Origin of the sequence: Bosea sp. F3-2, assembly GCF_008253865.1 — a bacterium.
Taxonomy (GTDB): Bacteria; Pseudomonadota; Alphaproteobacteria; order Rhizobiales; family Beijerinckiaceae; genus Allobosea.
In genome coordinates, this window is record NZ_CP042332.1 from 1 (window position 1) to 56,756 (window position 56,756).

Annotated in this window: 49 protein-coding genes and 8 pseudogenes (1 of these 57 running past the window's edge); 31 read left to right on the top strand and 26 right to left on the bottom strand. The window is 64.8% G+C overall.

Annotated elements, in window-relative coordinates:
• Nucleotides 1–175: 175 nt before the first annotated feature.
• A complete protein-coding gene (locus tag FQV39_RS29710) occupies nucleotides 176–946 on the bottom strand; it encodes a metallophosphoesterase family protein (RefSeq protein WP_149134110.1) in 771 nt (256 codons plus the stop codon).
• 501 nt (nucleotides 947–1,447) lie between these two features.
• Between FQV39_RS29710 and FQV39_RS29715 the strand changes: the two are divergent.
• The 6 genes and pseudogenes from FQV39_RS29715 to FQV39_RS29740 all read left to right on the top strand — a co-directional run.
• A pseudogene (locus FQV39_RS29715) lies at nucleotides 1,448–2,030 on the top strand (methyltransferase family protein); the annotation flags it as partial.
• A gap of 229 nt (nucleotides 2,031–2,259) precedes the next feature.
• Nucleotides 2,260–2,442, top strand: a pseudogene (locus FQV39_RS33940) (DUF3141 domain-containing protein); the annotation flags it as partial.
• A 157-nt stretch (nucleotides 2,443–2,599) separates the two neighbouring features.
• Nucleotides 2,600–3,790 (top strand): methionine adenosyltransferase, encoded by a 1,191-nt coding sequence (locus FQV39_RS29725; protein ID WP_149134111.1) that lies wholly within the window; start codon nucleotides 2,600–2,602, stop codon nucleotides 3,788–3,790.
• A gap of 66 nt (nucleotides 3,791–3,856) precedes the next feature.
• A complete protein-coding gene (locus FQV39_RS29730) occupies nucleotides 3,857–4,564 on the top strand; it encodes an ABC transporter ATP-binding protein (protein ID WP_149134112.1) in 708 nt (235 codons plus the stop codon).
• Between the two features lie 4 nt (nucleotides 4,565–4,568).
• Nucleotides 4,569–6,932 carry an ABC transporter permease gene (locus FQV39_RS29735; RefSeq protein WP_149134113.1) on the top strand — a complete coding sequence of 788 codons (2,364 nt, stop codon included), beginning with the start codon at nucleotides 4,569–4,571 and terminating at the stop codon, nucleotides 6,930–6,932.
• A gap of 31 nt (nucleotides 6,933–6,963) precedes the next feature.
• Entirely contained in the window at nucleotides 6,964–8,154 is a 1,191-nt protein-coding gene (locus FQV39_RS29740; RefSeq protein ID WP_349238604.1) for an efflux RND transporter periplasmic adaptor subunit, read from the top strand.
• 157 nt (nucleotides 8,155–8,311) lie between these two features.
• Here the strand turns inward: FQV39_RS29740 and FQV39_RS33400 are convergent, their stop codons facing one another.
• Nucleotides 8,312–8,659: a hypothetical protein gene (locus FQV39_RS33400; RefSeq protein ID WP_187640397.1), complete on the bottom strand. Its 348-nt coding sequence runs from the start codon at nucleotides 8,657–8,659 to the stop codon at nucleotides 8,312–8,314.
• A gap of 76 nt (nucleotides 8,660–8,735) precedes the next feature.
• Here FQV39_RS33400 and FQV39_RS29745 point away from each other — a divergent pair.
• Together FQV39_RS29745 and FQV39_RS33945 are read left to right on the top strand one after the other, a co-directional pair.
• Nucleotides 8,736–9,274, top strand: a pseudogene (locus tag FQV39_RS29745) (Tn3 family transposase); the annotation flags it as partial.
• Between the two features lie 633 nt (nucleotides 9,275–9,907).
• A pseudogene (locus tag FQV39_RS33945) lies at nucleotides 9,908–10,072 on the top strand (IS5/IS1182 family transposase); the annotation flags it as partial.
• 100 nt (nucleotides 10,073–10,172) lie between these two features.
• On the opposite strand, the gene FQV39_RS29750 reads toward FQV39_RS33945, so the two are convergent.
• The gene (locus tag FQV39_RS29750; RefSeq protein WP_149134115.1) at nucleotides 10,173–10,619 is read right to left on the bottom strand and encodes a universal stress protein; all 447 of its coding nucleotides are present in this window, start codon (nucleotides 10,617–10,619) and stop codon (nucleotides 10,173–10,175) included.
• A 137-nt stretch (nucleotides 10,620–10,756) separates the two neighbouring features.
• Here FQV39_RS29750 and FQV39_RS29755 point away from each other — a divergent pair.
• Nucleotides 10,757–11,259 (top strand): annotated as a pseudogene (locus FQV39_RS29755) (DUF1214 domain-containing protein); the annotation flags it as partial.
• A 65-nt stretch (nucleotides 11,260–11,324) separates the two neighbouring features.
• Here the strand turns inward: FQV39_RS29755 and FQV39_RS29760 are convergent.
• The 3 genes from FQV39_RS29760 to FQV39_RS29770 form a co-directional block, all read right to left on the bottom strand.
• Nucleotides 11,325–12,020, bottom strand: a complete 696-nt coding sequence (locus tag FQV39_RS29760; protein WP_149134116.1) for a VIT1/CCC1 transporter family protein — start codon at nucleotides 12,018–12,020, stop codon at nucleotides 11,325–11,327.
• Nucleotides 12,017–14,032 carry a heavy metal translocating P-type ATPase gene (locus FQV39_RS29765; protein WP_248313543.1) on the bottom strand — a complete coding sequence of 672 codons (2,016 nt, stop codon included), beginning with the start codon at nucleotides 14,030–14,032 and terminating at the stop codon, nucleotides 12,017–12,019. Before FQV39_RS29765 ends, FQV39_RS29760 begins: the two co-directional genes overlap by 4 nt.
• Nucleotides 14,033–14,200: 168 nt before the next feature.
• Entirely contained in the window at nucleotides 14,201–15,556 is a 1,356-nt protein-coding gene (locus tag FQV39_RS29770) for a ferredoxin reductase family protein (RefSeq protein ID WP_149134117.1), read from the bottom strand.
• Nucleotides 15,557–15,778: 222 nt separating this feature from the next.
• On the opposite strand from FQV39_RS29770, the pseudogene FQV39_RS29775 reads away from it, so the two are divergent.
• Nucleotides 15,779–16,211: pseudogene (locus tag FQV39_RS29775) on the top strand (IS3 family transposase); the annotation flags it as partial.
• A 249-nt stretch (nucleotides 16,212–16,460) separates the two neighbouring features.
• Here the strand turns inward: FQV39_RS29775 and FQV39_RS29780 are convergent.
• A complete protein-coding gene (locus tag FQV39_RS29780; RefSeq protein WP_149134118.1) occupies nucleotides 16,461–17,459 on the bottom strand; it encodes an IS110 family RNA-guided transposase in 999 nt (332 codons plus the stop codon).
• A gap of 65 nt (nucleotides 17,460–17,524) precedes the next feature.
• On the opposite strand from FQV39_RS29780, the pseudogene FQV39_RS29785 reads away from it, so the two are divergent.
• Nucleotides 17,525–17,740: pseudogene (locus FQV39_RS29785) on the top strand (integrase core domain-containing protein); the annotation flags it as partial.
• 129 nt (nucleotides 17,741–17,869) lie between these two features.
• On the opposite strand, the gene FQV39_RS29790 reads toward FQV39_RS29785, so the two are convergent.
• Nucleotides 17,870–18,391, bottom strand: a complete 522-nt coding sequence (locus FQV39_RS29790) for a hypothetical protein (protein ID WP_149134119.1) — start codon at nucleotides 18,389–18,391, stop codon at nucleotides 17,870–17,872.
• 14 nt (nucleotides 18,392–18,405) lie between these two features.
• Nucleotides 18,406–18,909 (bottom strand): hypothetical protein, encoded by a 504-nt coding sequence (locus FQV39_RS29795; RefSeq protein WP_149134120.1) that lies wholly within the window; start codon nucleotides 18,907–18,909, stop codon nucleotides 18,406–18,408.
• Between the two features lie 81 nt (nucleotides 18,910–18,990).
• On the opposite strand from FQV39_RS29795, the gene FQV39_RS33950 reads away from it, so the two are divergent.
• On the top strand, nucleotides 18,991–19,293 hold the full coding sequence (locus tag FQV39_RS33950; RefSeq protein WP_248313544.1) for a hypothetical protein: 303 nt from the start codon (nucleotides 18,991–18,993) through the stop codon (nucleotides 19,291–19,293).
• Nucleotides 19,294–19,537: 244 nt separating this feature from the next.
• On the opposite strand, the gene FQV39_RS29805 is transcribed toward FQV39_RS33950, so the two are convergent.
• Nucleotides 19,538–19,864: a hypothetical protein gene (locus FQV39_RS29805; RefSeq protein WP_149134122.1), complete on the bottom strand. Its 327-nt coding sequence runs from the start codon at nucleotides 19,862–19,864 to the stop codon at nucleotides 19,538–19,540.
• Nucleotides 19,865–19,968: 104 nt separating this feature from the next.
• Nucleotides 19,969–20,178 (bottom strand): cold-shock protein, encoded by a 210-nt coding sequence (locus tag FQV39_RS29810; RefSeq protein ID WP_149134123.1) that lies wholly within the window; start codon nucleotides 20,176–20,178, stop codon nucleotides 19,969–19,971.
• Nucleotides 20,179–20,865: 687 nt separating this feature from the next.
• Between FQV39_RS29810 and FQV39_RS29815 the strand changes: the two genes are divergently transcribed.
• Nucleotides 20,866–21,294, top strand: a complete 429-nt coding sequence (locus FQV39_RS29815; RefSeq protein WP_149134124.1) for a Ros/MucR family transcriptional regulator — start codon at nucleotides 20,866–20,868, stop codon at nucleotides 21,292–21,294.
• A gap of 19 nt (nucleotides 21,295–21,313) precedes the next feature.
• Here FQV39_RS29815 and FQV39_RS29820 read toward each other — a convergent pair whose 3' ends face one another.
• On the bottom strand, nucleotides 21,314–21,595 hold the full coding sequence (locus FQV39_RS29820) for a DinB/UmuC family translesion DNA polymerase (RefSeq protein ID WP_248313545.1): 282 nt from the start codon (nucleotides 21,593–21,595) through the stop codon (nucleotides 21,314–21,316).
• 37 nt (nucleotides 21,596–21,632) lie between these two features.
• On the opposite strand from FQV39_RS29820, the gene FQV39_RS29825 reads away from it, so the two are divergent.
• On the top strand, nucleotides 21,633–22,037 hold the full coding sequence (locus FQV39_RS29825; RefSeq protein WP_149134125.1) for a DoxX family protein: 405 nt from the start codon (nucleotides 21,633–21,635) through the stop codon (nucleotides 22,035–22,037).
• A gap of 328 nt (nucleotides 22,038–22,365) precedes the next feature.
• Here FQV39_RS29825 and FQV39_RS29830 read toward each other — a convergent pair.
• From FQV39_RS29830 to FQV39_RS29880, 11 genes and pseudogenes are all read right to left on the bottom strand, one after another.
• Nucleotides 22,366–22,539, bottom strand: a pseudogene (locus tag FQV39_RS29830) (IS110 family transposase); the annotation flags it as partial.
• Nucleotides 22,540–22,825: 286 nt separating this feature from the next.
• Complete coding sequence (locus tag FQV39_RS29835; protein ID WP_149128942.1) at nucleotides 22,826–24,121, bottom strand: ISNCY family transposase; 1,296 nt, start codon at nucleotides 24,119–24,121, stop codon at nucleotides 22,826–22,828.
• Between the two features lie 1,128 nt (nucleotides 24,122–25,249).
• Nucleotides 25,250–26,515, bottom strand: a complete 1,266-nt coding sequence (locus FQV39_RS29840; protein ID WP_248313546.1) for an aspartate aminotransferase family protein — start codon at nucleotides 26,513–26,515, stop codon at nucleotides 25,250–25,252.
• Between the two features lie 25 nt (nucleotides 26,516–26,540).
• Complete coding sequence (locus FQV39_RS29845) at nucleotides 26,541–27,602, bottom strand: phosphotransferase (RefSeq protein WP_149134126.1); 1,062 nt, start codon at nucleotides 27,600–27,602, stop codon at nucleotides 26,541–26,543.
• Nucleotides 27,599–28,627, bottom strand: coding sequence for a histone deacetylase family protein (locus FQV39_RS29850; protein WP_149134127.1), 1,029 nt, complete (start codon nucleotides 28,625–28,627; stop codon nucleotides 27,599–27,601). The genes FQV39_RS29845 and FQV39_RS29850 overlap by 4 nt, the downstream gene beginning before the upstream one ends.
• A gap of 21 nt (nucleotides 28,628–28,648) precedes the next feature.
• A complete protein-coding gene (locus FQV39_RS29855; RefSeq protein ID WP_187640376.1) occupies nucleotides 28,649–29,701 on the bottom strand; it encodes an ABC transporter substrate-binding protein in 1,053 nt (350 codons plus the stop codon).
• A 174-nt stretch (nucleotides 29,702–29,875) separates the two neighbouring features.
• On the bottom strand, nucleotides 29,876–30,718 hold the full coding sequence (locus FQV39_RS29860; RefSeq protein ID WP_149134129.1) for an arginase family protein: 843 nt from the start codon (nucleotides 30,716–30,718) through the stop codon (nucleotides 29,876–29,878).
• Nucleotides 30,715–31,536, bottom strand: coding sequence for an ABC transporter permease (locus FQV39_RS29865; RefSeq protein WP_149134130.1), 822 nt, complete (start codon nucleotides 31,534–31,536; stop codon nucleotides 30,715–30,717). Before FQV39_RS29865 ends, FQV39_RS29860 begins: the two co-directional genes overlap by 4 nt.
• Entirely contained in the window at nucleotides 31,536–32,435 is a 900-nt protein-coding gene (locus FQV39_RS29870; RefSeq protein WP_149134131.1) for an ABC transporter permease, read from the bottom strand. Before FQV39_RS29870 ends, FQV39_RS29865 begins: the two co-directional genes overlap by 1 nt.
• A gap of 10 nt (nucleotides 32,436–32,445) precedes the next feature.
• Nucleotides 32,446–33,531: an ABC transporter ATP-binding protein gene (locus FQV39_RS29875; protein ID WP_149134132.1), complete on the bottom strand. Its 1,086-nt coding sequence runs from the start codon at nucleotides 33,529–33,531 to the stop codon at nucleotides 32,446–32,448.
• Nucleotides 33,528–34,583 (bottom strand): ABC transporter substrate-binding protein, encoded by a 1,056-nt coding sequence (locus tag FQV39_RS29880; protein WP_149134133.1) that lies wholly within the window; start codon nucleotides 34,581–34,583, stop codon nucleotides 33,528–33,530. Before FQV39_RS29880 ends, FQV39_RS29875 begins: the two co-directional genes overlap by 4 nt.
• A 285-nt stretch (nucleotides 34,584–34,868) precedes the next feature.
• On the opposite strand from FQV39_RS29880, the gene FQV39_RS29885 reads away from it, so the two are divergent.
• Entirely contained in the window at nucleotides 34,869–35,195 is a 327-nt protein-coding gene (locus FQV39_RS29885; protein WP_149134134.1) for a DUF3870 domain-containing protein, read from the top strand.
• An 18-nt stretch (nucleotides 35,196–35,213) separates the two neighbouring features.
• On the opposite strand, the gene FQV39_RS29890 is transcribed toward FQV39_RS29885, so the two are convergent.
• The gene (locus FQV39_RS29890; RefSeq protein WP_149134135.1) at nucleotides 35,214–36,605 is read right to left on the bottom strand and encodes an aminotransferase; all 1,392 of its coding nucleotides are present in this window, start codon (nucleotides 36,603–36,605) and stop codon (nucleotides 35,214–35,216) included.
• Between the two features lie 402 nt (nucleotides 36,606–37,007).
• On the opposite strand from FQV39_RS29890, the gene FQV39_RS29895 reads away from it, so the two are divergent.
• From FQV39_RS29895 to FQV39_RS29970, 16 genes are all read left to right on the top strand, one after another.
• On the top strand, nucleotides 37,008–37,931 hold the full coding sequence (locus FQV39_RS29895) for a hydroxymethylglutaryl-CoA lyase (RefSeq protein ID WP_149134136.1): 924 nt from the start codon (nucleotides 37,008–37,010) through the stop codon (nucleotides 37,929–37,931).
• A 15-nt stretch (nucleotides 37,932–37,946) separates the two neighbouring features.
• Nucleotides 37,947–38,693: an enoyl-CoA hydratase/isomerase family protein gene (locus FQV39_RS29900; protein WP_149134137.1), complete on the top strand. Its 747-nt coding sequence runs from the start codon at nucleotides 37,947–37,949 to the stop codon at nucleotides 38,691–38,693.
• Nucleotides 38,690–39,844 carry a CaiB/BaiF CoA transferase family protein gene (locus FQV39_RS29905; RefSeq protein WP_149134138.1) on the top strand — a complete coding sequence of 385 codons (1,155 nt, stop codon included), beginning with the start codon at nucleotides 38,690–38,692 and terminating at the stop codon, nucleotides 39,842–39,844. Before FQV39_RS29900 ends, FQV39_RS29905 begins: the two co-directional genes overlap by 4 nt.
• The gene (locus tag FQV39_RS29910) at nucleotides 39,841–40,632 is read left to right on the top strand and encodes an enoyl-CoA hydratase/isomerase family protein (protein WP_248313547.1); all 792 of its coding nucleotides are present in this window, start codon (nucleotides 39,841–39,843) and stop codon (nucleotides 40,630–40,632) included. The genes FQV39_RS29905 and FQV39_RS29910 overlap by 4 nt, the downstream gene beginning before the upstream one ends.
• Nucleotides 40,629–42,266, top strand: a complete 1,638-nt coding sequence (locus tag FQV39_RS29915; protein ID WP_149134139.1) for an AMP-binding protein — start codon at nucleotides 40,629–40,631, stop codon at nucleotides 42,264–42,266. Before FQV39_RS29910 ends, FQV39_RS29915 begins: the two co-directional genes overlap by 4 nt.
• Nucleotides 42,263–43,255: an NAD(P)H-dependent flavin oxidoreductase gene (locus FQV39_RS29920; protein WP_149134140.1), complete on the top strand. Its 993-nt coding sequence runs from the start codon at nucleotides 42,263–42,265 to the stop codon at nucleotides 43,253–43,255. The genes FQV39_RS29915 and FQV39_RS29920 overlap by 4 nt, the downstream gene beginning before the upstream one ends.
• Nucleotides 43,256–43,304: 49 nt before the next feature.
• Entirely contained in the window at nucleotides 43,305–44,276 is a 972-nt protein-coding gene (locus FQV39_RS29925; RefSeq protein ID WP_149134141.1) for a Bug family tripartite tricarboxylate transporter substrate binding protein, read from the top strand.
• 71 nt (nucleotides 44,277–44,347) lie between these two features.
• Nucleotides 44,348–45,781 (top strand): NAD-dependent succinate-semialdehyde dehydrogenase, encoded by a 1,434-nt coding sequence (locus tag FQV39_RS29930; protein ID WP_149134457.1) that lies wholly within the window; start codon nucleotides 44,348–44,350, stop codon nucleotides 45,779–45,781.
• Between the two features lie 30 nt (nucleotides 45,782–45,811).
• A complete protein-coding gene (locus FQV39_RS29935) occupies nucleotides 45,812–46,207 on the top strand; it encodes a RidA family protein (protein WP_149134142.1) in 396 nt (131 codons plus the stop codon).
• A gap of 4 nt (nucleotides 46,208–46,211) precedes the next feature.
• Entirely contained in the window at nucleotides 46,212–47,021 is an 810-nt protein-coding gene (locus FQV39_RS29940; protein ID WP_187640377.1) for an alpha/beta fold hydrolase, read from the top strand.
• Between the two features lie 13 nt (nucleotides 47,022–47,034).
• A complete protein-coding gene (locus tag FQV39_RS29945; RefSeq protein WP_149134144.1) occupies nucleotides 47,035–48,135 on the top strand; it encodes a mandelate racemase/muconate lactonizing enzyme family protein in 1,101 nt (366 codons plus the stop codon).
• Nucleotides 48,136–48,291: 156 nt separating this feature from the next.
• Nucleotides 48,292–49,884 (top strand): ABC transporter substrate-binding protein, encoded by a 1,593-nt coding sequence (locus tag FQV39_RS29950; protein ID WP_149134145.1) that lies wholly within the window; start codon nucleotides 48,292–48,294, stop codon nucleotides 49,882–49,884.
• 123 nt (nucleotides 49,885–50,007) lie between these two features.
• Complete coding sequence (locus FQV39_RS29955; RefSeq protein ID WP_149134146.1) at nucleotides 50,008–50,949, top strand: ABC transporter permease; 942 nt, start codon at nucleotides 50,008–50,010, stop codon at nucleotides 50,947–50,949.
• Nucleotides 50,950–50,959: 10 nt separating this feature from the next.
• Nucleotides 50,960–51,832, top strand: a complete 873-nt coding sequence (locus FQV39_RS29960) for an ABC transporter permease (protein WP_149134147.1) — start codon at nucleotides 50,960–50,962, stop codon at nucleotides 51,830–51,832.
• Nucleotides 51,833–51,883: 51 nt separating this feature from the next.
• The gene (locus FQV39_RS29965; protein WP_149134148.1) at nucleotides 51,884–53,530 is read left to right on the top strand and encodes an amidohydrolase; all 1,647 of its coding nucleotides are present in this window, start codon (nucleotides 51,884–51,886) and stop codon (nucleotides 53,528–53,530) included.
• 64 nt (nucleotides 53,531–53,594) lie between these two features.
• Nucleotides 53,595–55,181: an ABC transporter substrate-binding protein gene (locus FQV39_RS29970; protein ID WP_149134149.1), complete on the top strand. Its 1,587-nt coding sequence runs from the start codon at nucleotides 53,595–53,597 to the stop codon at nucleotides 55,179–55,181.
• 163 nt (nucleotides 55,182–55,344) lie between these two features.
• Here FQV39_RS29970 and FQV39_RS29975 read toward each other — a convergent pair whose 3' ends face one another.
• Both FQV39_RS29975 and FQV39_RS29980 read right to left on the bottom strand, forming a co-directional pair.
• Entirely contained in the window at nucleotides 55,345–56,322 is a 978-nt protein-coding gene (locus tag FQV39_RS29975; RefSeq protein WP_149134150.1) for a quinone oxidoreductase family protein, read from the bottom strand.
• Nucleotides 56,323–56,380: 58 nt separating this feature from the next.
• Nucleotides 56,381–56,756, bottom strand: partial view of an NAD-dependent epimerase/dehydratase family protein gene (locus FQV39_RS29980; RefSeq protein WP_187640378.1) — the 3' portion only. 641 nt of this gene lie beyond the right edge of the window; only the last 376 of its 1,017 coding nucleotides appear in the window; its start codon lies off the right edge, out of view — the gene reads right to left on this strand; the stop codon is at nucleotides 56,381–56,383.

The window sequence follows — 56,756 nt, forward strand, 5'->3', positions numbered from 1 at the left end:
ATCCGCTTTTCCAAGGTGAAGCCGTCGATCAAATCCCCTTCGCGGAAGTGCATCCCGTTCACCGCCCGGAAACGAGCCGCGCGGCGAGAGCCGGCGTAGCGCCCGCCGCCAGCACCTTGCGGGCGGTCGTCTCGGCATCGTAGGGCACGCGACGCATGGTGACGCAGCGCGCTGCTCAAAGTCGATGAGAGCGAAGCAGGCGGCCGGATTTCCGTCGCGCGGCTGGCCGACGGAGCCCGCGACCACAAGATGCCGCCGCGCGTCGCGCGATCAGGCGGCGCGGGTTGGTCGTCGAGCGGGAAAACGCGACGGGGCGGGTGGCTGGCGCGAGCATAGAACATGGCGGGACATGCGTGTGGCCGCAGACGATGAGACGTGCTCCGGTGGCGTCGAAGGAAAGGGCTGCTGCCTTCGCATCGTGAATATAGTGCCAGCGGCCGGGCTCGTCGGCGCTCGCATGAACATAGAGGCGGTCCTCCTCCGCGACGGTTAGAGGCAGTCCGGCGAGGAAGGCACGATGCTCTCCGGAAAGCTGGTCCCGCGTCCAATGGATCGCGTCGCGCGCGGTCTTGGTCATGCCGCGGTCCTCCTGCTGGACCGCCTGATCGTGATTGCCTTTCACGACCTGCGCGCCGCTTGCGGCGTACTGTGCCGCAATTTCCACCGCATAGGCCGGATCCGGCCCATAGCCGACGATATCGCCGGCGATGACGATCGCGTCCGGAGCCTCCGGCGGCGACAGCCTCCCGACGGCATCGAGCGCTTCACGATTTCGCATGGATGTCAGCGAGCACGGCGATGCGCATCGTAGGGAACTTGCTCGCTCGGCCGCTAAAGGAACGGAGGCTGGTGCAAGGGAGATAGTCTGGAGGGGGCTCGCCGATGCCGATTTGCCTGCCGTTGAGACCGCGCTGCAAACCGTGAAGGATTCGGTTGCCGTTCGCACGGGGCCGGAGATCCCGACGGCGATCGACGGATCGCCCGATGATCTGGTTCGTTATCCGCAGGCGATCTCAGAGCCCCCGGTTAGCGCTTCAGGGCTTTGAGCTTGGTGGCCATGGCCGTCTCGTGAGCCACCACCATCCCGTACCGCGTGGGCACGAGCTTCATGCGAAATCTCTTCGTCTTGCTCGTCATAGCCCCATCCTCTTGTCTTATCGATGGGCTGGCTCTCGTGCGAAAACAGAGCTGTCGAAGGGCGCGCTGATCCCGCCCGGCGACGCCGGGGAGCGGGCCGAAATCTTCTTGGTCGCAATGGGCTGTTCCTGAGTGAGGTCGCCCTCGGCTCTTCTTCTGCCTTGAACGGATACAGGGGCTTCGGGCCCGCATGACAAGACGAAGGGAAGTCCCGAATGCAGCAGACCATAGGGATCGACATCGCCAAGGACACGCTGGATGCCTATCGCCAGTCCGATGGACAACGCCTTCAGGTGCGAAACGATCGCACTGGCGCTCCTTCGGCGCTTTCAGCGCCTTCCTCGTGGCGCTGTTCGCGGAGATGTACGGCTTCCCGCTGACCATCTATTTCCTCTCGGGCTGGCTTCAGACCCGCTATCCCGGCGTCGACTGGTTTTCGCACGATGCCGGCCATCTCATCGAGATGATGTTTGGGTGGAAGGCCAATCCGCATCTCGGGCCCTTCCACGTCCTTAGCTTCGTGCTGATCGGTGCGGGCTTCTGGATCATCGCCGTTGCCTGGCCCGTTCTTTACGATGCCCAGCGCCGGCATGTCCTGGCGACGAGCGGTCCCTACAGCTATGTCCGCCACCCGCAATATGCCGGCTTCATCCTGGTCTTGCTCGGGGGGTTCCTAGTGCAGTGGCCGACCCTGCTGACACTCGCCATGTTCCCGGTGCTGGTCGTCATGTATGAGGCTGGCGCGCACCGAGGAACAGGAGGCGATTGCCGAGTTTGGCGAGGCCTACCACGCCTATGCTTCGCGCGTGGGTGCCTTCCTTCCGAAGGCGCGCCGCTTTACGGCAAGCGGCTCGCAGACCGATCACCCAGGCGGACCCCGAAGGAGCCGATGATGCAGCCGTCCCTTTCCGGGCCGTCATCGCCCTGTCCCTGATCGGGCGCCGAGCGGCCCATCCGACATCTATGGGGGCAGAATAATGAACCGCGATCCGATCGTGACGCGTGGCCCCGCTCGCCGCTGCCGAAAGGGCTCTCAAGGCGACTTCGGTGATACCGCGGGACACAGAGAACAGGATCGAAAAAGGGGCTGCCGGAACCGAGAGCGCCCGTGCTCCCGACACCTTGGCGGATATCCTCGCCTATCAGCGCGACACCTGGGAGCACTGGGTGCTCTTCCTCGACACCCTGCGCCAGCGGGCCGACGACCTTCTCGCTGATGAGCGCGCCGGCAAGCCGCCTTTGCTCGACTTCGATTACGAGCTCATTGCCGATGCCCGCCGCTTCGAAAGGCCAGCCAACTACGCGCCACCTCCTTTGTCTTGGAATTCAGGTATGATCACCGGCGGTAGCAGATGATCCAGTTGGGTTGCCGTTGCAGAATGGATCGGGGAGGCCGGATAGACCTGATCGCTGCCTCAATGGTTCCCCTCATGGCGTCTCGATCCCCAAGGATCTTGTGGCGATGCGCGATCTCGTCCTGTCGAAGCTTGTGGACACCGTCGATGACGTAGAGGTCGTCGAGCGCAAAGGCGCCGGCCATCCTGACACGATCTGCGATGCGCTCGCTGAGACGCTGTCCCGCAATCTCTGTCGCGAATACCAGAGCCGCTTCGGGCGCGTGCTCCATCACAACGTTGACAAGGCATTGCTGTGTGGAGGCCGGGCCACGCCCGCCTTCGGCGGTGGCAGCGTGACGCAGCCTATCCGGATCTTCGTCGCCGGGCGAGCAATTGCCGCGATTGGCGGCGATGTCGTTCCGATCGAGGACATCGCGATCGAAGGTTCACGAGCCTGGCTCAAGGCCAATCTCCACGCTCTCGATCCCGAACACCACGTTCGCATCGAGGCGCTCGTTCAGCAGGGTTCGCAGGATCTGCAGTCGCTGTTTTCGAGGCGGGGCAAGCAGAACATTCCGCTTGCCAACGATACTTCGTTTGGGGTCGGCCACGCGCCGCTGAGTGCGCTCGAACGGCTCGTACTCACGGTTGAGCAGCGCCTCCATGACCGCGATCGTGCCCATGACCGGCCGTCATGGGGCGAGGACATCAAGATCATGGCCGTTCGCAACGGCCGGCGCGTCCAGCTCACGATCGGGTGCGCCATGATCGGGCGCTTTCTTGTCGATATGGACGCTTATCTGGAGCAGAAGGCTGCGCTCGCTGCAGGGGCGCAAGACTGCGCAGGCGAATTCGCGGAGTGCGAGGTGACGGTCAATGCCGCCGATGAGCTTCGCTCGGGAAGCGTCTATCTCACCGTGACCGGGACATCGGCCGAAGCCGGCGACGACGGACAGGTCGGCCGCGGTAATCGCGTCAATGGGTTGATCACGCCGGGGCGGCCGATGAGCCTCGAAGCCGCTGCGGGCAAGAACCCTGTCAGCCATGTCGGCAAGATCTACAACGTGCTGGCGCCGCGGCTCGCTGCGGCCCTGGTCTCCGGCATCCCGGCGATCTCCGGCGCTCACTGCCTGATCGTCAGCCGAATTGGCAGGCCGGTCTGCGAGCCGGCGCTCGTGCAGGTCAAAATGGCAACGAGGGATGGCATGCCGCCGGAACGGCTTAGGGGGCAGATTGCAGAGCTCGTGTTGGATCATCTGGGCCGAATACCCGAACTGGTCGATGAATTCGTAGCCGGGAAATTCCGGCTCTATTGACGCTCGGTTTCGAAGAAGCCCGAGCCAATCCGGAGAGCTGTCTGATCCAAACCCGTATTGAGCGCTATGACACAGCCAATCTTCACAGCCAAGGCTTTGACTAAGACCTACGTTTCGGGAGAGGTGGAGGTCCGTGCCCTCAACAACGTTGATCTTGAGATCCCCGAGAGAGAAGTCTTTGTGCTGCTCGGACCGTCCGGCAGCGGCAAGTCGACCCTGCTCAACATCATGGGCGGACTCGATCGGCCAACGAGCGGCCGCTTGTTCTTCAAGGACACGGAGCTGACCAATCTCGACGACCGCGGCCTGACCGCCTATCGCCGCCGTCATGTCGGGTTCGTCTTCCAATTCTACAATCTGATCCCGAGCCTGACGGCCTATGAGAATGTCGCGCTGGTCACCGAGATTTCGGACGATCCGATGCGACCTGAAGAAGCGCTCGCCATGGTCGGGCTCGAGGCGCGGATGCACCATTTCCCCGCCCAGCTTTCGGGCGGCGAGCAGCAGCGCGTGGCCATCGCCCGCGCCATCGCCAAGCGGCCGGAGGTGCTGCTCTGCGACGAGCCGACAGGCGCACTCGATTCCAAGACCGGCATCCGGGTGATCGACGCCATTATGCGCATCAACGCGGAGCTCGGCACCACCGCCCTCATTATCACCCACAATGCCAGCATTCAGGATGTAGCGGATCAAGTCCTGTTCTTCGCGGACGGCCAGATCTCCAGGATCCAGAGGAACGAGAAGCGCCGCTCCGCCTTGGAGCTGGTCTGGTGAAGCGATGCGCGCGCTCGACATCAAGCTGCTTCGCGACCTCGGCAGGCTCTGGGCCCAGGCGCTTGCGATCGCGCTCGTGGTGGCCGGTGGGGCCGCGACGCTGATCCTTGCTGTCGGCTCCTATCGCTCCCTGAACGAAACGCGCACTGCCTACTACGAGCGCTATCACTTCGCCGACGTCTTTGCCTCGGTCCGCCGGGCGCCCAAGACGCTCGTCGACCAGATAAACGAGATCCCCGGCGTCGCATCGGCGGAGCCTCGCGTCGTCAGGCTCGCCCTCCTCGACATTCCCAACTACCCGGAGCCCGCCACAGGGCAATTCATCTCCCTGCCGGAGATCGGCGAGCCCAACCTCAACCGGCTCTATATGCGCGTCGGCCGCCTGCCTGAGCCGGGTCGGTCAGATGAGGTCGTCGTCAACGAGGGCTTTGCGAAGGCGCATGGCTTTACGCCGGGCTCTCGGTTCGCCGCCATCCTGAACGGACAGAGACGCGAGTTCGTCATCGTCGGCGTCGCTCTGTCGCCTGAGTTCATCTACGCGGTCGGCCCCGGCGACATCATGCCGGACGACCGCCGTTTCGGTGTCGTCTGGATGTCGGAAAAGCCCCTGGCGAGCGCCTACGACCTTCAGGGCGCGTTTTCCTTCGTCAGCCTCAAGCTTCTCAGGAACGTTCCCGAGCGTGAGGTGATGGGGCAACTCGATGTGCTCCTCGACCGCTATGGCGGGCGCGCCGCCTACGGTCGGAAGGATCAGACGTCGCATGCCTGGCTCGACCATGAGCTCGACATGCTCAACAACATGAGCCGAACGCTGCCGCCGATCTTCCTTCTCGTCTCGGCCTTCCTGGTCAATCTCACGCTCAGCCGGCTCGTCGCGTTGGAGCGCGAGCAAATCGGGCTGATGAAGGCGCTGGGCTACGGCAATGCGAGCATAGTCGCCCATTACCTGAAGTTCGTCTTCATCATCGTGGCCATCGGCGTCGTGATCGGCAGCTTGGCGGGCACGTGGCTCGGCATGCATGTCACCGGTCTGTTCGGCGACTATTTCCGCTTTCCCTTCCTGGTTTTCAGCAAGGAGTTGGACCTCTACGTCATTGCCGCGGCGCTCACGCTTGCAGCGGCCATGGCAGGTGGCTTCAGGGCGCTCCATGACATCGTGCGGCTGGCGCCGGCGGTTGCCATGCAGCCGCCGGCGCCGATGCGCTTCCGGCACGTCCTGCCCGCCTCCTTCTCGATGCGGGGCCTGCTGTCCCAGCCGACGATGATGATGCTGCGCAACATCGCACGCCATCCGTTTCGCGCCTTCTTCACGACGCTGGGAATGGCGCTGGCGACCGCCATCCTGATCGTGTCGATGTTCGCCCGCGATGCCATGGAGCAACTCGTCGACGTCACCTATTTCCTCTCCGATCGTCAGGACGCCACCGTAAGCCTCAGCGAGCGGCGACCCCAGAACGTCGAGATGCAGATCGCCCGCCTGCCAGGCGTCCTTGCCACCGAGCCTGTCCGCGAAGTCCCCATCCGTATCCGCATGGGTCCTATCGAGCGCCGCACCGTGCTCAGCGGCCGGTCGCGCGACGCCCATCTCAACCGCATCATCGATACGGACCTGCGTTCGGTGACCCTGCCGGAATCGGGTCTTGCGGTCTCCGCCATGCTGGCGCAGGTCCTCGGGGCAACGGTCGGCGACAGCGTCGAGATCGACCTCTTGGAGGGCGAGCGGCGCACCGTCACCCTCCCGCTTACCGCGCTGGTCGAAGACTATTTCGGCATCAGAGCGATGATGGATGCCGGTGAGCTGGCTCGCCTGCTGCGTGAAGCGCCTACGGTCAACGCCGTCAATGTGAGCCTTGACGAGAGCCGTCGCGAGCAGTTCTTCGCTGCGGTGAAACGCATTCCGATGATCAGCGGCCTGGCCCTGCAGCGGGCGGCGCTCACGAATTTCCGAGAGCTTATCGCCATCTTCATCACCACCATGGCTAGTATCTATACGGGCCTGGCCGTCATCATCGCCTTCGGCGTCGTCTATAACAGCGCGCGGATCTCACTGTCCGAGCGCGCACGCGAGCTCGCCAGCCTGCGCGTCCTCGGCTTCACGCGCAGGGAAGTGTTGCGCATCCTCCTCCTGGAACTCGCCCTGCTGACGCTGTTCGCCCAGCCGCCCGGCTGGGTCATGGGCTATGGGCTTGCCTGGCTCATGCAGCACAATCTCGCCGGAGAAATCATGCGCGTCCGGCTGGTGGTCGAACACGCGACCTATGTCTTCGCCAGCACGATTCTGATCGCCGCCGCCATGGCTTCGGCGCTGGTTGTCCGCGAGCGGGTCAACAATCTCGACCTTGTCGCCGTTCTCAAGACGCGGGACTGAAGCCATGCACGCCGACTGGATAAAACGAACGGTGAGCGCAGCGGTCGCAGCGCTCGTCATCGGCGCGGCGGTCTGGTTCGCCTGGCCTCGGCCGATAGGCGCCGACCTGGCAACCGCAACACGGGGGCCGGTGGAGGTGACGGTCGATGACGATGCCAAAACGCGGGTGAGGCATGTCTACACCGTCTCGGCGCCGATCACCGGGCGGGTCCTGCGCATCTCGCCGCCCCGGCATGTCGGGGACGTTGTGACGGCAGACGAGACGGTCGTGGCGGTCATGCAGCCGACCGTGCCGAGCTTCCACGATGCCCGGACCCACCAGGAGCTCGAGGCGGCCCTGGAAGCGGCCGACGCGGCGGTCAGCTTGGCGGAGGCGGAAGTCCGCCGCGTGGAGGCGGCGCTGACGTTCTCGCGGACCGAGCTGCAGCGTGCCACGACGCTGGCGCGCACCGAGACGATCTCGCAAAGGCTGCTCGACAAGGCGAAGTTCGAGGTCGAGACCAGCGAGGCGGCACTGGCGAGCGCCAAGGCGCAGCTCGAGGTCCGCCGGAACGAGCGCGCCAGTGTCGCCGCCCGCCTGAGCGAGCCGACAACATTAGGGCCGCGATCCGATGCCTCGTGTTGCGTGCAACTCCGCGCGCCTGTGACGGGACGGATCCTGAAGATTGTCCAGGAGAGCGAGGGCGTGGTGCCGATGGGCGCGCCCCTGATTGAGATCGGCGATCCGCTCGACCTGGAGATCGTTGCCGACCTTCTGTCGACCGATGCGGTCAAGATCAGGCCCGGCGCCGCCGTTCGGATCGATGGCTGGGGCGGGCCACCCGTTCGCGGCCGGGTGACCCGCGTCGATCCGGCGGGTTTCCTCAAGGTGTCGGCCCTTGGCATCGAGGAACAGCGGGTCCGCACGGTCATCGATTTTGCCGATCCGCCGGAGGCGTGGGCGCCGCTCGGCCATGATTACCGCGCCGTCGTGCATGTCACCGTCTGGCAGGCCGACAACGTGCTGACTGTGCCCAATGCAGCGCTTTTCCGGAAGGGCGATGATTGGGCGGTATTCGCGGTCAAGGCTGGGCAGGCCGTGACGACCATCGTCAAGATTGGACAGAGGAACAGTCGCATTGCCGAAGTCCAGTCCGGCCTCTCCGCCGGCGATCCTGTTGTGCTCCATCCCAGCGACAGGGTCAGCGACGGCGCAAGGATTGTGGAACGGCAGCTCCGCTGAAACGCATATCCGGTTCGTCGTGGATCGGGAGACGTCCGTGGTGGCGCCATCTCCGTGTCGATGGAAGGGGGCATGGTGTTTAATGATTCAGCTCGGCCATATGGTTGGCCAAGGGAGGAATTTGCCGGACGCATTGCCGTCGGCGGGGGCACGGTAGCTATCCGGCAGAGCACCACACCGCAGTGTCCTCGAGATAGAGAACACCGTCCCTGACCGATAGCGCGAACGCGCGTTCGAGGCCGCTGTCGAAGGTAACGATGACCGCGTGATCTCTGATCGTGTACCTGCCTGTGTTCTGCCACAAGCCGTCATAGGTGTAACGACCGTTCGTTGCGAAAGCGAATGTCGCCCCGGCTTTCGTGCGACAAGTCTTTCCCTTGATGGCGGACGAGACATCGAAAGACGATGGTCGGCTAACCTTCGGATGGGCATGTGCCGGGCTGATCAAGAAGACCCATCCCAGCGTAACACTGATGAGAAGGGCAGTGATCTGCGAAGATGTCATGGCTCCCTCCTTTGCAGCCTCACGCGTTGTAAACCGGGCCGAGGGATCACCTGCTGCAGCCGCGGGGTGGTTTGGTGTCCGGACAGGAGATGCGCCGCAGAACATATCGGCCATGCTTGCCGGCATGCTCGCAGACGGCACAAATCTCGGCCCGAAGCGCATGGCGGGGGCATCGAAAGGCATCAGCGCTCACCAGATCGGCTGGATGCGTAGCTTCCATTCCCGCTCCGAAACCTATCGTGCTGCTCAGGCCAGCGTGACCCTGGCCAAAGCGCTGCGCGAGCTTGGCCGCATCGAGCGGTCCCTGTTCATGATCGGGTGTATTCGAGCCCGGCATTGCGCCGGCGCTGTCAGGCCGGTCTAAATAAGGGTGAAGCGGCCCACAAGCTCAAACGTGCCGTCTTCTTCCATGAGCGCGGTGAAATCCGCGATCGTTCCCACGACAGTCAGGGATTCCGTGCGTCCGGGCTCAATCTGGTCGTCAGCGGCATCGTGTACTGGAACACCGTCTATCTCAGCCGAGCTACGACCCATCTGCACCAGCAAGGCCGGAATATTCCCGACGAACGGCTCAAGCACGTCTCGCCGCTCAGTTGGGAGCACGTCAACCTCACCGCTTCGATCCGGTGAACTGGGTCTTTCTGACCGCCGCGGAAGATCAGCCCGCGATAGACAGCCCCAGCTCCGCGGGGGCGAAGATCACGAGAAGCACACCGAAAAGCTGTCGAACCCGCCAGCGTCTCATGACGTACGAGAATCCCGCCAAACTGCCCCGAGGGCAAGGCGGGTCACGAGCCTGTGACCTTGCGTCGCCGCCGACGGAACTCCTGACAGGCAGCTCGCAGACAGCGTCATCGGAAGAAGAGATATTTCACGAGCGCGGCAATCGCGAGCAGCAGCGCGATAACGCCGAGCAAGCCGACGATGCCCATGCCTGCGCCCATGCGTCCCATCATATCCGACATCATGATGCATCTCCCATCAAAGAAGGACGTGATTATCGATCTAGCCGTCGCTGAGCATATCGAGGACAGGTCACACTGGCGTCGCCGTTCAGGAACATTGCTCAACCTGTCGGTAAGCGCCCAAGCTTGACCCCGCGAGTTCTGCGTCTAACCCATTGACCAGAATGGTATATTTCGGCCCCAAGAGGGGTGATGACCGGCGCCGATCGTGCCCCCTCTTGGAGTGCGGACTAACGGTATAAATTCAACGCTTTAGCTTCAACTTAAGGTGGGGACTTCCTTCGGCACTGAAGCACAGGCCTGCGACGAGACCGGCATCTCTGCCATCGTCCCCAAGCCCCTCACATCAGGCGCCATGGCCGAGGGACGCTGGGGCAAGCAGGACTTCACCTACGATGCTGGGAGCGACAGCTATCGCTGCCCCGCCGACGAGACGCTCACGCGGCGCGATCCATCCCCACTGAACTGGTCCACCCTGAAGGATGTCTTGAGGCAGACAGGAGGACCGCCATGCCGAAGAAGTGTCACAAGCCGGAAGAGATCGTCGACTACCGGATCACCAAAACAGGGATTGTCGTAGTTGCCAGAACCTCTGATGTCTGACTGCCGAGCAAAACCTTCTGCACACCACGCCGGCCATGAGAGGACATCACGATAAGATCACAGCCATTGAGCTTGGCCGAGCGGACGATTGCCTCGGCAGGCGAATCATCAATTTCGTGCTCCAGATCTACCGTAACGCCGTGTTCGGACGCGTGTTGTTCGATGGACGCAAATCGTTCCTTCATGAGCGCATCAATCTGGTGGTCGTAGCCCCCGATGGGATCACCGACGCCGCTAAGTCGGGCTGCGCGTGCCATTTCCGGGCTCAGGGGCTGCGACACGGTCAGAACCGTGACTTTCGCCCCGAGCGGCTTGGCGAGTGCCAGGCCATGTTCAAGACCCTTGCGAGCAAGTTCGGAGCCGTCTGTTGCGATGAGAATGTGCTTGTACATTTGCCTCTCCGTCAGCAATCGCATTGGCATTCTGGATGATGGTGCTCCGAAGACAAGCGTTCGCTGCCGAGCTTCGTGACGCTCGGCAGCGAACGATTGACTGAGGGTCAGCCCGTACCCGAGGGTAACCGGGCGGACCGGGTAAGTTCGAGGTGCCCGCCTGGGACCAGGCCAGCCAGAAGGAGATCTGCGACCTGCTGATCGTGCTTAGCGATACGCTGCCCGACAAGAACCGCATGTTCGGCACGCACGTGAGGTCGATCCGGTCCGCTTCCTGCTCGGCACGGCCTCGGCCTGGGGCGGTAACCCCGACAAGGAGGCCGTCTACCTCAATGTCTTCCCTGAGAAGGACGACGGCAGGACGGTCTACGGCCTGAAGGTGCCGGCGAGCGTGCCGGTCGACGGCTTCTGGTCGGTCAGCCTCGACAACAAGGACGCCTTCTTCGAAAAGAATGAACTAGGCGCCTATTCGCTCAACAACATCACCGCAAAGAAGAGTGCCGACGGCAGCTTCGAAATCCAGTTCGGCGGCCGCTACGGCAAGATTCCCAACTGCCTGCTGGTCACGGCCGGCTGGAACTACATGATCCGGCTCTATCGACCCCAAGCGGAAATCCTGAACGGCACCTGGGCTTTCCCGCTGCCGTCGCGAGATCGGCCGCGCTCCCAGGGCCGGTCTCGGGTCCTGGGAATGCTCGCCTTGGCTCAGATGGCTTTTCCGATGAGCGCGCCGACCGCGGCTGTGAGGCCCATCGCAAACGCTCCCCAGAAGGCGACGCGGACGGTGGGTTGCAGAATGGCGGCACCGCCGGCCTTGGCTCCGAGGGCTCCAAGCGCCGCCAGGAAGATCAGCGACATGCCCGACACGATGGCGACGAGGTGGCTGGCGGGTGCGAGCGTCGCGGTGATGATCGGGAGGGCGGCGCCGGCCGCGAAGGTTGCAGCCGAGGTCAATGCGGCCTGGACCGGCCGCGCTGCCGTGGCGTCAGTGATCCCAAGCTCCTCACGGGCATGCGTGCCCAGGGCATCCTTCGCCATGAGCTGCTCGGCGACCTGTCGCGCCAACGCCGGGGCGACGCCGCGCTCGACATAGATTTGGGTCAGTTCCTGCACCTCGAACTCCGGCTGGACGGCCAGCTCCTCTCGCTCGCGCGCAAGATCGGCATCCTCGGTGTCCGATTGGGAGCTGACCGAGACATATTCCCCCGCCGCCATCGACATGGCTCCGGCGGCGAGCCCGGCCACGCCTGCGACCATCACCTCGCTCGATGAGCTCGCCGCGGAGGCCACGCCGACCATTAGGCTGGCCGTGGAGATGATGCCGTCATTCGCGCCCAGAACGGCGGCCCGCAACCAGCCGATCCTGGCGACGAGATGGTTCTCACTGTGAAGACGGCTCATGCCCGATCGTCCTTTTCATTTCTGGACAGTCGCACCCTGTCGGCGGCCGGCAGGAGCCGCGCCGAGTTCGAGATGAAGATCAGTTCCGACGAAACATGGATGAAGGCGGCCAGGAGCGGGTTCAGGAAGCCGAAGGCGGCCAGCACGATGCCAAGCGCGTCGACGGTGATCGTGCCCGAAAAATTCTGCCAGATCACATGACGGGTGCGCCGGGCGATCCGGACTGTCGCGACGAAGCGCTCGAGGTCGTTGGCGAGCAGCACGATGTCCGCGCTCTCCTTGGCGACGTCGGTGCCCGATCCCATCGCGATGCCGACGCTGGCGGCGGTCAGGGCCGGCGCATCGTTGATGCCGTCGCCGAGCATGGCGACCTTGGCGCCGGATGCGACCAGCGCTCGCACGCGTTCCAGCTTCTGCTCGGGCAGCATGCCGGCCTCGACCGCATCGATCCCCAGGCTGGCGCCGACGCTGTTGGCGACCTCGGCGTTGTCTCCGGTGAGCAGGAGCGTCCGGATCCGCATCGCGTGCAGGGCGCAGATGGCGGCAGCGGCTTCCGGGCGCACCTCGTCGGCAACGGCGAACGAGCCTGCATAGAGCCCGTTGATCGCGACGTAGATCTCGGAAGAAACGGCCTCGCCGGCGCAGTCGAGCGGAACGTCGATGCCGTCGGCTTGCAGAAGCTTGACGCTGCCGATCAGGATGCGGTCGTCGCCCAGCCGGGCGGCGACGCCGCGCCCGAGGCTGTAGGCGAAGCTGTCGGGCTCCGGCACCGCGATCCCGCGGGCGCGCGCCTCGGCAACGACCGCCTTGGCGAGCGGATGCTCCGAGCGCAGCTCGGCCGAGGCCGCAAGCCGCAGGAGCTCCGCCTCGGCGCGGCCAGCGGCCGGATGGACCGCCAGCACCCGGGGCTCGCCGAAGGTCAGCGTGCCGGTCTTGTCGAGCACGATCGTGTCGATCCGGCCGAGGGTTTCCAGGTGCTTTCCGCCCTTGACGATGGCGCCGTTGCGAGCGGCGCGACCAATGCCTCCCAGCACCGCCAGAGGCGTGCCGGCGGCGACTCCGCAGGCGCCGGCGACAATGACCACCGAGATCGTGTCGCGGACATTCCCGGTGAGCAGGTAGGTCAGGATCGCCGCGGCGAAGGAGAAATAGACGAGATAGCCGGCGAGCTGATCAGCGAGGCGCTGGACCGGAGCGCGGGACTGCTCCGCATTCTCGATCGCATCGATGATGCGTCCGAAGCTGGTGTCGCGCCCGATACGGTCCACCTGGATGTCGAGCGCGCCGGACTGGTTGATCGAGCCGGCGAAGACGACGTCGCTTTCGCGGCGCTTGACCGGCATGGACTCGCCGGTGATGCGCGCCTGATCGACATAGGATTCGCCCGCCCTGACGACGCCGTCGACGGGGATGTTCTCACCGGGCGCGACGAGGACCCGGTCGCCGATCCCGATCGTTTCGATCGGGACGACGGAGATCACCCCGTCGCGGCGGACTGTCGCGCGCTGCGGCATCACGTCGATGAGATCGGTGATCGCGGCCCGGCCGCGATCGACCGTCAGATGCTCCAGCTCCTCGGCCACGAGCACGAAGAAGGTGACGACCAGCGCGGTGAAGAACTCCGAGATCGCGGCTGCGGCCACAATGGCGATCGCCATGGACAGCTCCATGGTCATCCGCCGCTCCTTGATGTTGTCGAGCGCCTCGCGAAAGATCGGCCAGGCTCCGAACAGCAAGCCCGCTATGCCGACGATGTTCCAGCCGGCGACGGGGCGGACGAGCTGGAACCAGACCAGCGTCGCCGAGACCGCGACGACCACAATGCGCAGAACCTCGATGGTCTCGACGTCATGACCGTAAAGGGTCAGCGCGCGCGGCACGCGATCTCCGAGCCAGCCCGGCAGGCGTCCGGCACGCTCCGCCGGACGCGCAGGGCAGGTGCAATCAGACGGGCGGAAGCAGGTGCAGGGCTGCGCGCTGGCGGGGCAGAGCGGCGCGGTCTCGGTCATCATAGCGAGATATTCCGATCAAGCGGATGCGGAGGGTGTCCGTGATAGCTAATTTAGAATTATTCTAATTACAAGATATGCGATGGGCGGCCCCCAACTTTGCCGGTGATGGCGGTCCGAAACGACAGCGCAGCAAACCGCCCCTTGCGGCCCGCGTCCTCGACGAGACGCCTAAGGCCTCATCGCGAAGAGTTCCTGGTGAAACCGTTCCGTCACCGACAATCCGGCAGCGGCGAAGTCCTCGCGCAGCGCCTCTCCAAAGCCCAAGGGACCGCAGAACCAGATGCTGGCGGCCCGCCATTCCGGCACGGCCGCGCGAATGCGATCGCCGGTCAGGCGGCCATTCCGGGCGTTCACGAAGATATGCAGAGGGATGTTCGCGGCCTCGGCATCCGCCTTGAGCTTCGAAAGCGCGGTCTCGTCGACATCGGCGGTCGGATGGAACAGGTCCACCTCTGGCAGCGGCTGGTCCGGGCGTGCCGACCGCTCCTGGGCCAGGTATTTCATCCTGGCGATGAACGGCGTGATGCCGATGCCTGCGCCAATCCAGATCTGCCGGGGCTGGTTGTCGTCGAAGTTGAAGCAGCCATAGGGGCCCTCGACCTTCACATTCTGGCCGACGCGCAGTTTCTCCCGCAGCCGGCTCGTGTGGTCTCCGAGTTCCTTGGCGATGAAGGTGATCCGGCGGTGATCGCCATGCCATGCCGAGGCGATGGTGTAGGGGTGCGCGCCTTCGCGAACATCCGACGTCGCGAAGGCAAACTGCCCAGGCTTGTGGCCGGGCCAGCCATCCGGCACGTCGATCTCGACCTCGAGGACGTGCACGCCTGGATAGTGCTGGAGTGAGGCGATCCTGCCTTCGACCTGCCGTCTGGCGCCGACACGGCGCAGCAGAACGATTGCGGCCGCATAGGTGCCCGAGGCCAGGAGCAGTGCCATCACCACGCCGAGCGGCGATGTCCAGTAGTCGAAGTCGGTCAGGACGACAGCGTGGAACGCCAGAACCAGATAGGTGACTGCAAGCAAGCGGTGCGTCTTGTAGAAGAGGCGGTAAGGGAAATACCTGATGAGCGCGAGTACGATCAGGAGAACTGACGCGTAGAATGCCCATTCGCCAATCCCCTCCGCCGTGCCGCGCAGGCTCGCGAAGGCTTGCTCGATCGGATTTTCCAAGGGCGGCCGCGTTCCGCGCACGGGCCGGTCGAGCCAGCCCCAGCCGACCGCCCATTTCGGTCCCTGGCTCCAGAGCCAGTGGATCACCGATACGACCAGTGCGGCGATGCCCAGCCATTTGTGCAGGCGGTACATCTTGTCCAGCCCGCCGAGCCAGCGTTCCGGCCATCGCGGCCGCAACGCCAGGACCATCGCCACACTCATCGCGGCCATGGCCACGATGCCGCTGTACTGGACCATGGCGGCGCGCAGGGCGAAGAAATTCCCTGACTGGAATACCGTCGGCTCGGCCGCCAGCCACAGAAGGCTCGACAGGCCTAGCAGGTACCAGAACGCGTATTTGATGTTGCGCATCGCCGTCAAAATTCTCCGAGAAGATGAGGATTAAACCCTACGCGCCGCGGGGCGAGTCATTGACAGAGGTCAAGCCCGGTCGGCGCGCCATTGCCGTTCCCACAATCCGTCCTGGCGTCGCGGGCGTAGCCCGAAACGTTGGGCCGATCGGAATCTCTGACCGTGCAGCGGGCAGCGTCGAACCCCTCGCGCAACAATCTGCCGCCAGACCTTGCGCGCGCCATGCGCCTGATGGCCGACCTCGGCCTGCAAGGTGTCATTCGTGGCAAGTCGATCCGCACGACCATCCAGGACAAGGCCGCACCGTGCCCGCTGGACCATGTCAACCGGGTCTTCCATGCACCGGCGCCAAACCGGCTCTGGGTCTCGGACTTCACCTACGTCTCGACCTGGTCGGGCTTCGTCTACGTCGCCTTCGTGATCGATGCCTATGCTCGGCGGATCGTCGGTTGGAGGGTGTCGCGGACAGCCCATGCCAGCTTCGTGCTCGACGCGTTGGAGCAGGCTCTGCACGAGCGCCGACCTGTGCACCGGGGTGGCCTCGTGCATCATTCCGACAGAGGTTCTCAATACGTCAGCATTCGATACACCGAGCGCCTCGCCGAGGCCGGTATCGAGCCCTCCGTTCGGCAGTGTGGGCGACAGCTACGACAATCTATGGACGCCTCCCGCAGCAAGATGATTTCTGACGTTGAACCCGGCATTGGGTGCGTAAATCTATCCGGCCTGTCGCTGGAGCGATCCCGCCCCGGGCCATGATGGGCTCCGCTGCTCTCTCCCTCATAACGCTATCGGCCTCGAAGGCCATGTCGTAGGTCAGGGTCGAGAACGCGGTCCTTGCCGAGTTGCCATCATCCTTCATCTCGCACGCATCATCGCTTGCGCGACGACCTTCATACCCACATCAGGCGCGGGCGTAGTCCTCCTGCCGCGTCAACATCGCCCAGGCGATCCGAACAGTCTTGTTCGCCATGGCCACGATCCCCTTGTTGAAGCCGCGGCGATCAATCACCGCCTGGAACCAGCGTGATCGCGGATCTGTCTTGGTCTTCAACCTCAACGCGACCGCTCTTGCGCCATGCACGAGTTGTCGACGCAGATAGTGGTTCGCGCGTCGCCCGACCCCGCCCAGACGGGATTTGCCGCCGGTCGAATATTGGCGCGGAACCAGGCCGATCCAGGCCGCCATCTCTCTTCCAGACTGGAACTGTCGAGGATCGCCGATGCTGGCGGCGAGTGCCGTCGCAACAATCGGGCCCACACCTGGTAGCGTCATCAGGCGGCGGCAAGTCTCGTCCTCTCGGCAGATGGCGATCAATCTATCGTCTAGCCGCTCGATACGGCCTTCCAGGCTCTCCAACTCGTCAAGAAGCGCTTCGAAGGTTTCCCGCGCCATGGCGGAGACGCGGGCTTCGGCGAGCCCGCCGCGGACGCGTGAAAGAAGAAGCGCCGCACCTTTCGGATAGATCAGGCCGTATTCGGCCAGCAGACCACGCAGGTGGTTGATCAAGCTGGTCCGTTGCACCACGAGACGGTCCCTGACGCGGTGCCGCGACTGCAGATCTTGTTGCTCCTCGGTTTTGACTGGCACGAAACGCATCGTCGGCCGCGATGCCGCATCAAAAATCGCCTCGGCATCCACCGCGTCGTTCTTCGATCCGCGCACGAAGGGCTTGACGAAATGGGGATTGATCAGCCGCACCTCGTGTCCGGCAGCCATGAACAGGCGCCCCCAATAATGGGCTGTCGCGCATGCCTCCATGGCGATAACCGCCGGAGCGAGCTTCACAATCAGCGACGGCAAGCCCTGACGGCCGACGCGCCGCGAGATGATCTCGCCGTCTGCGCTGATCCCATGCACGTGAAATGACTGCTTCGCCAAGTCGATTGCCAGCATCCGCATGTCCCGGCCTCCTGCTCATCAAAAGCCCCTAATCAAGGGCGCGGAGCGGGAGGCGTCCATCCCATAACGCCAAGGCCGAGACGATCAACGGCCTCTACAAAGCCGAGCTCATCCATCGGCGCGGACCATGGCGAAGCTTCGGAGCCGTGGAGTTCGCGACGCTGACCTGGGTCGACTGGTTCAACAACCGCCGGCTGCCGGAGCCCATCGGCAACATCCCACCGGCCGAAGCCGAAGAACGCTACTACGCGATGCTGGATGAGCCAGCCATCGCGGCGTGACTCAAACCAAACGGCCTCCGGCGAACCCAGGGCGGTTCACGCGCTGGTGTTAAAGCTCTTGCGAACCGCTGTCTCGCTCCTGAATCCTTTTCCGCGGTCCACTTCTAGGGGGAAGGAGACATGCCGTTTTCATCGTTGAGCGACCCAGCAGATCTCGCTCGGGCCCATGCCGCACTGGAGGCCGTCTGGAACGAGGTCAAGACGTCCGTTCCCAAGCCGGAGCATGAAAGGGAGCGCAAGAGAATCGCCTATCTCGTCGCCGGCTTTGCGCCCGTGGCGCTCGATGAGGAGGATCTGAAGCGGAACGTCCTGCTTCATTACAGACAATCGGTGCTTAGCTGAGCCAAGCTCGCCGACGATTGCCGGCGGGCTCCTCATCGACTTGTGCCGGCTCTCCTCGGCTTTCACGTAGTGTTCGCTGATGCTCCCGCGCGACGAGAGATTTTTGCCGCCGCACTTGGAGCAGCGATAGCGCAGGCAGATATCCGGGGTCGAAAGATCATCGGGCAGCCCGCCGAGGCTGATCTCAGCATAGCGAACACAATCGTCACACCAGACCTCAGCCAGCCTGTATCCGTTGGGCGCGTTCTGAGCCGACCGCCGCTGGCCGGATTTCGCGCCCATCCTTGTCGTAGGCGCGGCGTAGATCACGCTTCATCGAGGAGCTATTGCTGCCGAGCGGAACTCGTTGCCAGCCGGAATACCTCCTGGAACGACGGGTCGTTGTCGAGAGGCGCCTGGAGAGCTTCCCCTTTGGCCGAGACGAGCGTCAACTGCATTCCTGCGCCCTGCGACAGGGCTTCGAGCATCACCTGCAAGCCTGCCTCGTCTATCGGTGCGAAGATCGTAGCGCCTCGGTCCGCGATCTGCCGATGCAGGAGCCTCACGAACGGCGCAGGCGGCCTGCTTTCGACCTGCAACTGAGCAAGCGCCCGAACTTCCGTCTCACGGAACCCGGGCGCCACGGTGATCGTGACGACGCGGTCTTTGCTGACGGCAATCTCGACGGTGACGATGTCATCGCGGCCGTTCAGCCCACGGATGATCCATTCCCGACCAAACCCGTCGCCTTCCTCAAAAACTTCCCAGGCGGAGTAATTGACGGATACCTGGCCGCTCCCCGGGCGGGGTGGAGTCTGATCCTCATTTCGATGTTCGATCTCGCGCATGGTAATCAACCTTCCACAGTTCCAAGTTGACTCCCCAGTCGAATGTTCTCATTATGTTCTCATAATTTGAGGACGAGGACAATGTCAGCCGAGCCGTTGCAGGATACCGATCCCGCGACTGAGATCGAGTGCGAGATCAATGACCTGTTCGATGAGCATGGTAGCGAACGCGCCGTGTTGAGGGCGCTGCTGCACGACTTTCACGTCCTTCTTGCTGATGCCGACCGATCCGTCAGCCCGCGAATGCGCTCATCTCCCAAAAAATCAATGAGCCCCGCCACCGCTGCGGCGGCGGCCGCCACGATGGCCGCGCCCAGGAGCCATCTCCCGGCAGTTGCCCAGCCGTCCGCACGCGTCCACCAGAAGCCCATATCGGCAAGCTAGGTTGCGACCCAGAAGCCAATTGGCAGGGTAATCAGCATCGGGTGCAGCGGATGGCCGGCAAGATTTGCAGAGCTGACCGGATTTCGAGACCGAAGATCAGCCATTTCATCCTCCAGGTGCCACCCCAGCAATCCCTAAATACGGGTCCGACTGGGGGGCTCCGCTAGGGCAGGCGAGCGAGCGCCACTCACCCACCCTTTGGGCGAAGTCACGTAGATGTCAGTCGCGCCTCATCAGGGGAACCTCAAACACCGTTCGCCATTGCGCGCTCTGCTTCGGCTCGGCGGAGGCTGTTCTCAATCGGCAGAGACGCGGCGATTTCGATATCGTCGATGGACAGATAAGTCGCAAGAACGGTGATCGCTTCGGCTATGGCGAGCCACATCCAGAATTGAAGGGCGGTCGTTCGGCGAAGGGGCGGGCGCTTCAGATCATCACCGTGCGGCCCGGTCCCTTCCTCGAATGGCTTGCCGCGCGCGATTTGCCGAACACGGCCGAGACGCGCAGGCGCTATGTCGAAGAGTTGGCGACACGGGGCCACGACGCCGCTTAGCTGCGGGAGTTTGGTCACGGTTTGAGAGGGAGTTGCGGACCTGTGCGCTGCACCAGCCCGGCCCTGTGCCAGATTCCCTGTTGCAACTGCGCCGTGCCGTGCCGAATGCATCTCGGCGAGAATTACTCCGCCTTCAGATTTTCCGCTGAAGATTTGCCGGAACGCTTGTCCGCTACGATGTCGTAGGAGATTTTCTGCCCGTCCCGCAGTTCGCGCAGGCCAGCGCGCTCGACGGCGCTGATATGGACGAAGACGTCCTGACCGCCATCGTCAGGCTGGATGAAGCCGAAGCCCTTAGTCGAATTGAACCATTTCACAGTGCCTGTAGCCATAGGGCGCCTCCTTGATCGGCGCCAGAATGTCCGTGCGCCTTAGCCGTGGCAAGAATTATCAGCCGTGGATCCACTTCCGCTAGTTGCCGAGCGTCTGCGAGTGACGTTGCGCAGCAGTCCGCGACGGAGAGGCTTTCGGAGCACGCTGGTCGAGCCAGCGGCCTGCCAGTTCTGCCGACCGGGTGGCGGCAACCGGAGAACCGTTCCTTTGCCCTGCGCAGCGCTGGATGCAGCAACCGAACGAGCTCGATCGCTGCATCCACGCTGAGGCTTATTCGATGACGTCGACGACCTGGCGGCTTTGCGGATCGACGATGAGAACGTCGTCGCCGATCAGCGTGTAATGATAACGGACGCGCCTTGCCTATATCGTTGCGAGCTTCGCGCATGTCGCGCACGACGAGGCTGACCTCGTTCGCCGTACCCTGGATCGATACCAGCAGAAACCGGATTAGCCATCCGCGGTTAGGAACCGGGCCGCGGCCGACCTCGGCACACAATCGCGTAAATCCGAGCAATCGAAATCCTTCGGCCTGAACTGAAAATTGTGGAAGCCTCGCTGGCGAGAGAGAGGCGTCGAGTTTATATTGCCATCGATAATAGCGAATCGATTTGTCTTCGTTGAAGATAATAGGCAGCTAATTCCGAATTCTGCGGAGCGCTTCGCCGACATTGCAGGAGAGCACAATGTCAGAGAACAATGATACTCTGGTCGGTCTGGTAGCCGATATTGTTTCTGCCTACGTCTCGAACAATAGCGTGCCTGCAGCTGAGCTTCCGAACCTGATTGCAACGACCTACGCAGCGATGACGGGATTGGGCTCGGAGAGCGCCACACCGACGATCGAGGAAAAGCCCACGCCGGCAGTCGCGATCAAGAAGTCGATCACTGCGGAGTACATCATCAGTCTCGAGGACGGAAAGAAGTTCAAGTCGCTGAAGCGGCACCTTCGCACCGCCTATGACATGTCGCCCGAGCAGTACCGGGCGCGTTGGGGGCTCCCGGCCGACTATCCGATGGTTGCGCCGGCATATGCTGAAGCACGTTCGAACCTGGCCAAGAAAATGGGCCTGGGTCAGCAGCGCCGGAAAGCGCCTCGGGGCAAGGCCGCCTGAGCCATCCAAAATGGAGGCGCTATAGCAGCGAGAGCTGTTGATCGGTCGCCGAGCTCGCCGCTGCTTCATTGAGCGTCGAAACGGTAACGCCGATCAGCCTGATACCTTTCATAACCGGGAATAGGGGATCGAGAAGCGCGACGGCGAGCTCCTCGACGTCCGCTGGGCTGGTGAACGGCTCTGAGATTGTCCGGCTCCGCGTCATGCCGGCAGCAAATGACGCGATTGGAAATTGCAGTTGATAGGCGGCAGCAATCCGCCCTTCCAACCATCTCAAACAACGCCTACTATTCACAGGCATCCAAGCGCTCCTGGCCCAAAAAGGGGAGGGACGGCTCATGGACAACATCGACGCCAAGCTGAATACTTTTCAACCTCAGATGCTCAGCATCTTCCGGATCCTGTTTGGGCTACTTATCCTTCAACACGGTTTTTCGAAATGGTTCGGATTTCCGATCCCTGGCCCTGCCAATATCCAGCTGCTGACAATGTTTGGCATCGCGGGCGTCATCGAACTGATCGCTGGCTCTTTGCTCGTCGTCGGATTGTTCACGCGCTACGCAGCCTTTTTCGTGGCAGGTTACACTGCAGTCGGATACTGGACCGTGCATTTCCCACGCGGCTGGACCCCGATGGGCAATAGTGGCAGCCTGATCACGGCCTTTTGCTTCGCCGCCCTGCTTCTCGTCTTCTTTGGTGGCGGGCCGTGGAGCCTCGACGCCGCGCTTCGAAAGCGCAACTAGTCGGATAGTCGCCGAGCGTTTGCTGCGGGGCACGAGTCTGGAAGTGGTCGCCCAATGCAGACCTTGGAAACGTCCGCTTCTCTAATCGGGCAGATGGGTCAAGCTCGGATTGCACCTTTGCGCCGGGGTCTCGTTCACGCGGGTCACGCTTCTCTTCGCAGTCTGGTGGCTTCTGTCGAGCGAAGCCGCTGCACGCATGCATCGGATAGGGTCTGGAGAGCCTCGCTGTTGGACGCGCTTTGAAGTGCAGCAGACGTTTGCGGCTTCATCCATCCCGTCGTCCGCGTGGGACGATCCCGGCCATGATCGCTGGAAAGCTGTGGTCAGGTCATGCTGCAGCCTCCGATCCCAGGCGGAAGTCGGTACCGTCGGCCCACATGCGATGGAGCAGGACCGCAATCTTGCGGGCGACGGCGACGATAGCGCGCCGACGGCCCTTCGTCTTCATGAGCCTGACACCCCAAGCCTTGAGGCTCGACCAGGTGATCGAGCGCATCAGTAGGCGTAGGCCATCCAAAAGCACTCCGGCGTAACTCACTGATTTCTCTCATGAGTCGCACTTGGAAATGGAATCCACCGGCCTACACAAATTGTCAGAACCCGTTAGACAAGTCTCTTCGTGTCCTCATTAGAGATGTCACCAGTTGAATGCGCCGATGTCACCTGAGACAGATCTTCAGGAAAACTCTAGCAGCGCGGCGGAGCTGGTCAGGGTTGCTCAGCCGCGCTGCGGTGTCATACCGGGAGCCTTAGATTTTTGCTGCGAGAGTGAATTTAACCCCAAGCGATCAGCCCGCCTTGAAGAGGCTCTTGCCCTGGCCCTGCCGTCGTGGCGCACGGCCGCTGCGCTTCATGTTGAGCTCCTTCTGGCGCTCGGCGATGTAGGCCAGAACCGGCCCGAGCCGCTTGTTCTCGACGATTGCGGCCTGATCAACCTGCTGTACCTTGTCGAAAGTCCGATAGGGCAGGTCGAGGCCCTGGTGCCGGATCGCAAATCGACCATCCGGATAGTCGTAAATCGTCACGCGCTGGCGGGCGAGGGGGCGCGTCACCGGCGTTGGCTCAAGGATGAAAAGCATCTTGTCGTATTGAAGCGTCAGGTTCTGCGAGACCGTCCGCTCCTCCTTCCAGGCAAAGGCCTCGTCGATATCATCGTCCCCGGCGAGCGGACGATGCAGGTCTTTGTCGTTGAACGGCACCTTGGCGAAGCGCCGGTTGAAGTCCTCCATGAAGCCCGGCAGGAAGGCGTTCCCGGCCTCGAGCGATGAGACCCCGGCGAGCCGCAGCTCCTTCACCAGCCGGTCCTGTAGCGTGCCATTGGCGCGCTCGACCCGGCCTTTGGCCTGCGGGACATTGGCACAGATGATGTCGATGTTGAGCTGATCCAGCGCCCGGCCGAACTGGGTCATGCCATTGCCGCCGGTCGCACCGACCTTGTTGACCCGAAACGTCGCGTGCTTGTCAGAGTAGAACGCGACCGGCTTGCCGTGGCGCTGCAAATAGCTCCGCGTCGCAGCAAAATAGTCGAAGGTCGACTCCGCCGTGACGAATTGCAGATGCATCAGCCGGCTGGTCGCATCGTCGATGAAGACGAGCAGGGTGCATTGCGGGCCACGGTCCTCAAACCACCAATGCTGCGAGCCGTCGATCTGGACGAGCTCGCCGACGCAATCGCGCCGGTAGCGCGGCTGGTGCACCGGCTTGAGCCGCTCCCGACGATCGCGCCAGATCCCGTCGGCGATCATCCAGCGCCGCACCGTCTCGACGCCCAACCGCAGCCCATGCCGTTCCGCGAGCTTCTCCGCCGCCAGCGTCGGCCCGAAATCCGGATAGTTCGCCCGGATCAGCGCCAGGGCATGCGTTCGCACCATCGCTGGGTAGGATCGATTGCTCCGGTTGCCGCGCTTCCGCGAGACCAGCGCTGCCGGACCGCGTGCCCGGTACGCCCGCAGCAGCCGAAACACGTGCCGGCGCGTCAGACGCAGCAACTGCGCCGCCTCAGTCGCCGAAATCCGCTCCGCCACGACATCCCGCAGCACCTGAACCCGGTCGAGTTCGGCAGGGCTCATCGACACCACCGTCATCACGCAAAGCTCCCAGCAAGCCAGCACTCAGCACGAGTGACATCTCTAACGGGGAGACCGGTGACCTTTCTAACGGGGGCCTACACAAATGATTCGCATAAGGTTTGTTATGGAACTTACTAGCGGCCCGAGTTCTGTGCCCCCGTCAGATCGAAACAAGCGCGATCCCGTTGGTCCGCGTCGGCACAAGTATGAAACACCTGCGGCTCGACGACTGAACGCAAAACAGATCGCTTGTCCTCGTGTCTGAAAACGAAGGCATAATGTTGCCTCGATTTCACGTTGAGTTCCACAATCAAGAAAAACGCCCGGCTCGGCCGGGCGTTTTTGCGTGAGGGGAAGCGAGGTGGCCCTATTGTGATTCAGGTGGCCGGTTAGTTCGCGATCGCAGGCCGATGAAGTCAGCCGGCCTACTTCTCATTGAAACTCGCCGTGATAGACGTCGGATGCTGGCCCCTACGGGCTCCGACTACCGCTCAATAGGCCTCCTCTGATGGCGTTTCCGTCAAGAAATCGCTGTACGAAGCCCTAACACCCGACCTTGACCAATCTCAAGGCGCGCTCACTTGGTGTCCGCTTCAGACTAGCGGGCCAATGTCTGGAACTGGCGCGACGTCGACCCAACCTCGATCGCTCGGCATCCGTCGACTGCCGACCACGTGTGGGCTGATCGGTACCAAAGCCCATCGGGTCGGCACCGCGCCGCCAACAGACTAAGGATGGGCTTCTGGTGAGCCGCCTGTGCTATGAAGAGAGCTCAACGGGAGGGGGAGATGGGTGACAAAACATTCGATCCCGAGGAACGTAAGAGGGCGAAACAGCGAGCTCGAACCCAGGACGATGCGCGGCTACAGGAAGATCCTGCGGCGAGGCCCGAGCTCGAACGTCGTAACGGCATGTTCTCTGGATTTGATCCTTCGAAAATGCGTCTCGGGAGGAGGCGAACGCCCTATCGCCATGGCAAATCGGCTGGAACCGAGTAGCTCCTCCTTGATTCGCTCCCCGCTGGTTGGCGAAATTCTACACCCAGCACATGCGGCACCCCGCCGCTGCGACCGGCCCGACCATCGAGATTCCGGGGCCAGCGATACTTGCGTCGGCGGCGGGGCAAAGCCCAACTTTGTGTGATTAAAGCACGCTCTCCAGCGCTTCCACCAACTGGTCGGCATGGTCCTGCGAGAAAATCATCGGTGGGCGGATCTTTAGAAGGTTGCGGCCGGCTCCGGTGATGCCAACGAGCACACCGCGCTGCAGCAGTCCCTCGATCAGCACGCGCGCAATCTCCGGTGCTGGCACCTGGCTCGCACGATCCCTGACGACCTCTACCCCGACAAACAGGCCGGTGCCGCGGACATCGCCGATGCGTTCGTCCCGATCCATCAACCGGGCGAGCCGGCCGCGCAGATAGGCGCCGACCTGAAGTGCGTTCTGCTGCAGACCCTCCTCCCGCAACACGTCGAGCACAGCGATGCCGGCTGCGGCGACGACCTGGTTGCCGCCGAAGGTGTTGAAATAGCGTTCAGTCTTCAAAAAACCTTCGACCAGCTCCGGTCGGGTTATGACCACGGCGAGCGGCAGACCGTTGCCCATGGGCTTCGCCATGGTGACGATATCAGGCGTGATCCCGGCATGCTGGAAGCCCCAGAAATGCGTACCTGTGCGTCCAAGCGCCGACTGGACCTCGTCGGCGATGATCAGTGCGCCCGACTTGCGAACCTCGGCGATCGCTTCGTTGAGATATCCAGCGGGTGGGCTGTAAAGACCGTCGCTGGCGAAGACGGGGCAGGCGAAATACGCAGCCGGCCGGTGCCCACGCTCGGCGAGGCCGACGATCGCCCGGCGATATTGTTCGGCATACTCAGATGCCGTCAGTTTCGGCGTCCTGTCGCCAATGCCGCGGTGCTCAGGCGCAGGCACGGTCGCGACCCAGGCTTGCTGGCGTTCGGTAGGAATCGTCGAGGAATCGAGTGCGCCGATGATGGTCGAATTGCCGTGGAAGGCCGAGCGGGTGATCAGCGCACCGCTTCCGCCGGAATTGGCCATAGCGATCCGCCAGGCTAGCTCGTTCGCCTCGGTCCCCGAGCAGACGAACATGCAGACCTTGAGCGGATCCGGCATGGTCTCGGCCAGGCGCTCGGCATAGTCGACGATCAATTCACTGGGGTAGCGGGTGTTGGAGTTGAAGGTCGCGAGCTGGCGGCTCGCCGCTTCGACCACGCGCGGGTGGCAATGGCCGACATGGGGGACGTTGTTGTAGGCGTCGAGATAGCGCTTGCCGTTCTCGTCAGTCACCCAGACGCCCTCGCCGCGCACCGGCACGAATGGGGTTTGGTAGAATTGCTTGTACATCGGCCCGAGCAGGCGGGCGCGGCGTTCCATCAGCGTGTCGTACATGGCAAACTTCTTTCCGGAGGAGAGTTCAGTGGCCGCCGAGGCGCGCGGCCTCGGCCAGGCGTTCGGCGGTCTCGGACAAGGACACCGCATCGCAGCGGGCGAGCGCTTCCCAGCCGAAGCGGCTGACATCGTCGCGATAGGACGTCGTCGCGGCAGGGTTGGCCTGGCGGCGCCACGAGACGATGAGCTCGCGCGTCGCGAGCCGCGCTTGTACGAGTACCGGCAGCACCGCGATTTCGTTCGCTTCGAGCGGCAGGAGCCGGGCATAACCCTTCACCACCTGCGCCATCGCGCTCATCGGATCGGCCTCACGGTAAAGCAGATGCGCGGAGGCGATCGCGACCTCGGCGACACGTATCGTCTCGATCATGTCGCCAAAATCGATGATGCCGGAGACCGAGCCATCCTGCGGCCGGAGCAGCAGATTGGCCTGGTTGAGGTCGTTGTGGACGACTTGTCGTGGCAGTGCCGGCAGAAGCGGCCCGACCGTCGTAGTAAAGCGGTCGAGCACGCGCGCGGCCGTCGCCTTGCGCTGATCGGTATCGAGGAAGGCGATCTTCTCGCGCAGGCTGGTGACGTGGACAAGATCCCAGATGAAGGCCCGGTTCGCGGCGGGATGCTCGAAATCGGCCAGGGCGCGATCGAGCCGCGCCGCCAGCATGCCGATCTCGACGCGCTGGACTCGCGACAGCTTGCTGCCGAGCACAGGCTCGCCCGGCAGATAGGTCAGGACGCGCAGCAGATAGCGCTGGCCGCCACTTTCATGGGCGACGATGGTGCTGCCGTCGCGAGCGGCAACTACGCGCGGCACCGGCAGGGCCGGATCGGTCCGTGCCAGATGAGTGAGCGCTGCGTTCTGGAAGGCGAGCTCCTCCACGCTTTCGGAGTTGCCGCAGACTTTGAAGACGAAGTCCTGGCCATCTGCGCAGGCGACATGGAGGTTGAGGTCGCGCTCGCCGCTGATCCGCGCGAACGAGCCGCTGATCCCGAAATGCTCGCGCAGCATCGCGGCCAGTTCGTCGCCAGCGAACTGGGGCAGCGGCGCCATCAGCGCGTCGTCCAGAGCGGGCGCAGCAAGACCGCTCACGCCATCGCCTCCTGGAAACCGGTGAGGAAGGCGGCGAGATTGTCGCCCAGCACCGGCGAGGGATAGCCGCCTTCCTGGATGATCACGGTCGGGCGCCGCAGACTGGCGAGGCTTTCGCCCATGCGCCGGAAGCCCTCGGTCGTCACGGCGGTGCAGGCGAAAGGATCGGCCACCGAGGGATCGAGCCCGAGCGCGATCACCAGGACATCGGGAGAGAAGGTCTTTGCCTGCTCGACAGCCCGCCGGACGACAGCGAGGTAGACCTCGTCGTCGGCTCCCTCCGGCACCGGCAGGTTGAGGTTGAAGCCCTCGCCAGCGCCGACTCCGATCTCGTCGGCATAGCCGGCATAGAACGGGTAGACCGTGGCCGGATCGGCATGGACCGAGATCGTCTGGACATCGGCGCGATCATAGAAGAGCTGCTGTGTACCGTTGCCATGGTGCACGTCGACATCGAGGATGGTGACGCGCGACGCGTGATCGCGCGCCAAGGTCGCCGCCAGCGCCGTGTTGTTGAGGAAGCAGTAGCCGCAGGCCTGGTCGCGATACGCGTGATGTCCCGGCGGCCGGCACAGCGCATAGGCCGCCCCCTCGCCGTTCAGCACCCGCGTCGCCGCATCGATTGCGGTCGCACCGCTGGCGAGGATCGCCGGCCAGCTGTCGGCGAGCAGCACGCTCGCCGCATCGGCGATGTAATAGCCGGCCCGTCCGAGTAGATCCTGCGGCAGCCGCCGCATATAGGCGTTGGGATGCAGGCTCGGGCGCAATTCCTCGCTCGCCGGGAATCGCTGCTTCCAGGCGGCGAAGCCGGTTTCGAGGAAGTCGAGATAGTCGGCATCATGGACGCGCCGGATCAGAGAAAGGTCGGCCGGCCCCGGCGCGACCACGGCCTCGGTGCAGCCCTCGGCCGCCTGGAGCAGGACGCGCGCCCGGTCCGGCACCTCCAGCGCCGAGGTGAGCGCGCCACCCGAAAGCCGGGTGCGCACGTGATGACCGTACTGGTCGGGATGGAAGATCGTCTTCATCTCAGGCAGTCCTCTAGAGGCTCACTTCGCAATCAGCGCCTGGTAGCGCTCCTGCACGCTGGCGTTGTTGTCGGCCCACCACGCGGGCTCGAGCGGTGCCTGACGGCCCTTGTTCTGCGGCGAGGAATTGGCCTTCGCCAGCGCGTCGGCTGAGAACTGCTTCACCGCGAAGGCGCGCTCGTTGATCGGCCCGTAATAGGGCAGCAGGTCGGGAATGTTGGCCTGGATCTCGGGCGTCACCATCTCCGCGATCATGCGCTGGGCGGCAGCAGCGTTCGCCGCGCCCTTGGGGATGCCGAAGCAGCCGAAGCCGAGCAGGGCCTGGTCATAGGTGAAGTCGACCGGCGCACCGTCAGCCAGCACGCTGGCGACACGGCTGCCCCAGATCACCATCATGTCGACCTCGCCGTCCTTCAGCAGCTGAGCGGCCTGGGCGCCCGATTGCCAGAAGACGTCGATCGAGGGCTTGAGTTTGGCCAGTGACGCGAGGGCCCGGTCGGCGTCGAGCGGATAGAGCTTGTCCTTGTCGACCCCGTCGGCGAGGAGCGCGATTTCCATGCTCTCCTGCGGATAGATGTGCATCGCCCGCCGGCCCGGAAATGCGTTGGGATCCCAGAAGTCCTTCCAGTTGCGCGGCGGCTTGTCCTTGTACTTGTCCTTCTGCCAGGCCAGCACGGTCGAGACGTAGTTGCTGCCGATATAAGCGGTCCCACGCGCCTGCGGCGCGATGCCAGCCGTGTCAATCTTCGAATAGTCGAGCTGCTCGAACAGCCCTTCGCTCTGGCCGCGGGCGCAGTCGGCCTCGCCCATCTGAACGATGTCCCAGCCGGGCTTGCCGGACTGGACCTGCACCCTGACGCTGGCGAGGCCGCTATGGCTCTCCTCGCGGACGCGCACACCGAGTTTCTTGCCCGCCGGGTCGAACAGCGCTTTGCGGACGCTGCTCTGATACTGCCCACCGAAGCCGGCGAAGGTGACCGAATCCTGCGCCATGGCGACCGGCGCCGAGCCGATCATCACGGCAGCAGCGAATGCCAAGCGCGACATCGTCACGCCAGATGGACACTGCGTCATGTTTCTCCTCCTCAGTGAAAACGGCGCCGCGCACGCGGACGGGCTGTCCGCATGCCGGCGCCGGTTCATCCGCTTGTCCGTGTCCGTCCTTGCGGGACGGGCACCACGAAATGCCTTGCGACGTTGATGAAAAGCCAGGTTCGGCGTGGCGCCTTGGCAAAGGCGCGCGGCCGACTAGCTGGTCTCACATGTGATCACCATGACCGGACAATTCAGGGCTCCGGAGAGCTTGCGCGCCGCGGCGGCAGGGCCCGACCGGACTAGGTGGTCGAAAGGGGCGCCGAGCCCGGCTTCGAGGTCGACCACGACCGCTCCGGGCGAGAAGCGCCGGATTGCCTCGCAGGCTTCGTCCAGCGCGGCATCGGCGGTATTCTCGTCGGCTTCAGCGCCGAGGACGAGGTTCAAATTGGCGCCGGCGGCGTCCTCGCTGCCCTGCTCGTCGGCATAGCCGGTGTAGAACGGGTAGCGCCGGGCGGGATCGCCATGAACCGACACGGTTAGCACGTCGGCACGCGACAGGAAGATCGACTGGGTGCCGTTGGCGTGATGCTCGCCGAGGCTGAGCACCGCGACTCGCGGCAGGCTCTCGCGCAGGAAAGACGCCGCGATCGCCGCATGATTGAGGTGGCATCCATGCGCCGCGCGTCCGGCATAGGCATGACGCCCACCTCCGGCGCAGCGGATGACGACCTGCCGCTCGCCCGCCGCGGTGCGCAAGGCGCCGGCCATGGCGTTTCGTGCCCCGGCAAAAGCGCTCTGCCAGGTCGAAGGCGAGACCGCCGTCAGCGTATCCGCGAGATAGAAGCCGGCGCGCGCCTCGATATGGGCAGGCAGGCGCATGCGATCACAGCCGGGATGGAGCGTCGCCCTGATCTCGGCCTCCGGCTTCTCCAGCGGCGCGAAGCGCAGGAACTCCAGATAGGAGGCCTCGTGCACGCCCTGGATCGCGTATTGGCAGATTGAATCGAGCTCAGCCGCGTCCCCGTCGTCTTTCTTCCAGGCGAATTTCGCGGTCATCGCGCTGCTCCCTTCTCCGGCCGCTTCGCGATCTGGACGATGAGTAGGAGCACGATCGAGGCGACGACGAGCACCGAGGAGACCGCCGCGACCAACGGGTCGACCTGATCGCGGATGTTCGCGAACATCCTGCGCGGCAAGGTCGAGTTCTCGCCGCTGGAGATGTAGAGGGCGATCACCACCTCGTCGAAGGCGGCTACGAAGGCGAACAGCGCCCCGGCCGCGATCGAGCTCTTGATCTGCGGCACCGTCACGGTGAGGAACGCTTTCAGCCTGGTGGCGCCAAGGCTGCGGGCCGCCCGCTCCAAATTGCCGTCGAAGGATTGCAGTCCGCTCGACACCGTCACCAGCACGAAGGGTAGCGCCAGCATGATGCCGACGAGCACGAGGCCGGTCATCGTGTTGTTGAGCCCGAGCCTGGCGAAGACGAAGAAGACGCCGATCGCGACCAGGATGTTCGGCACAATCATCGGCAGCAGGAAGGACAGGCGCAGCGGCTTGGTCAATCGCTCCGGCATCTGCGAGAGACCGTAAGCCGCCGCGGTGCCGATCGGCGTCGCGATCAGCGTGGTCAGCCCGGCGACCCTGAGCGACAGCCAGAGCGCATCCATCCACTCGGCCGAGTCGAAGAACTCGCGATACCAGCGCAGGCTCCAGGCCCGCGGCGGAAACTCGAGATAGTTCGAGGCCGAGAACGACATCGGCACGATCAGCACGCAAGGCACGATCAGAAAGGTGAAGATCAGCGCGCAGAGGCCGTAGAGCCAGAGCCTCTGATAATGTCTGATCTGCGTGGCGCTGGCGGCGGCGGTCAGCATCAGCGGCCCCCGTAGAGCTTGTCGACGCGGAACACCTTGTTCAGCGCGGCGAGGATGGCGATCGTCACGACGAGCAGCAGCACCCCGAGCGCGCTCGCGGCACCCCAGTTGCTGTAGGTCGAGACATTGGTGGCGATCTGCATCGACCACATGCTGACGCGCCCGCCACCGAGCAAAGCCGGGGTCAGATAAAAGCCGAGGCTCAGGATGAAGACGAGCACCGTGCCGGCGAAGAGGCCGGGACGGCTGAGCGGAAAGAACACATCCCAGAAGGCCCGCATTGGCGAGGCGCCGCAACTCGACGCCGCCTTCAGATAATCGGTGTCGATTGTCTTCATGTTCGAATAGAGCGGCAGGATCATGAAGGGCAGCAGCACATGCAGCATGCCGATCGTCGTGCCGATGAAGTTGTTCACCAACGGGATCGGCTCGTTGATGATGCCGAGGCCGACGAGCCAGCTGTTGATCAAGCCTCGTCGCTGCAGCAGCACGAGCCAGGCATAGGTGCGCACCAGTACCGAGGTCCAGAACGGCAAGATCACGAAGATCATACAGATCGCCGCCGCCCGCGGACTGAGCTGCGAGAGCAGATAGGCGACAGGATAGCCGAGCAGGATCGAGCCCACTGTCACGATCCCGGCGATCTGGAAGGTCGTCACGAAGGTGATGACATAGACCGGCTGCGCCAGCCTCGCGTAGTTCTCGAGCGAGACGCCGCCATCCTTGCCTATGAAGGAGAGGACGAAGAGCCAGCCGACCGGGACGATCAGCAGGAGCCCGATGACGACGAGCCCTGGCACGGCGAGGAGCGCGAAGGACAGAGCCTCCTTTCGCTCCGCACGAGCGAAATATGACGCCTCAGTCGAGCCAGGCGCCACGGCCGCGGCGATGCCGCTCATGGATCGCGCCTCAGACATCGCCGCTGACCAGGATGCTGTCATTGCGGTGGACGTTGATGTGGATCGGCTGGCCGGGCGTCGGCACCAGCCCGCGATTGGCCTCCTGCGGCACCAGCCGGACCGCGATGTTCTGTCCGTCCGGGAAGCCCGCGATCACCAGCAGGCTATCGCCCTGGAAGATGGTCTCGCGCGCCACGGCCGAGAAGGAGTTGACCTCAGCCTCCGGACCGGCGGCCGGCCCGATCGCCAGTTTTTCCGGCCGCAGCGCCAGCCAACTTTCCCGCGGATTGGCCGCCGATGCTCCTGCGTGGTCCGGCAGCCGCAAGGGCGTGCCAAATACACTGGCGCCGCCACCGGCCCCCAGCTCGACCGGCAGGAAGGTCGTCTCACCAACGAAGTCGGCGACGAAGCGTGTCCTTGGCCGGTCATAGATCGCGCGCGGCGTATCGAACTGGATCAGGGAGCCGTTGTTGATCACAGCGATCCGGTCCGACATGGTCAGCGCCTCGCGCTGGTCATGCGTCACGAACACCGTCGTCGTATGTAGGCGCTCATGCAGATGGCGCAGTTCGATCTGCATCTGCTCGCGCAGTTTCTTGTCGAGCGCCGAGAGCGATTCGTCCATCAACAGGATGCGCGGCTCGAAGACGATGGCCCGCGCCAGGGCGACGCGCTGCTTCTGCCCGCCCGAGAGCTTGTCGACTGGACGATCGATGAACTGGCTCAGCCTGACCATGTCGAGCGCGCCGCGCACCCTGGCCTCGATCTCATTCCGCGAGAGGCGCCGGAGCTTCAGCGGATACGCGACGTTCTCGAACACGTTCATATGCGGGAACAGCGCATAGTTCTGGAAGACGAGGCCGATCTCGCGCTGATGCGGCGGCCTCGTCAGCAATTCCTCGCCCGCGACCAGAATGCTGCCGCTGGTGGGGGTGACGAAGCCGGCAAGCACCTGCAGCAGCGTGGTCTTGCCCGACCCGGACGGGCCGAGCAGTGTGACGAACTCCCCGGGAGCGATGTCGAGATTGATGTACTTGAGCGCTTCGAAAGAGCCGAACTTCTTCGAGAGCCCCCGGATCGAAACCGGAACCTTCATTGCAGGATCGCCGACTTGAAGGCCTCTTCCGCCTTGTCGCCATTCTTGGCCCACCAGGCCGCGTCGATCAGCACCTGCTTTGCGGCATTCTGCGGCGAGGAATTGGTCTTAGCGAGCTGTTCCGGCGTGAACTTGCGGACCTCATAGGCCTTTGCGTTGACCGGGCCGTAATTGTCCATCTTCTCGATAATGTCGGCCTGGATCTCGGGCGAGATCATCGCCAGAGCGAGCTCCTTCGCCTTGGCGGCATTCTTCGCGCCCTTGGGAACGGCGATGCAGCCATAGCCGAGCAGCCCCTGGTCGTAGGTGAACTGGACGGCGCTGCCGTCCTCGATCACCGGCGAGACGCGGCTGCCATAGATCGCGATCAGGTCGACCTCGCCATCCTTGATCAGCTGTGTCGACTGGGCGCCCGTCGTCCAGAATACGCCGATCTGCGGCCTGAGCCGCTTGATCGCGGCAAGCGCGCGCTCGACATCGAGCGGGTAGAGCTTGTCTTTGGCAACGCCATCGGCGAGCAGCGCGATCTCCAGCGTCTCCTGGGCGAGGCCGGAGACGGCTCGGCGGCCCGGAAACGCCTTGGCGTCCCAGAAATCGGCCCAGGACTTCGGCGGCTGCTTTGCCTTGTCGGTCCGCCAGGCCATGACCACGGAATAATAGTTCGTCGCGACCCAGCTCTTGCCGCGGGCGGCCGCCGGGATCGCAGCGTCGTCGAGCTTCGACAGGTCGAGCGGCTCGAACAGTCCCTCACTCTCGCCGCGGGCGCATTCATCGCCGCCGAGATGGACGAGGTCCCAGGCCGGGGCGCCCGACTGAACCTGCACCCGGATCGACGGCAAATCGCCATGGGTTTCGCTGCGGATCTTGAGGCCGAGCTTCTGCGCCGCGGGATTGACCAGCGCGGCATCGAAGCCCTTGCGCATCGCGCCGCCATAGCCGGCGACGGCCACGGTCTCCTGCGCCATCGCGGCCGCCGGAAGCATCGCGGAAATCGCCGCCCCGACGATCATGACGATCTGCCGGCGCCTTGCGTTGTCTGTCCTGTCGGTCATTGCCAACCCCTCGGAATTGTTTTGCGCCGAGGTGACCGAAAACAAAAAAGACCGGCGCTTTAACCCCGGCCGGATCGGCCTGGAGAGAAAGCGCCGGTCTGAATTGTTCCCCTGGGAGCCCGTCGCGAGAGGGGCAGGCCCAGCACAAATCACCTAGCCCATTTAGTACGCGCCGGAATTTCACCCCTGTCAACCGTCATCCTCCAACCGTCGTTTCACCCCTTGTCAGCTGGCAGGTGAGTGTGAGAGCCGTCAGGCCAAGCAATCACAAACCGGGGAATCGCCATGGCCGACGTCAAGACCGTTTTGGTGAGCGGCTACTCCGCCGCTCCCAAGGGCACCAGCATGTTCGAGGAGTTCAAACATGCCGGCGTGGTGCTGGAAATCGACCCGGCGACTAACGTGATCGTGGCGGTCGACGCCACCTTCGTGACGCAGCTCGCCCGCTCGTTCTACTCGCGCCTCATCGTCGGCTACGACGTGAGCAACGGCATGGCGCCGCTGGAACGGCTGATCTCCACGGCCGTGCACACGCCGTCGCGCGAGGCGCTGATCGTCGCCACGCGCGCCGCCGTGCAGCGCTATTTCCAAATCCGCGACAATCGCGGCTGAGCTTGGGCTTGGCCGCCCTCAGGCGGCCTTGTCCGGCGCGATACCCTTCGTCGTCAGCAGGTCGAGCCCGAGGTCGAGCGCCTTGGTGAAGCGGTCGACGGCATCGTCGATGCCGTCGGGCGTGATGATCAACGGCGGCGTCATGATCAAGGTATCGCCGAGCGCCCGCACGATCAGGCCGTTCTCGAAGGCAAGACGCTGGATCTCAAGGCCGAACTTCAGCGAGGGCTCGAAGGCCTGCCGCGTCGCCTTGGAGCGGACGAGCTCGATCCCCCACATCAGGCCGACGCCGCGGACCTCGCCGACCAGTGGATGGTCGAGCAGGGCCTTGAGGCGGCCTTCCAACCTGGCTCCGAGCGCCTGAGCACCGGCGATCAATCCGCGCTCCTCATAGAGCGTCAGCGCCTCCAGCCCGACCGCGCAGGCGATTGGGTGGCCGCCATATGTGTAGCCGTGGCCGAAGACGCCGATCTTGTCGCCCTGCTCTTTCATAGCCTGGTAGATCGGCTCCGATAGCAGCAAGGCCGAGAGCGGCTGATAGGCCGCGGTCAGCGCCTTGGCGCTGCTGATCATGTCGGGCTCGAGGTCATAGGTCTGCGTGCCCCACCAGTTGCCGGTGCGCCCGAAGCCGGTGATGACCTCGTCGACAACGAAGAGCACCTCGTATTTCCTGAGGATCGCCTGGACCTTCTCGTAATAGCCCTTCGGCGGCACGACGCAGCCGCCGGTGCCCATCACCGGCTCGGCGAAGAAGGCGGCGACCGTCTCCGGCCCCTCGGCCAGGATCAGGTCCTCGATCTCCCTGGCAAGGCGCGCAGCGAAGGCTTCCTCGGTCTCGCCCGGCAAGCCTTCCCGGTAGAAATGCGGGCAGGTCACGTGCAGGAAGCCATCGAGCGGCAGGTTGAAGTCGCGGTGGATATGCGGCAGGCCGGTCAGGCTGGCGCTGGCGATCGAAGTGCCGTGATAGGCGCGTTTGCGGGCGATGATCTTGCGCTTTTGCGGCTTGCCGATCGCGTGGAAATAATACCAGGCCAGCTTCACCGCGGTGTCGTTGGCTTCCGAGCCCGAGCTCTGGAACAGCACCTTCGACATCGGCACCGGCGCGATCTCGATCAGGCGCTCGGAGAGCGCGATCGCCGGCTCCGAGGTCCGGTGTGCGAAGTTCTGGTAATAGGGCAGCGCCGCGAACTGCTTTGCCGCCGCTTCGGCCAGCCGATTCTCGCTGAAGCCGAGCGCCGCGCACCATAGGCCGGCCATGGCTTCGAGATAGCGGTTGCCAGCATCATCATAGACGTGGAAACCCTCGCCGCGGGAGATGATCGTCGGGCCGATCTTCTCGTGCAGCGAGAAATTGGTCTGCGGATGGAGCTGGTAGGCGATGTCTCTGGCGTGATTGGAATTGGCGGTCATGGCGCACCTCGCATGCCGGCTCAAGGCGATCGAAAACCGCCTCGCATCCGCGCAAAATTTTCGGGAAGAGCCGGTTCGATCGCTTGTCTGGGCAGCCGTCTAAGCGGCCCATCGCCAATCGCCTGACAGCTCGGAAAATGCCTGCGAGCACGGTGCTTGTCAAACCGGTCGGCGCACATCCACAGTGCCCCGGTAAGGGAGGAACCGGCCGCTCGCTCTCGGTGAACGCCCGAGATTTCGCCACTTGACGGCGCGCCGGACACGAGCATAGACCTGAAAGCAGCTAGGAGATTTGTGCCCCGATGCCCTTCAAAGGCAGCGGGACCACAGCAAATCGGACCGGCACACGCAGGAGCGGAAAACCCGCTCGTCCGTGTGCCGGTTTTTTTTTGGACTGACGCCATGACCGATGCGGTTGTCATCTGCGAATGCTTTGCCCGCGACGGGCTGCAGCATGAGCCCGTCTTCCTGCCGAGCGAGCAGAAGATCGCGCTGATCGACGCCTTCACCGCCGTTGGCTTCCAGCGGATCGAGGCGACGTCCTATTCCAATCCAAAGGTGGTGCCGGCTTTCGCCGACGCCAGCGAGGTCCTCGCCGGCATCCGGCGCAAGGACGGGGTCTTCTACAAGGCGACCTGCCCCAATCCGCGCGCTGTCGCTCGCGCCGTCGCCGATTCAGAAGCCGGCTACGGACCAAACGAAATCAGCCTGCTGATCTCGGCGACGGAGGCGCATAGCGAGCGCAACTTGAAGAGCTCGCGGGCCGAACAATGGGCCAATGTCGAAGCGATGGTCGCCGCCGCGCAGGGTAGTTTCCGCCTGATCGGCACGATCTCGGTCGCCTTCGGCTGCCCGTTCGAGGGCCAGGTCGATCCCAGCACCGTCATTGCCGACGCCACCAGGTTCGCAGCCCTCGGCGTGCGCCATGTCACGCTGGGCGACACCACCGGTCTCGCCACGCCACGCACCACGAGGGCGCTGTTCCAGGCTGTCGCAGTAGCAGTGCCCGAGCTGACGCTGATCGCGCATTTCCACAACACCCGCGGCACAGGCCTCGCCAATTGCGTCGCCGCCCATGAGGCAGGGGTGCGCAATTTCGACAGCGCCTTCGGCGGCATCGGCGGCCACCCGGCCCAGCTCGTCTATGGCGGCGGCTTCACCGGCAATGTCGCGTCCGAGGACCTCGTCAACATGTTCGAGGCGATGGGCGTGCCGACCGGCCTCGACCTCACCGCCCTGATCGAGACCGCGCATCGCTGCGAGGAAGTTCTCGGTCGCCAGCTCCATTCGATGGTCGCCCGTTCCGGCCTCGGCCTCGTCGCCTGACCCGAAAGAGGAAGCATGTCCCAGACTCAAAGCCCACTGCTCGTCGAGACCCGCGGCGCCGTCCGCATCCTGACGATGAACCGGCCCGACAAGCTCAACGCGCTCGACACGGCGCTGACGCAGGCGCTGTTCGACGCGCTGCTCGCGGCTCAAGCGGACGAGGCGATCCGGGCCGTCGTCCTGGCCGGTGCCGGGCGTGGCTTCTGCGCCGGCGCCGACCTCAAGGAGTTCGCCGACCTCACCCCGGCCAACCAGAAGGCCGTGGTCGCCCGCGCCGACCTGACGACGCGGCTGCACATGCTGCTGCCGGGCCTGTCGAAGCCCGTCGTCGCGGCGGTGCAGGGCGTCGCGGTCGGCGGCGGCGCCGGCACCGCGATCGGCTGCGACATGGTCGTCGCCGGCAGCGACCTGAAATTCGGCTATCCCGAGCTGCGCCACAGCCTCGTGCCCGCCATCGTGATGACGAGCCTGCAGCGCGCCGTCGGCCGCAAGCTCGCTTTCGAACTGATCAGCACCGGGCGGATGGTCGGCGCCGAAGAGGCGCTGCGGCTCGGCTTCGTCAACAAGGTCGTGGCGCCGGAAGACGTGCTGTCCGAGGCGCTCGCCATCGCCGAGGGCTGGGCCAAGGTGAAGCCGGTCGCGATGGAGGCGACCAAGCGATTGTTCTACCGCGTCGCCGACCTGCCCTTCGAGGCGGCGATGGCGGCCGGACGCGACATCAATGCGCTGATGCGCAGCTTTCGCGACGGGGACTGTGCATGAGACCGCTCGACGGCATCACCATAGTCGACTTCTCGCGCGTCCTCGCCGGGCCGATGGCAACGATGATCCTGGCCGAGATGGGCGCCAGGGTCATCAAGGTCGAGCGGCCGGGCACCGGCGATGAATCCCGGCAATGGGAGCCGCGAGTCGGCGAGGAAAGCGCCTATTTCTTCGCCTTCAACCGCGGCAAGGAATCGATCGTCCTCGACCTGAAGACGCCGGCTGGCCGCACCGCGGCAAAGACGCTTGCGCTGCAGGCCGACGTCGTCCTCGAGAACTTCCTGCCCGGCCAGATGGACACAATGGGGCTGGGCTATGCGCAGCTCTCCCAGGAGAAGCCGGGTCTCGTCTACGTCTCCAATACCGGCTTCGGCCAGAGCGGCCCCTATCGCGACCGCGTCGGCTACGACACCATCTTCCAGGCGCTGAGCGGCGTGATGGCGCTGACCGGCCATCCGGGCGGCCCGCCCGCCAAGGTCGGCGTGCCGATGGCAGACCTGACCGCCGGGCTCTGGAACGCCGTCGCCATCCTGACCGGACTGGTCGGCCGAGCCAGCAGCGGCAAGGGCTGCCATGTCGACCTCTCGATGCTCGACACCCAGATCAGCCTGCTGACCATCGCCGCGGCGCGCCTCTTCGCTCTCGGCGAGGACCCGCAGCGCACCGGCACCGAGCATCCGGGTCGCGTCCCCTCCGCCGCCTTCGCCTGCGCCGGCGACGAATGGCTGCATATCAGCGGCAGCGACCAGCATTGGCAGGCGATCTGCTCGGTTCTCGGCCTCGACGAACTCGCGGCCGATGCGGCTCTCGCCCGCAATGCCGAGCGGGTGAAGCAGCGCGAGCGCGTGATGGCGGCGATGCGCGAGGCCCTCGCCCAGCGCAATCGCGCCGACGTCGCCGAGGCCCTGCGCGCAACCGGCGTCCCGGCCGGCGAGGTCAACACGGTCGCACAGGTGCTGGCCGATCCGCATGTCCAGGCACGCGGCATGGTGGCGGAGTTCCAGCATCCGACCGCCGGCGCCTTCCCGGCCCTGCGCAATCCGCTGCTCTTCACCGGCTATGACGCCCCCTTCCTCGGTACCCCACCGCTGCACGGCGCCGACAGCGCGGCCCTCGCCACCGAATTCGGCCTGAAGGAGATCGGCGCATGAGCCAGAGTCTTCTATCCGGAATGCCCTTCGAGCGCCTGGCGGTCGTCGCCGACGGGCCGATCCTGCGGGTGACGCTGAACCGTCCCGAAGCGCGCAACGCGCTCGACCTGACGATGTGCCGCGAATTGCGGGCCGTGTTCGAGGGGATCGAGGCCGACCCGGCGATCCGCATCGTCCGGCTCGATGGCGCCGGCCCGGTCTTCTGCGCCGGGGCTGACCTCAAGGAGCGCAAGGGCAAGGACGAGATCTGGGTGCGCCAGCGCCGGCTTGCCTCTTTTGCCGCCTATGACGCGATCGAGCGCTCCAGCAAGGCCGTGGTCTGCGTCGTCGACGGGCCGGTCGTCGGCTCCGGCGGCGAGATCGCCATGGCCTGCGACTTCATCATCGCGTCCGAGCGCACGAGCTTCACCTTCCCCGAAGTGCATTGGGGCACGGTCGGCGCGACGCAGCGCCTGCAGCGCGTCGTCGGCAAGCGGCTGGCAAAGGAGCTGCTGTTCACGGCACGGCGCTGGCCGGTCGAGGAGGCGCTGGCCGCAGGCCTCGTCAACCGCATCGTCGCGCCGGACGAGCTCGAGGCGACAGTCGCGGAGCTGCTCGCTGAGATCGCCAAGGCGCCGGCGCTGGCGCTGACCCTCGCCAAGCAATCGATCGAGCTCGGTGAGAAGACCGATCTTTCGACCGGCATCCGCATCGAGCTCGCCGCGATCGAGCGCGCGCTCGCCGACACCGAATGGCGCAAGGGCCTCGAGGCCTTCGCCGAGCGCGACGCACAGGGAAAGAACTCATGAGCGCCAGCGAACTACCATCCGATCTGTTCGGCTGCGCCGACACTCTGCCGGAAGCCCTGGCGCGCGCTGTGCGCCTTGCCGGCAGGGAGGAGGCCGTCGTCTGCAATGGCGAGCGCATCAGCTATGCCGTCCTCGCCGCCCGAGTCGATGAGGTCGCCGCCGCGCTCGCCGTGCATGGCGTTCGCAAGGGCGACCATGTCGGCATCTGCCTCGGCAACAGCATCCCCTGGATCGTGCTGTTCCACGCCATCGCCCGGCTCGGCGCCGTCACCGTGCCGGTCAACACTAGGCTGAAGGCGGAGGAGATCGCCTACACGCTGCGGCAATCGGACGTCTCGCTGCTGTTCATGACCGACCGGCTGCTCAAGATCGATTTCGTCGAGATTCTCAAGCAGATCTGCCCGGCGGTCGATACGAAGTTGCCGGACCCGGCCTTGCCCAAGCTGACCCGCGTCGTCGTTCTCGGCGAGGCCGTCCCGGTGGGCGCGACCAGCTTCGCCGATTTCCTGAAGGCAGGCGCCGGCCAGCCCGTCCCGCCCCCCGTGCCGGCGGCCGATGACCCGCTGCTGATCCAGTACACCTCCGGCACCACCTCCTTCCCGAAGGGGGCGGTGCTGACCCATCGCAACATGACATGGGACGCCTATTCCGCCGGCCGCTTCTTCGGCCTGCGCTCGGGCGAGCGCTATTTCAGCCCGCGGCCCTTCTTCCACGTCGCCGGCAGCACGCTCGCCGTGATCGCCTCGCTGCAACATCTCGCCTGCCTCGTCAGCTGCGAGCGCTACGAGCCCGGCGATGCCCTGCGCCTGATGGAGGAGGAGCGCTGCACGCTGATGTCGGGCAACGACACCATCTTCCTGATGCTGCTCGACCATCCCGATCTGCCCCAGCGCAAGCTCTCCTTGCGCGGCGGCTGGGCAGCGGCGACGCCTTCGGTGATGGAGCGCATCGCGCGCCAACTCGGCGCGACCGAGATGGCGGTCTGCTACGGACAGTCGGAAGCCTCGCCGAATATCTGCACCGCCGCCTGGTGGGACCCGCTCGCCGACCGGATCGCCGGCTGGATGCGCATCCATCCCGGCGTCGAGGTCGAGATCCGCGCGACTGAGGATGGCCCTGAGCCCGGCCCGGGCGAGGTCGGCGAGATCTATGCGCGCGGCTGGAACGTGATGCAGGGCTATTACGCCAAGCCCGAGGAGACCCGCGCGGTCCTCAGCGAGGACGGCTGGCTGCGCACCGGCGATCTCGGCCGCCTCTCGCCCGATGGCCGGCTCGCCTTTGTCGGGCGGGCCAAGGACATCATCCGCGTCGGCGGCGAGAACGTCGCCTCGGCCGATATCGAGAACGTGCTGCACCGCCATCCCGGCATCCAGCAGGCCCAGGTCGTCGGCGTGCCCGACAAGCGCCTGATCGAGGTGCCCGCCGCCTTCGTGATCCTGGCGAGCGGCACTTCGCTCGCGCCGGACGAGATCATCGCCTGGAGCAAGGAGCATCTCGCCGGCTTCAAGGTGCCGCGCTATGTCGAGATCGTCGAGAGCTTCGACCAGATCGGCATGACCGCGAGCTCCAAGGTCCAGAAGAACAAGCTCGCCGCCCATGCGCGCCAGCTCTTCGGGCTCGAGGCGGTGGTATGAGCCTGGGCATCGAGACGCGCTTCACCCGGATGGTCGGCATCGACCTGCCGATCGTGCAGGCCGGGATGAGCTGGGCCTCCTCCTGCGCCGCGCTGCCGGCGGCGGTCTCACGCGCAGGCGGGCTCGGCGTCATCGCTGCCGGGCCGATGCGGCGCGACGACCTCACGGCGGCAATCGCCGATGTGCGCGCAGAGACGGACCGGCCTTTCGCCGTCAACGTCCCGCTCTACCGCAGGGAAGTCGATGACATCCTCGCTTTGCTGGTCGACGAGCGCGTCCCGGTCATCATTGCCTCGCAGGGTGGGCCGGACCGCTATCTCGATCGCTTCAAGGCGGTCGGCACGCTCTGCCTGCATGTCGTCGCCTCAGAAGTCCATGCCGCCAAGGCGGCGGCCAAGGGCGTCGATGGCCTCGTCGTGGTCGGCGGCGAGGCTGGCGGCCACCCGCCGCCGGAGCTGGTCTCGACTTTGGTGATCGGCCGCGCCGTGGCGAAGGCCGTGCCCGAGCTGCCCATCGTGCTGGGCGGCGGCATCGCCGACGGCCAAGGGCTCGCAGCCGCGTTGGCGCTCGGCGCCGATGCCGCGCAGCTCGGCACCCGCTTCATGGCGACGCCAGAGGCGCGCCTGCATGACGATTATCGCCGCCGCGTCGTCGCGGCCGCCGTCTCCGACACCATGGTGGTCGGACGCGGCTTCGGCATGATCCGCGTGTTGCGCAACCGCTTCGCCGAGGCGATGGCGGCAGCCGAGCGCGCCGGGCGTCCCGATGAGGAGCGGCGCGAGCTATTCCAGCGCTCCTCGCTGAAGCTCGCCGCCTTCGACGGCGACATCGAGGACGGCAAGGTCGAGGCCGGGCAGAGCGCCGGGCTGATCGACGACATCGTCCCGGCCGCCGAGCTCGTGGCGCGGATCGCCGGGGAATACTGGGCGACGCTGGCGCGGCTCCCTGCAGCTGCAGCCCTTCACGAGCCTGCCTTGCAGCCGTCCTGATCGTCCGCGCGTCCAGAGCAAAAAGCCAACAAACGGGAGGAGGATCGACATGGATAGGCGCAGATTCATGGCGACGGCCGGGGCAGCGATGCTGGCGCCGCGCAATGCCGGCGCGCAGAGCTATCCCATCAGGCCAATCCGCCTGATCGTCACCTTCGCGGCTGGCGGCCCGGCTGATCTCTTCGCCCGCGCCCTCGCCAGCGGGATGAGTACCCGGCTCGGCCAGCAGGTGGTCATCGACAATCGCCCCGGCGGCGCTGCCGGGCTGCCGGCGATCGACGCGATCGCGAAGGCCGGGCCGGACGGCTACCAGATCGCTCTTGCCGGCGCCGCGGCGCTCTCGACCGTGCCGTTCATGGTCCCGAAGATGCCGTTCGACTGGGAGACCAGCCTGACGCCGCTCACTCTAGTGTCGCGCGTTCCCGAGGTCATCACCACCAACGCCAAGCTCGGTCTCAAGAGCCTCTCCGACCTCGTCGCCTACGCAAAGAAGAATCCGGGCAAGGTCAATTTCGGCTCGGCCGGGCTCGGCAGCATCACCCATCTCGCCAGCGAGCTGTTCAAGGCGGAGGCGGCTGTCGACATCACCCATGTGCCCTATCGCGGCGCGGCGCCGGCCGTAAACGACCTGATCGCCGGCCATATCGACATGGTCACGGCCGATATCCCGGTGCTGCTGCCGCAGATCCAGGCCGGCATCGTCAATGCCCTGGCGGTCACCACCGAGAAGCGGATCAAGGCTCTGCCGGATGTGCCGACCACCGCCGAGGCCGGCTTTCCCAATGTCGTCTCCGACAATTGGTACGGGCTGGTCGGTCCGGCCGGGATGCCGGTCGAGGTTTCCAGCCGGATCCACGCCGCCGCACTGGCGACGCTCCGCTCGGACGAACTGCTGAAGCAGTTCGAGAGCCAGGAGGCGATCTCCTCGCCGACCTCCCCGGACGAGTTCGTCGCCTTCATCAAGGCCGAGCGGGCGAAATGGGGGCCGCTGATCGCCTCGATCGGGGTCAAGCTCGAATAGCGCCCGCACCTCCCCCCGACCAACTACCGGGCCGCACAGCTGCGGCCCCAAGCTTCCAACGCAGGACATCGATCATGCTCGACAAGCCCCTTCTCATCGCCGGCAGCTGGCGCGCGCCATCCGGGTCCCGCACCGGCGACGTCGTCGATCCCGCCACCGGCACGGTGATCGGCAAGCTCGGCTTCTCCGAGGCCGCCGATGTCGATGCCGCGCTGGAGGCCGCACGGAAGGGTTTTGTGACCTGGCGCGCCATGACCGCGCTCGAACGTTCGCGCATCCTGCATCGCGCCGCCGCTTTGGTCCGCGAGCGCGCCGAGGTGATGGCGCAGCATATGACCCGCGAACAGGGCAAGCCGCTGGCCGAGGCGCGCGGCGAAGCCGGTACGGCGCCAGAGCATATCGAGTGGTATGCCGAGGAAGGCCGGCGCGCCTATGGCCGGGTGATCCCCTCGCGGATTCCCGGCGCACGCCAGATCGTGGTCAAAGAGCCGGTCGGCCCCGTCGCGGCCTTCAGCCCCTGGAACTTCCCGCTCGCCCAGCTCGTCCGCAAGATCGCCGGAGCGCTCGCCGCCGGCTGCTCGATCATCGCCAAGCCGCCGGAAGAGGCGCCCTCGGCCTGCATCGAGCTCGCCAAATGCTTCCAGGAGGCTGGCCTGCCCGAGGGCGTGCTCAACATCCTGTTCGGCGTGCCAGCGGAAATCTCGGAACGGCTGATCGCCTCGCCGGTGATCCGCAAGGTCTCGTTCACCGGCTCGGTTCCGGTCGGAAAGCACCTCGGCGCGCTGGCGGGGGCGCAGGCGAAGCGCGCCACCATGGAGCTTGGAGGCCACGCCCCCTTCATCGTCTGCGACGATGTCGATCTCGACGCGATCGTGAAGCTCGGCGTCGGCCTGAAATTCCGCAATGCCGGCCAGGTCTGCGCCTCGCCGACGCGCTTCTACGTGCAGGACGCCGTCTATGACGGCTTCCGCGCCGCCTTCACCGAGGCCGCCAAGGCGGTCAAGGTTGGCGCTGGGGCGGCCGAGGGCACGCAGATGGGCCCGCTCGCCAACGCCCGCCGGCTTGACGCGCTGCAGGATTTCGTCGCCGACGCCGTCCAGCACGGCGCCAGGCTCGAAACCGGCGGCCGCCGCATCGGCAATGAGGGCTTCTTCTTCGAGCCGACCGTGCTCTCCGACGTGCCCGACAGCGCCCGCATCATGCGCGACGAGCCGTTCGGGCCAGTGGCGGCGCTGGTGCGGGTCGGCTCGGTCGACGAGGCGATCGAGCGCTCGAATGCCCTGCCCTTTGGCCTCGCCGCCTTCGCCTTCACCCGCTCGACCCGGCGCGCCGCGCAATTCGCCGACGGGCTCGAGAGCGGCATGGTCTCGATCAACCATTTCGGCCTCGCCGCGGCCGAGACGCCGTTCGGCGGCATCAAGGATTCCGGCTACGGCAGCGAAGGCGGCACGGAGGGGCTCGAAGCCTATCTCTCGACCAAGTTCGTCAGCCAGGTTGGCGCCTGAACCATCCCCTTCCAACCGCAAGAGACGACCATGCCCACGCTCCAGCACAACCCCGGCACGCTCGCGCCGCCCGCCCGCAATCTCTATTCGCACGGGGTCGAGACCCGCGGCCCCGGCCGCCAGCTCTTCATCGCCGGGCAGGTCGGCGTCCGGCTCGACGGCTCCATTCCAGAGGCCTTCGACGACCAGGTCCGGCAGATGATGGACAATATCGGCGCGGTCCTCGCCTCGGCCGGCATGGGCTTCGACGACATCGTCAAGATCACCGCCTATTGCCGCAGTGCCGAGGAGATCATCGGCTATGCCGGCATCCGCAACGGCTACTTCTCCGACAAGCCGCCGGCAACAACGGCCTTCGTGGTCAGCGGCCTCGCCAATCCCGCCTGGCTGATCGAGGCCGACGCCATCGCCTTCAAAGCGGATTGAGCCGGTGAACGCCGCCCTGTCCCACGGCCCCTCGCGGCACGAAGCCCATGTCGATGTCGGCGATGGCGTCCGGCTATGGGTCTGGGATACCGGCGGCGACGGCCCCGCCATCGTGCTGCTGCATGCCTCGGCCGGCAGCGGCGAGTGCTGGGACCTGCAATGGCCGGTCTTCGCGGAAGCCGGCTATCGGGTGATCGGCTATTCCCGGCGCGGGCATTTCCGCTCCGGCGACGGCGACGAGCCCGCGACGACGCCGGCCTCGACCGACTTGCTCCGGCTGGTCGATGCGCTCGGGCTGGATCGCTGCCACCTGATCGGTACCGCCGCCGGCGGCATGGTCGCGACCGATTTCGCGGTCTCGCACCCGCAGCGCCTGCTCAGCTTCGTCATCTCCAGCAGCATCGTCGGACTGGTCGACGACGACTATCAGGCAATGCTGCACCGGCTGCTGCCGCCTGAATTCGAGCAGTTACCCCATGATTTCCGCGAGCTCGGCCCATCCTACCGGGCGCAATGCCCGGAGGGCGTGGCCCGCTGGAATGCGATGCTGGCGCGCTCCGGCATCGAGCGCGTCCCCTTGCGCTTCGCCAATCGCGTCCGCTGGGCCGACCTCCCGCGCTTCGACTTTCCCGTCCTGGTCCTGACCGGCGATGCTGATCTCTACGCCCCACCGGCCAATGCGCGCCTGATCGCCAATCGGATCCCCGGCGCGCGCCTGACGATCCTCCCCGATTCCGGCCATTCGCCCTGGTGGGAGGTACCGGAACTCTACAACCGCGAAATCCTCAGTTTTCTCGGCTCGGCGAGCCGCTAGGAGCACCTTGGTCATGGCTACCCTTTCCACCGAGGCCGACCAGATCGTCGCGGTCGAGGTCAGGCGCTGCGTCCAGCCGCAGCAGGACCCGGCCTGGCGCTTCGCCCTGGGCGGCATCCCTCGCCTCGACGGGCTGATCGTGACCTTGCGTGCCGCTTCCGGTCTCGTCGGCGAAGGGCATATCGAGGCGATGGCCTTCTATGCCGACGACCTGGCCGGTTCGGAGGCCGCCATCGAAGTGCTGCGCCCCGCTTTGCTCGGCGCCGATCCACTGCGTTACGCCGAAACGCGGGATCGCCTCGACAAGGCCCTCTCCGGCCACGAAGCAGTCAAGGCCGGTATCGACAGCGCGCTCCACGAGCTGGCAGCCCGAGCCTTGGGCGTGCCGCTGCATGTGCTCTTCGGCGGCGCGCGGCGGCAAAGCATCGAGCTCCAGCGCATCCTGCCGCTCAAGGACCCGCCGGGCATGGCCGCCGATGCCGCCAGACTCGCCGGGCTCGGCTATCGCTGCCTCAAGGTGAAGGTCGATGGCGATGCCGACCTTGCCGAGGCGCGCGTCAGGGCGGTGCGCGAGAGCGTCGGCCCCGGCATCCGCCTCTCCGCCGACGCCAATCAGAGCTACACGCCGAAAGCCGGCTTGCGCATGATCGAGCGCATCGCCCGCCGTGGCATCGATCTCGTCGAGCAGCCGGTTCCCGCTACGGACATTGCGGGCCTGGCCTTCGTCTCGCAGCGCAGCCCGATCGCGATCGAGGCCGACGAGGCCATCCGCTCGCTGCGCGACATCGTCACGCTGATCGCCGAAGGCGCCTGCGACAGCTTCAACCTGAAGAGCTCCGTGCTCGGGGGGATCGGCAAGGTCTTCATCGCCGCGCAGATCTGCGAGGCGGCGGGGCGAGCCTACCGGGTCGGGACCGCCTACGGCCCGCGCCTGATTGCGGCGCAATGCCTGCATCTGGCCGTGGCGCTGCCATCCTTCCACTACCCCGTCGAGTTCGCCGAGTTCGATCATCTGCTTGACGATCCCTTCAGCGGACTGGAAGCTGTGGAGGGCCGGCTCGCTCTACCGCAGGGTGTCGGTTCGGGATTGTCGCAACTATCGGAGAATGCTTGACATCCCAGAGGCATGGCCTCAGGCTTCAAAGATCAGGCGGTTGGCGATAGCGAGGGTTTCAATCCTCGTTATATCGAGCCTTCCTCACCGGCACCGGTCGATCAAACGCCGCAGAGCGCGCGACCCGTGATCTCGTTCAGGTGAGGAGCTCAGACAATGAACATCCGGACAAGTTTTGCGCGTGCCGTGCGCGTCGCTGGCGTCGTGCTCGCAGCTAGCTTGGCGACGATCGCCGCCGCACAGGACAAGGACACGTTCCGCTTCGCCGCGGCGACCGATCTGCGCGTCATCGATCCGATCTGGTCGCTGGAGTACAACAGCCGCAACCACGGCTATCTCGTCTACGACACGCTGTTCGCCTTCGACTCGAAATTCCAGGTCAAGCCGCAGATGGTCGAGACCTGGACCGTCTCGGACGACAAGCTGCGCTACGCCTTCAAGCTGCGGCCGGGCCTGACCTGGCATGACGGCACGCCCGTCACCGCCGCCGACTGCGTCGCCTCGATCAAGCGCTGGGGCCAGCGTGATTCCATCGGCCAAGCGCTGATCGCCGCCGCCGGCGAGATCAAGGCGACCGGGACCGACAGCTTCGAGATCATCCTGAAGGAGCCGTTCGGCCATGTGCTCTCGGCGCTGGCCAAGACCGGCTCGCCGGTACCGTTCATGATGCCCGAGCGCATCGCCAAGACCAGCGGCTTCGAGCAGATAAAGGAGGTGATCGGCTCCGGTCCCTTCATCTTCGCGCGCGACGAATGGATGCCGGGCGACAAGGCGGTCTACAAGAAGTTCAAGGGCTACAAGCCCCGCTCCGAGCCTTCCGACTTCATGTCCGGCGGCAAGACAGCCAAGGTCGAGCGCATGGAGTGGGTGTTCATCCCGAGCGGCGCCACCGCCGCGGCCGCGCTGCTGGCCGGCGAGGTCGACTGGCTCGAGCACCCGCCTTCCGACCTGCTGCCGACGCTGCAGAACGACAAGGACATCACCGTCCGCGCCGTCGATCCCTTCGGCATGCAGACGATGATCCGCTTCAACCATATCCATCCGCCCTTCGACAACGAGAAGGTCCGGCGCGCCGTTCTGCAGACGATCGAGCAGGGCGAATATCTGCGCGTGCTCAGCGACGACAAGCGCAGCTGGGAGCCCTGCCGCAGCTTTTATTTCTGCGGTACCCGCTTCGGCCGGGACCTCGCGCCCGAGCAATTGCTGTTCAAGAAGAACCTGGACAAGGCGAAGAAGACGCTCGCGGCCTCCGGCTACAAGGGCGAGAAGGTCGTGCTGCTCGACGCGGTCGACGATGCGATCCTGCATCCGGTCACGGTCGTGCTGTTCGACAATCTCAAGGCGATCGGCATGAATGTCGAGCTCCGGGCGACGGACGGCGCCACCATCTTCGCGCTGATGCTGAAGCAGGAGCCGATCGCTCAGGGCGGTTGGAACATCGGCCCGCAATATGCCGACAGCTCCAACTATTCCGTGCCCTTCCTCAACAACGCCCTGCGCGCCGGCGGCGTCGGCAAGGCTTCGATCGGCTGGCCGAAGAACGACGCGATCGAGACGCTGCGGGCCGCCTTCCTCAAGGCGCCTGAGGCCGAGCAGGGCGCCATCGCCGACAAGATCCAGCAGGAGGCCTACGCCGCCGCGATCTACGGGCTGACCGGCCAGTACAAGCAGCTCACCGCCTACCGGAAATCGGTCGAGGGCCTGATCGACTCGCCGATCCCGCTGTTCTGGAACGTCAGCAAGAAGTGAGCGGCCGGCGGCGCGTGCATCCTGCATGCGCCGCCCTTCCTCTGCCGTGACCGCGCATTCGGCGCGCCGGCGGAACATCGGCGGAGCGCACGGCCCGCCTGAAGCCCTGGAACGGAGCCACCGATGCTGGCCTATATCGTCAAGCGCCTGCTCGCGACCATCCCGGTGATGGCGTCCGTCGCGGTCATCGTCTTCATGCTGCTGCATCTGACGCCCGGCGATCCCGCAGCGCTGATCGGCGGCGACCTCGCGACACCCGAGGATTTGCGTCGCATCCGCGAGCAGCTCGGCCTGGAGCGCCCGATCACCGAGCAGTTCCTCGGCTGGCTCTGGCAGGTGCTGCAGGGTGATCTCGGGACATCGCTGTTCAACCAGATGCCGGTGTCGCAACTGATCGCGCAGCGGATCGAGCCGACCTTGATCATCGGGCTGACGATCATGACCTTCGCGGTGATCGTCGCGATTCCGCTCGGCGTGATCGCCGCCTGGAAGGCCGGCAGCTGGATCGATCAATTGATCATGACGCTCGCGGTCATCGCCTTCTCGATGCCGATCTTCCTGATCGGCTATCTCCTGATCTTCAAGTTCTCGGTCGAGCTGAAATGGTTCCCGGTGCGCGGCTATCAGCCGATGTCGGCGGGGCCGGCGAAATTCTTCCAGCACATCGTGCTGCCAAGCCTGACCGTCAGCTTCATCTACATCGCCCTGCTGACGCGCATGACCCGGGCGACAATGCTCGACGTGCTGAACCAGGACTATATGCGCACCGCCCGCGCCAAGGGCATGGCGACGCCGCGCATCCTCGCCGTGCACGCGCTGAAGAACGCCGCCGTGCCGATCGTCACCATGGTCGGCATCGGGCTGTCCTCGCTGCTCGGCGGCATCGTCGTCACCGAGACCGTCTTCGCCATCCCCGGCATCGGCCGCCTGATGATCGACGCGATCATCCGCCGCGACTTCCCGATCCTGCAGGGGGTCATCCTCGTGCTGTCGGCGCTCTACGTGCTGATCAACCTGCTGATCGACCTGTCCTATTCACTGTTCGATCCGCGCATCCGCTATTGAGAACGAGCCCATGAGCATCGCCATCGAGGCCCCTCGCAAGAGCGCCAGTTCCAAGACATTGAACTATTGGCTCCGGCGCTATCCCCTGTTCATCCTCGGCTGCATCGGCCTGGCGGCGATCATCCTGCTCGCTCTGTTCGCGCCGCTGGTCGCGACGCATGATCCGGTCGCGATCAATCCGGGCGCCCGGCTGCGCCCGCCGAGCGACGCCTGGCTGTTCGGCTCCGATCCGTTCGGCCGCGACGTCTTCAGCCGCGTCATCTGGGGCGGGCGGGTCTCGCTCACCGTCGGCATCGGCGTCGCCGCCCTCTCGGTCTGCCTCGGCCTCGCGATCGGCATGGTCGCCGGCTTCAACCGCGTCGCGGATGCGATCCTGATGCGGATCATGGATGGGATGATGGCGATCCCCGGCATCCTCTTGGCCGTCGCGCTCGTCGCCATCGTCAAGCCGAGCATCACCACGGTCGTCGTCGCGATCGCAATCCCGGAGGTTCCGCGCGTCGTGCGCCTCGTCCGCTCCGTCGTGCTGAGCATCCGAGAGCAGCCCTATATCGAGGCGGCGCGCCTCAGCGGAGTTCGCTTCCCCGGCCTGCTGATCCGGCATGTGCTGCCGAACACGATCGCGCCGCTGATCGTCCAAGCGAGCTTCGTCTGCGCCTCCGCGATCCTGTCAGAAGCCTATCTCAGCTTCCTTGGTCTTGGAATCCCGCCGACCACGCCAACCTGGGGCAGCGTCATCTCGGAAGGGCGCAATGTCGTGCAGCTCGCCTTCTGGGTCGTGCTCTATCCGAGCCTCTTCCTCGGGACGACCGTGCTGTTCATCAACCTGATCGGCGACGGCCTGCGCGACATGCTCGACCCACGCTTGGCGCGGACATTGTGAGAGCCCGCGCCACGCAGCCTGTTGACCGCCCGTGAGGAGCCTGGAAGACCGATGCCCAATCCTGCAGCCGAAACGATCCTGCACAACGGCGTGATCCGCACCATGGACGCGGCCAATCCGCTAACCGAGGCTCTCGCCATCGCCGACGGCAAGATCATCAAGGTCGGCAGCTGGGCGGAAATCGAGCCTCTCCGCGGCGAGCGAACCCATCTCATCGATCTCGGCGGCCGCATGCTGATGCCGGGGCTGATCGATTTTCACGTCCACCTCCTCTCCAGCATGATCGCGCGTCTGCACACGACGGCGATCGGCACGGCCGACGACTTCGACACGATCCTGCGCAAGATCGGAGAAGCCTGCACGCGCGGCGATGCGAGCGATTGGGTCGTCGCCAACTCCTATGGCGCGGTCGCATTGCAGCGGATGCGGGAGCCCGATGCGCTCGCGGCCCTGGACGCAGTCAGTGGCGACCGGCCGGTGGTAATGCAGCATCTCAGCGGCCATGGCCATTTCGCCAATTCCGCGGCCTTGCGGATCGCCGGCATCGACGCTGCGACGCCGAACCCGCCCGATGGCGAGATCGTCAAGGACGCAGACGGGAGCCCGACCGGCCTGCTCGTTGAATCCGGGGCCTGGGGCGTCACCGCCGCCATTCCGGAGCTGTCGGCAGTCGGAAAGTCCGAGGCGGCGCGCGCTTCGATCGCCTATCTCAACAGCCTCGGCATCACCGGCTTCGCCGATGCCTCGGCGAGCCTGGAGGCGCTGGAGTTCTACAAGGCTCTCGACGATGCCAACGCCTTGACCTGCTGGGCCGCCTTCCATCTTGCCCTGAGCCCGACCTGTTCCGGCTATTCGGCCGACGAGGCCAAGATCATGCGTGAGCAGCGCCGTGAACTCTGCGGCCCGCATATGAACGCCGACTTCGCCAAGATCTTCCTCGATGGCGTGCCCTCGCTGCGCACGGCCGCGATGCTAGCCCCCTATGCCAGCGCGCCCGACGAGCCGCCGGTCGCGACCTCGCTGACGCTGGACGAGCTGACCGAGACGATCGCGGATTTCGATCGCGATGGCCTCGGCGTGAAAGTCCATGCCGTCGGCGATCGTGCCATCCGAATGGTGCTCGACGCCGTCGAGCAAGTACGCCGCCGCAACGGCTCCGGAGGGCCGCAGCACCAGATCACCCATGGCCAGTTCATCGCGGCAGCAGACATTCCACGCTTGGCCGAGCTCAACGTCCTGCACGACATGTGCCCGCCGCTCTGGCATCCGAATTCCGCGAGCCTGACGCATCAGCGGATGGTAGGGCCCGAGCGCTATGCGACGGTCTGGCCGGTGCGCGACATCCTCGCCGCCGGCGCGGCGGTCGTCGCGGCTTCGGATTGGCGCACGATCGCGCCCGACCTCGATCCCTGGGAGGCGATGTGCGGTCTCGTCACCCGCCGCGATCCGACCGGGTGCTATGAGGGCGCGCACGCCCCCGACCAGGCCGTGAGCGTAGCCGAGGTCCTGCCGCTATATACGACCAACCCCGCCGCAGCCATGCGCCTTAGCGATCGCACCGGCCGGCTCGCGGCGGGATTGTCGGCGGACATGATCATGCTGGACCGTGACCTGATGACGATCGATCCGTTGGCAATCGCGCAGACTAAGGTACTGGCAACCTGGTTCCAGGGCAGGCTCGTGCATGGCAGCGCCTGAGGCCCGCCTCACCGCACCGCTTGCGAGACGTCACGGGACCATCGACTGAAGGGAGATCAGGAGCATGCACCGCCGCCAGTTCATCGCCGGAGCGAGCGCGACCGCCACAGGCCTCGCCATGCCGTGCGTTAGCCATGCGCAATCCAATCGCACCCGCACCTTGCGCTTTGCCCCGCATGCGGATCTGAGCTTCGTCGATCCGGTCTGGACCCTCGCCTATATCGCGAGAAACCACGGCTTCATGGTGTTCGACACGCTCTATGGGCTGGATTCCAGCTTCGAGCCGCAGCCGCAGATGGTGGCGGGCCATGTGGTCGAGAACGATGGCCTTCTGTGGCGGCTGACCTTACGGGAGGGGTTGCTCTTCCATGATGGCACGCCGGTGCGCGCGCAGGACTGCGTTGCCAGCATCCGGCGCTGGGCCAATGCGGACGCATTCGGACAGAAGCTCCTGGCTGCGACGGACGAGCTTTCCGCCGCGTCCGACCGCGAGATCCGGTTTCGGCTGAAGCGCCCCTTCCCGCTGCTGCCCGCCGCGCTCGGTAAGGCAAGCCCGTACATGTGCGCGATCATGCCGGAGCGGATTGCCCTGACCCCGCAGACCACGCAGATCACCGAAGTCATAGGCAGCGGGCCGTTCCGCTTCCTCGCTTCCGAGCGGGTACCAGGCGCCTCGGCCGCCTATGCCAAGTTCGATCGTTATGTCCCGGCCTCCGGCGCGCCAAGCTTCATCGCCGGTCCCAAGGTCGTCCATTTCGACCGGGTGGAGTGGATAACCATTCCCGACGCCGGCACGGCTGCGGCGGCCCTCCAATCAGGAGAGATCGACTGGTGGGAAGCTCCCCCGCCTGACCTCGTTCCGCTGATGAAGAGCGCCAGCAACGTCGCCGTTGAGACGCTCGACCCCGCAGGCTCGGTCGGCGTATTCCGCTTCAACCATCTTCATCCGCCCTTCAACAACCCGGCGATCCGGCGTGCTGTGCTCGGTGCGGTCGATCAGGCGCCGTTCATGCAGGCAGTCGCCGGTGAGGATCCAGCTATGTGGAATGACCGGGTCGGCTTTTTCACGCCCGGAACGCCCATGGCGAGCGACGCCGGGATGGCGGGACTCTTCGGTCAGCGCGATCTTGCCAAAGTCAAGCGCGAGCTCGCCGCCGCCGGTTATCGCGGTGAACGGGTCGTCCTACTCGCCGCCTCGAACATCGACGCGATCAACGCGCTCGCCCAGGTCGCGCAGGATTTGCTTACGCGCATCGGCATGAATGTCGATTATGTCTCGACCGATTGGGGCACAGTGATGCAGCGGCGCGCCAGCCAGCAGCCGGTCGAGGGCGGCGGCTGGAGCGCCTTCGTCGGCACTTGGTCGGGCAACGACCTAGTGAATCCGGCCGTGAGTATCAGCCTGCGCGGCGATGGCAAGGCGGCCGGCGGATGGCTGACCTCGCCCGAAATTGAGCGGCTGCGCGACGCTTGGTTCGATGCGCCTGACCTCGCCGAACGTCAGCGAATCTGCCGAGCCATCCAGGAACATGCTTTTCAGGATGTACCTTTCATCCCGCTGGGGCAGTGGAAGACGCAGAGCGTCCGGCGCACGAGCATCACCGACCTTCCGCGCGGCATTCCCCTCTTCTGGGGCGCAAGGCCAAGCTGATGGGAGAACCGGTGTTCTTTGATCTCTGATGTCTCGAAAGCGCTTCGATAGGATGGCATCATCGAAATGCCGTTCAGAACACCGCAGGAAATCCGCTCTAGGCGCCCGCCCGGCCAAATGCGCTCCTGGCGTTCCAGCATGAATGTGCCCGCGCGCAGCAGCATCACGGTATTAAGACTATGCCGCCGGGGCTGCGCCCAGCTTCCAGCATTTCATGAGCCTGCGCGGCTTCTGAAAGCGGCAGCGTCAGAGGAGCGATGGGTTGAATGACGCCATTCTGAAATGCGTCGAAAACGCTCTTGGACAAGGCCCTGAGCTGCGCTTCGGAGCGCATGTAATGAAACAGAATGGGCCGGACAACCGAAAGCGACCGGTCAGCGAGCGCGCTCGGGGCAAAAGGCCCTACGGACCCTGATGCCTGCCCGTAATTGACCAATGTTCCCAGAAAACCAAGGCATTCCATCGACCCCTGAAATGTATCCTTCCCGATTGCGTCAAAGGCCGCTGCCACTCCCTCTCCTCCCGTCAGTGCTCTCACCCGCTCCACGAAGTCCTCTTCCCGGTAAAGAATGGTATGGAGCGCACCAGCTCGTTCGGCGACCGCAGCCTTTTCACGGCTGCCCACAGTTCCGATCACCTTGGCCCCGATATGTCGGCACCAACTGGTGAGCAATTGGCCGACGCCTCCAGCAGCCGCATGAACAAGGACCGTTTCGCCCGCCCTAACTGCGTGCGCGCGAGTAACGAGAACGCTCACGGTGAGCGCCTTCATTAGTGTAGCAGCGAGTTCGGCATCACCTAGCTGTTCAGGCAGCGAGATCGCTTCGGAAGCAGGTAAAAGGCGATGTGTGGCATAACCCCCATATCTTCCGCTGACCCAACCGATACGGTTGCCGACCTGGTGAGATGTCACGCCGGCTCCGATCGCTTCCACATACCCAACAGCTTCAATTCCTGGAATTCCGGGCAAATTCAGCGTTCTGTATAGCCCCGACCGAACGTAGCAGTCATGGAAATTCACGCCGATGGCCGAATGCCTGACCAAGAGTTCGCCAGGGCCCGGAGGAGTCAGATCGGCAACCGCCAAACGCAGCTCCTCAGGTCCGCCATGTTGAGCAAGAATGATTGCGTGAATTTGCATTTAGCACCCCATCTTCTGTCGCCTTAATAATCACGACTCGCCTTTTCCCGAACAATATTTAGGGAAAATGGATACATTCAGATGTTATGACGACTAGATCTTCCTTCTCGTAGTCAAAGTGAGCATTCTTATATGCAGCCAGCTGCGGAAGAATCTGGGTCCAATTTGCGCTCGTGACGCACTCAACTAGCCAGTGAACTGCCGGCGCAGCTGCCTCTGCATATCTAGTTGCGCTGGTTGCGGCTCCACGAACTATCATTGGCTGAGAAACCGACCACGGCGTTAGGCCATGGCTTGGGGGGAAATCGGGGTCATCCGAAAGACCAACCAATTCGGCTTTTACCCCCATGATGGCCATGATGGCCCGTCCGATTTCGACAACGGACGGGCTGTCCGCATCCGAAACGTTTGCGATCTCCGGCAAATCTCCCGCC

Coding starts and splice junctions, on each gene's coding strand:
- FQV39_RS29825 (WP_149134125.1), top strand. CDS start 21,633: ATGGACAACATCGACGCCAAGCTGAATACTTTTCAACCTCAGATGCTC.
- FQV39_RS29780 (WP_149134118.1), bottom strand. CDS start 17,459: ATGCGGATGCTGGCAATCGACTTGGCGAAGCAGTCATTTCACGTGCAT.
- FQV39_RS29895 (WP_149134136.1), top strand. CDS start 37,008: ATGACCGATGCGGTTGTCATCTGCGAATGCTTTGCCCGCGACGGGCTG.
- FQV39_RS29725 (WP_149134111.1), top strand. CDS start 2,600: ATGCGCGATCTCGTCCTGTCGAAGCTTGTGGACACCGTCGATGACGTA.
- FQV39_RS29870 (WP_149134131.1), bottom strand. CDS start 32,435: ATGAGCGGCATCGCCGCGGCCGTGGCGCCTGGCTCGACTGAGGCGTCA.
- FQV39_RS29810 (WP_149134123.1), bottom strand. CDS start 20,178: ATGGCTACAGGCACTGTGAAATGGTTCAATTCGACTAAGGGCTTCGGC.
- FQV39_RS29880 (WP_149134133.1), bottom strand. CDS start 34,583: ATGACCGACAGGACAGACAACGCAAGGCGCCGGCAGATCGTCATGATC.
- FQV39_RS29950 (WP_149134145.1), top strand. CDS start 48,292: ATGAACATCCGGACAAGTTTTGCGCGTGCCGTGCGCGTCGCTGGCGTC.
- FQV39_RS29770 (WP_149134117.1), bottom strand. CDS start 15,556: ATGCGCAACATCAAATACGCGTTCTGGTACCTGCTAGGCCTGTCGAGC.
- FQV39_RS29835 (WP_149128942.1), bottom strand. CDS start 24,121: ATGACGGTGGTGTCGATGAGCCCTGCCGAACTCGACCGGGTTCAGGTG.
- FQV39_RS29915 (WP_149134139.1), top strand. CDS start 40,629: ATGAGCGCCAGCGAACTACCATCCGATCTGTTCGGCTGCGCCGACACT.
- FQV39_RS29970 (WP_149134149.1), top strand. CDS start 53,595: ATGCACCGCCGCCAGTTCATCGCCGGAGCGAGCGCGACCGCCACAGGC.
- FQV39_RS29925 (WP_149134141.1), top strand. CDS start 43,305: ATGGATAGGCGCAGATTCATGGCGACGGCCGGGGCAGCGATGCTGGCG.
- FQV39_RS29885 (WP_149134134.1), top strand. CDS start 34,869: ATGGCCGACGTCAAGACCGTTTTGGTGAGCGGCTACTCCGCCGCTCCC.
- FQV39_RS29875 (WP_149134132.1), bottom strand. CDS start 33,531: ATGAAGGTTCCGGTTTCGATCCGGGGGCTCTCGAAGAAGTTCGGCTCT.
- FQV39_RS29905 (WP_149134138.1), top strand. CDS start 38,690: ATGAGACCGCTCGACGGCATCACCATAGTCGACTTCTCGCGCGTCCTC.
- FQV39_RS29820 (WP_248313545.1), bottom strand. CDS start 21,595: ATGCCTGTGAATAGTAGGCGTTGTTTGAGATGGTTGGAAGGGCGGATT.
- FQV39_RS29865 (WP_149134130.1), bottom strand. CDS start 31,536: ATGCTGACCGCCGCCGCCAGCGCCACGCAGATCAGACATTATCAGAGG.
- FQV39_RS29960 (WP_149134147.1), top strand. CDS start 50,960: ATGAGCATCGCCATCGAGGCCCCTCGCAAGAGCGCCAGTTCCAAGACA.
- FQV39_RS29935 (WP_149134142.1), top strand. CDS start 45,812: ATGCCCACGCTCCAGCACAACCCCGGCACGCTCGCGCCGCCCGCCCGC.
- FQV39_RS29855 (WP_187640376.1), bottom strand. CDS start 29,701: ATGACGCAGTGTCCATCTGGCGTGACGATGTCGCGCTTGGCATTCGCT.
- FQV39_RS29795 (WP_149134120.1), bottom strand. CDS start 18,909: ATGCGCGAGATCGAACATCGAAATGAGGATCAGACTCCACCCCGCCCG.
- FQV39_RS29815 (WP_149134124.1), top strand. CDS start 20,866: ATGTCAGAGAACAATGATACTCTGGTCGGTCTGGTAGCCGATATTGTT.
- FQV39_RS29910 (WP_248313547.1), top strand. CDS start 39,841: ATGAGCCAGAGTCTTCTATCCGGAATGCCCTTCGAGCGCCTGGCGGTC.
- FQV39_RS29945 (WP_149134144.1), top strand. CDS start 47,035: ATGGCTACCCTTTCCACCGAGGCCGACCAGATCGTCGCGGTCGAGGTC.
- FQV39_RS29920 (WP_149134140.1), top strand. CDS start 42,263: ATGAGCCTGGGCATCGAGACGCGCTTCACCCGGATGGTCGGCATCGAC.
- FQV39_RS29965 (WP_149134148.1), top strand. CDS start 51,884: ATGCCCAATCCTGCAGCCGAAACGATCCTGCACAACGGCGTGATCCGC.
- FQV39_RS29730 (WP_149134112.1), top strand. CDS start 3,857: ATGACACAGCCAATCTTCACAGCCAAGGCTTTGACTAAGACCTACGTT.
- FQV39_RS29765 (WP_248313543.1), bottom strand. CDS start 14,032: ATGATGACCGAGACCGCGCCGCTCTGCCCCGCCAGCGCGCAGCCCTGC.
- FQV39_RS33400 (WP_187640397.1), bottom strand. CDS start 8,659: ATGACATCTTCGCAGATCACTGCCCTTCTCATCAGTGTTACGCTGGGA.
- FQV39_RS29850 (WP_149134127.1), bottom strand. CDS start 28,627: ATGAAGACGATCTTCCATCCCGACCAGTACGGTCATCACGTGCGCACC.
- FQV39_RS29750 (WP_149134115.1), bottom strand. CDS start 10,619: ATGTACAAGCACATTCTCATCGCAACAGACGGCTCCGAACTTGCTCGC.
- FQV39_RS29860 (WP_149134129.1), bottom strand. CDS start 30,718: ATGACCGCGAAATTCGCCTGGAAGAAAGACGACGGGGACGCGGCTGAG.
- FQV39_RS29955 (WP_149134146.1), top strand. CDS start 50,008: ATGCTGGCCTATATCGTCAAGCGCCTGCTCGCGACCATCCCGGTGATG.
- FQV39_RS33950 (WP_248313544.1), top strand. CDS start 18,991: ATGTCAGCCGAGCCGTTGCAGGATACCGATCCCGCGACTGAGATCGAG.
- FQV39_RS29975 (WP_149134150.1), bottom strand. CDS start 56,322: ATGCAAATTCACGCAATCATTCTTGCTCAACATGGCGGACCTGAGGAG.
- FQV39_RS29900 (WP_149134137.1), top strand. CDS start 37,947: ATGTCCCAGACTCAAAGCCCACTGCTCGTCGAGACCCGCGGCGCCGTC.
- FQV39_RS29735 (WP_149134113.1), top strand. CDS start 4,569: ATGCGCGCGCTCGACATCAAGCTGCTTCGCGACCTCGGCAGGCTCTGG.
- FQV39_RS29890 (WP_149134135.1), bottom strand. CDS start 36,605: ATGACCGCCAATTCCAATCACGCCAGAGACATCGCCTACCAGCTCCAT.
- FQV39_RS29840 (WP_248313546.1), bottom strand. CDS start 26,515: ATGTACGACACGCTGATGGAACGCCGCGCCCGCCTGCTCGGGCCGATG.
- FQV39_RS29760 (WP_149134116.1), bottom strand. CDS start 12,020: ATGAGCCGTCTTCACAGTGAGAACCATCTCGTCGCCAGGATCGGCTGG.